Origin of the sequence: Bacillus sp. EB106-08-02-XG196, from assembly GCF_013396335.1 — a bacterium.
GTDB lineage: Bacteria > Bacillota > Bacilli > Bacillales > Cytobacillaceae > Neobacillus.
In genome coordinates, this window is the sequence record NZ_JABWSY010000008.1 from 1 (window position 1) to 57,671 (window position 57,671).

The window sequence follows — 57,671 nt, forward strand, 5'->3', positions numbered from 1 at the left end:
TTACGTTGGCTTAGCTTTTATAAAAAGCTAAAAAATTGTTTGTTGACGTTCTTGTTTGTTTAGTTTTCAAAGAGCAACCTAGCATGTCTTAAGCGACAGTGATACTATCATATCACATCTCTATTATTATTTCAATATAATAATTTAACTTTTTTTCTCTCACTTTTAACTAGAATAAGCTGTCGTTAAAAGCAACTCCCTTATAGTATCACCTTCAATTCACTTATGCAAGAGAAAGTTTTACTTTTTTCGAAATAACTTTTTTTCAAAACCTTTCTTAAGAAATGAATCTGTTCACTTTAAGCAATACCTTATGGATCAACGTAATTAAACACTATAATGAAGAGACGAAGAAACATCTTTCGGTATTGCCCCTAAAAAGGCTTCAAAGAAAATGATAACTTAATAATTAGAGAGGAGGTCTTTTATGTTAGCTGAAATCTTTGCCACGCTTTTTGATGTGATTCTACCACTCTCTATACCTGTCATTGCAGGAGCCTCGCTTAGTAGATTTGGGAAGCTGGAAATCAAGCCACTATTAAACTTTGCGTTATATTACATAACTCCGTTTTTGATTTTTGATACATTAATGGAAGCGCGCCTGTCGCGTGAGGATGTTTATTTGACTCTAGCCTTTTCCCTGTTAAATCTGATTTTACTCGCGTTTGCGGCAAATATTTTAGGCAAATTACTCAAACTTCCTGCCAATGATATAGCTGGGTTAACCTTGATTTCCTCTTTCACCAATGCAGTTAACTACGGAATCCCGCTCACCTTGCTTGCTTTCGGTCAGCTGGGGCTCGAAAAGGCATCCGTTTACATTGTGATGCAGATGGTCATGATGCATACATTAGGAATCTTCTTTGCAGCACGCTCTCATTTTACAATTAAAAATGCTGTTAAATCGATGTTTGCCCTGCCGGCTATTTATGCGGTATTGCTTGCTATGGTGTTGCGCACATTTGATTTAACCCTGCCAGGCGGTCTCACCACCGGAGTTTCCATGATTGCAGAAGCCTATCCTCCCATTGTTCTAGCTGTTTTAGGAGCACAAATGGCCAATGTGAAAACAGAAAGTATCACCAGAAATACACGAATCACCTTTTGGTCAGGCATGGGCATGAGATTATTGATTGCCCCACTCATTGCTTTATTGTGTCTAAATCTATTAGATATTGAAGGAATCATGTTTTCCACTCTATTAGTATTATCCTGTATGCCTGTTGCGATCAACGCCGGCATTCTAGCAGAAAAATTTGATGCGTCACCAAAAGTGTTAACAAAAACGATTCTTTGGACTACCCTATTGTCCTTTTTCGTATTACCGATACTGATTGTTTTAGTTAAGTAGAATCCAGGAAGATATCTTTCGATCTTCATATTGTTGGAGTAACAAAATTCACTTATTTTTCCGCAACCACAGTATAAAAGGTATGGCTATTAAACAGCCATACCTTTTACTATGTTTGTATATTCGTCTTTTAAAAAACTCATTCTTAATCAGTTTATATCTTAATTCGATTAATCGTTGAGGGATTTTTTAGTTCCAAATAATCAGGGTAAAAAAGATCCACCTATTTCATTTGTACTCTTATTGTTCAAAGAAGCATTTTCGTTTAATTGTTGATTAGTGGATTTGTCTTGTTCTGAATCTTTAAAGTTGACTCTGTTTGGAAATAGTTTATCGAATAATACGCCCAACAGTATAAGTGCTAATAAAAACCCCCAGAATAAGTAAGCGAAGATTGACATAAAATACCCCCTCGTCAAACTGTTTTAAAATTCGAATAATGTTAATTTTATTATACAATATAAAACACAATTATTGGTAAACAGCCGCCAAAAACGGCGAAACACTACTATAAAGTGCGTGTAATCTCCTCGTCAATTAACTTAAAATGAATTTCAGATGATGTTCCTCCTTCAATATGTTTTGGAACATCTGATAATTCGAGTAATTCCTTCAAATGAATAGACTTTTTACGATTAGCTTCTATTGTAATCCTATACGGACCAGCTAAATTCATAAGTGACTCCATTCGTACTTCGTCTTCCATGAGTAAAGAATCTATAAATTCTAACTCAAATGACACAGCCTCATTACTTCGATTATGTAATACAAGATTGCATTCCCCATTCAATAAGTCTTTGCTTACAGACCCAAAATTGCACTTGCCATTGCCATCGTATGAAATAGCTGTAATGCCACTCGCTAACGTTTCTTGGTACATCGTAATTAGAAGATTTGGTAAATGTGCATATACTATTAAAACTATTAATATTGTTCGAAAGTGATATTTCTTCATACCAATGACAAGTAATATCATGGCGATAATAAACAATACTGACCCAAATATACCAAGTAAAATATAGCCATCTTTATTGCGAATTGGAAACGACATGAATGTTGAAAGTGCTTCTACCATTACATTATTAGGAAACGGGAAATATAAATACATACATATACCTAAAATAATAACTGAACTAATGAGGGCAAATTTACTTTTTATCATAATATACCTCCTCTCTTTTAATATGGTTGTCATAAAAGTTTTCTTACAGTAATGATTTTATACAGCTGCACTTTTCCTTATAAATGGTATTTTAGAAAATAAATGGAAATTCACTGCCACTAGTTACATGTATTAACGAACCTATTTCAATAGATAAATAGGGATAAGTTCCTACTATCCTATCTATTTGCGCAGGATCCATACCTGATTATTCCTTTATTTTTCAGAAATATTATTGCAATATGAATGCCACGTAAGTAAACGAATTAACACCTCCCTGTTCTTTTTCTCAGAAAATTCTATGTTACGATTAATAAAAATTAGCAACCAAAGAACATGGAGGGTAAAAGAATGCTTAAGAAAATCATATCTATTTTAGCAGTTGCTGTACTCTCAGTAACTGTAAGTGCTAATGTGCAAGCGGCTTCAATCACAGTACAAAAAGGGGACACCCTTTGGGCTCTATCACGCGCAAATAATCTATCAGTAGAAAATATCCAAAGGTTAAATAATCTCACCACAGACCTCATTCATCCTGGGGATGTACTAACCGTCGCCCCCGAGAAACGTTATACCGTCAAACAAGGCGACACATTATGGGAGATTGGTATTGATCATCAGGTAACCGTTTCACAAATTAAAGAATGGAACCAACTGTATAGCGATCTCATCCATCCAGGATTAAATCTAGTAATCTTTGAAGGATTAAGAAATAACACTATTTCTCTATCAGATAAACCAGTACAGCCAGCAGTAGAAACACCGGCTGAAAGTGCACCTGTAGTGGAAGCACCAGCTCCAGCGGAAAGCGCACCTACAGTGGAAGCCGCAGCACCTAGTTCAAAGGAGATTATCGTAGAAGCTACAGCCTATACAGCTTCATGTGAAGGCTGCTCTGGTATTACGGCAACTGGAATTGACCTGATAGCAAACCCAAATCAAAAGGTCATCTCCGTTGACCCATCTGTTATACCGCTCGGCAGTAAAGTTTATGTAGAAGGCTATGGCGAAGCAATCGCCGGAGATACGGGCGGAGCCATTAAAGGAAATAAAATTGACATCTTTATTCCATCTAAACAAGAAGCAATCAATTTTGGAAGACAACAAGTAAAGGTGACAATATTAAACTAATTATTTTAAAAAAACACTACAAAACCTATTCTATTAGGGATTGTAGTGTTTTTCACAAAAAAATAAAACGTGTTGAGCCATTATTCTTCAGTGGGACAACGAAATCTTCAATTCCCTATATCGAACACCATCGACTCCACCAATTCTTCCCTAATATTCGTAATATGCCTCTCCATCAATTCCTTCGCTCTATTCGCATTCCCAGTAGCTATAGCGAGATATATTTCCTTATGTTCTTCCATTGTATCTGCGTAACGAGACAAATCCTTAAAGCGATGATTCTGAGTAGCCTTAATTGTATTCTCCATATGTCCTCTGAGGGTATGTATCAATTCAATGAATATCGAATTATGAGTTGCTTCGGCAATTCCAATATGAAAGTCAAAGTCCGCTTTTAGCCACAGCTCTGGATTCTGTTTCGACATCGCCATATTGTTCAGAGTTGTACGCAGCTTTTCCAAGTCTGCTGATGTGGCTCTCTTAGCTGCAAGGAATGCAGATTCTACTTCTAGTGCACGCCTGAGTTCCAGCATTTCATAGACCAGTGGATTTTCTGTTTTGACAGCTGTGATGATTTCTTCTTTTCTTGATTGGACGTCAGTAACTATAACATAGCTTCCGCCTCCTTGACGGATTTCAATCAGCCCATTCAGTTCCATAGCCCTTAGAGCTTCTCTTATGGTTGTCCGGCTGACATTAAATTGGCTTGCCAGTTCTCTTTCTGAAGGCAGCCGCTCTCCCGGATTAAGATTTCCTGCAAGATAGCATTCAGTAATTTTATCTACTATAACTAGATAGGTCTTTCTTTTCTCCGCCATTCACCTTAACCTCCTACAAAATAGAACTGGTAAAACTATCCTAAATGTAACAGACATAAAATTCATTAAGCAAGACTTAATAAATAATAAAACAAATAATTGAATTCTTCTGATAACTCTGTATAATTAACTTAACTTGTTGGACCAATTATATCATTGGTTTGACCAAATTTTCAGTAAGGAAAGAAGGAGTATAGGATGGAAACAGCTGGTATGAGCCTCGTAGATGCTTTAAAAGAGGTTCTTTTTGAGCAGCAGGTAACAGAAAATATAACAGTAAGAGAATTGCATGGCAGGGATGAATCATACCATAGTGAGAATCTCCCTGATATTGTTGTTTTTCCAGAAACAGCACAGCAAGTTAGTGAAATTGTGCAGCTGGCAAACACATATAAAGTTCCAATAGTCCCTTTTGGGCTGGGATCCAGTCTCGAGGGGCATGTCATACCGTACGAGCATGGAATTACAATTGACTTTTCACTCATGAATAAAATCCTGGAAGTGCGGGAGAATGATTTCCTTGTAAGGGTACAGCCTGGTGTGACACGCACACAGCTGAACAAGGAATTGAAAAAATATGGTCTATTTTTCTCTGTGGATCCAGGGGCTGATGCTACGCTTGGCGGAATGGCCGCAACCAATGCCAGTGGAACAACATCGGTAAAATATGGGGTCATGCGTGACCAGGTGCGTGACCTGGAAGTGGTTCTCGCAGATGGTTCGATCATACATACTGGTAATTTAGCTGCTAAATCCTCATCAGGCTACCACCTGAATGGTTTATTTGTTGGTTCCGAGGGGACGCTTGGCTGCTTTACGGAACTGACGTTAAGAGTATATGGAATTCCGGAGCATGTAATGGCGGCAAGAGCCTCTTTTCCTACATTGAATGATGCGGTTGAAGCGGTTGTTTCCATTTTACAGGCGGGTGTTCAGATTGCCAGGGTGGAACTAGTTGATGAACCTTCCATGAAGCAGGTGAACCTATTTAGCGAAACAAGCTATAACGAAAGTCCAACACTATTTTTGGAATTTCACGGTAATGAGGCCGGCTTGAAACAGGATGTAGCGTTCACGAGAGAAATAGTTGAAGACCATCATAGTCTCGATATTGAATTTGAGACAGATAATGCTTCGAGAAATCGTTTGTGGGAGGCTAGACATAATCTTGCTTATGCCTATATTCACGGCCATCCTGGAAAAAAAATGATGGTGACGGATGTCTGTCTGCCGATTTCAGAACTTTCTGGCGCTATAAGCCACGCAAGGGAAGCGCTGGATTCGCTGGGACTTCCTGGAGGAATCCTCGGGCACGTGGGAGATGGAAATTATCATGTTCTACTGATGATTGATATGAATAACCCAGAAGAGATTGTAAGGGCTGAAAATCTTAATGAACAAATTGTTCTTTATGCCCTTGAGCGAGGCGGAACATGCACGGGTGAGCATGGAGTAGGTGTTGGCAAGCAGAAATATCAGCAAAAAGAACATGGACAGGCCCTTCTGGTTATGGAAAAAATCAAACAGGCCTTAGATCCAGACAATCTTTTTAACCCAAATAAAATTTTGAAAACAAAAGAAAGAGCGTGATGGTATGAAGGTATTAGAAGCGGTCAGTACGATTGCAGGAAAATATTTTGCAGTGTGGGTTATCTTAATATCTGTTATTGCCTTTATGGTTCCAGATCCATTTTTAGGGCTGGGGAAGTACATCACCATCCTGCTCGGTGTAGTCATGTTTGGAATGGGGCTTACCTTAAAGGCGGTCGATTTTAAAATCATCTTTACCAAACCATTGCCCGTAATAATCGGTGTTTGTGCGCAGTTCATCATCATGCCATCTGTGGCCTTTGTCATAGCGACGCTTTTGAATTTGCCAGCAGAATTGGCTGCAGGCCTGGTTTTACTTGGATGTGTTCCGGGGGGAACAGCCTCTAACGTTATGGTGTATTTGGCAAAGGGCAATGTCCCATTGTCCATCGCCATGACTTCCGTTTCAACTCTATTGGCACCGATACTGACACCATTGCTTCTCCTTTTGCTGGCAGGTCAATGGATGCCGGTTGATCCTGTTGCGATGTTTATGTCCATTGTCCAAGTGATCATTGTTCCGATTATTTTAGGTCTGGCAATTAAGAAATTTTTCCCTGTGGCAGTGGAAAAAAGCTTAACTGTTTTACCGCTTATTTCAGTCGCGGCTATTATCACGATTGTGGCTGCTGTCGTTTCAGGCAATGCAGCAAGCATTGCAGCATCTGGCCTTCTGATTTTCACGGCCGTCATGCTTCACAATGGATTTGGCCTAATGTTCGGCTATTTCACAGGAAAAGCACTTGGCCAGAATGAAGTTAATAGAAGAGCGATTTCGATTGAAGTAGGCATGCAGAATTCTGGTTTAGGCGTTGCGCTTGCGACCGCACACTTTGGGCCAATAGCAGCACTCCCAAGTGTGCTGGCTGCTGCATGGCATAACATTTCTGGGCCGATTCTTGCGACTTATTGGTCGAAGAAACCTGCTGTTACCAATGAAGACAAAGTGGTACCCCGTCCAGTAGAAGTGAAGCTGTAAATATAAATTAAGATGCCTGTCCCACCAGCGGACTAAAATCAAGCAACTGTCCGCCTGAGGTGGACAGTGTCCACGAGCGGTGACAGGCACCCAATTATTTCTTTTTCTCAAGAATTCTCACTTCGTATTTTTCCAATATAAGCTCTCCGCTAACCTCATCGCCGGTAATTAGATCATGAACTTGTGTTTCAATGGAAATGGGCTGCTTTTCTTCGGTGAAGTTCATGACGAAGATATATTCACTTTCGACTGCCTGTCTAACTTGTACGGATACACCTTTCTCGTGTTTCACCTTAAATACTGGTTCCAGTGATAAGTCATTAATCAATTCTTGATAGAAATCCCGCTGGAATTGATCTTCTAAACGGCCGCCAATATAGTAGGCTTTTCCACCTTGATACGCATGGCTCGTTACCGCTGGAGTCCCCGCATAGAAATCATCCTCATAACTCGCTTCAACTGTAGCTGTACCCACCTTAATAATCGTCGCATAGTCTTTTAACTCATAAGATTTATTTCGATAACTAACCGCATTTCGATCACTCGGATAGTACGTATCTGTTTCAACAGGGTTGATTCCAAAGACCTCTTGCAGATCCTTATGCCATCCGCCCAAATAGGTTAAATCATGTTCATTGACAATACCGCTAATATAGGTAGTTACTAGCGTTCCACCCCCGGCAACAAAGTTCTTTAAGCGAGTAATCGTCTCTTCACTAACTAAATAAAGCATGGGGATAATCAATAATTTATAGGCCGAGAAATCCTGTTCCTTCGTAATCACATCCACAGGAATATCCTGTTCCCAGAATGCACGGTAATGCTCCACCAAGGTTTGTGGATAACGTTTCGTCTCTAACCCATATCCTTGTGCATCATTAAGTGCCCAATTGCTTTCCCAATCATATAGAATCGCAACGTCACTAGGACGATTCGTCCCGACAACACCGGCTAATTTTTCAAGCGTCTTACCAACTTCGGCAACCTCTTGGAATACGCGGTTTTCAGAACGATTATCATGATCAACGACCGCGCCATGAAATTTTTCCGAAGATCCGCGGGACTTCCGCCACTGGAAGTAAAGGATGCTATCAGAGCCATGTGCCACCATTTGCATTGAGGCAAGCTTATGCATGCCTGGTCGCTTTGCTTTATTGACTGGATGCCAATTCACCATGCTCGGAGTTGATTCCATCAATAAAAATGGCTGCTGCTTTAAACAACGATAGAGATCATCAATAAATCCTACTCGCATTGCTAAATCCGCTGTGCTCTCCCAGTCATTATGCCAGGCCGGATACGCATCCCAGCTGATGACATCGAGGTGCTTCGCAAATTTGCTGTAATCAAGCGCCTGAAAGGGGATTAACTCATGCGTGTCTGCCATAAAGTTTGTCGTAATCGGAATCTCTGGCGTCAATTCTCGGATGGGAACAATTTCATTTTTATAAAAATCAATCGTTTGGTCCGTAACAAAACGGCGCCAATCCAGATTTAAACCGTGAACCATGCTTTCTCCAATCGAAGAAGGTGATTCAATTTGAGACCAATCCGTAAACGTATGGCTCCAGAACGGACCCCACCAAGCATCATTCAAGGATTTCAAATCATGATTGTATTTCTTTTTCAGCCAGCCTCTAAAGGCATCCTGGCAAAGATCACAATGACATTCGCCGCCATACTCATTGGAAATATGCCACATCAATAAAGCAGGATGATTCCCATAACGTTCTGCCAACAGCCTGTTAATCTTCTGCGTCTTTTCACGGTAAACAGGTGAAGTAAAACAGTGATTATGCCGACCGCCATGCAGATGCTTCACTCTAGCTCCATTCACGCGAAGCACCTCCGGGTATTTTTGTGACATCCAAGCAGGTCGAGCCGCGCTTGGTGTCGCTAAAATTACTCGGCCATCGATACGATAGATGTAGTCAATCACTTTATCCAGCCATTCAAAGTGGTAGACTCCCTCTTCAGGCTCAAGTGCCGCCCAAGCAAAAATTCCAACCGAAAACGTATTGGTATGGGAAAGCTTCATTAATTTGATATCATCTGCCAATATGTCTGGACGGTCTAACCACTGATCAGGATTATAATCTCCGCCATGAAGCATAAAGTCAGCTTTCGTTACGTAAGTTTTTTCATGTTTAGACATAGTAATCTCCTTATCCATTTATTTCTAATTTTACCATTACCCCCTCGCTGTTACCTAGGTTAAAGCTTTCCCCTACGGTCCAAAGGAAAGGAAAAATGAACACAGCTGGAACTTCTTGTGTAATTTCATATCTCTTTTAGAATTTTCTCGTCTGCAATGAATTTAATAAACTTTTATGAACCAAATAAAAAAATTTCCACTTATTTACATAAAACGACAAAGATTTTACTATTCAATCTAGTAAAATAGGAGTAGTATTTTATAAAGGATTAAAAAGCTTTGATGAACATCGACTTACCGTTGATGGACTTCAAATGCTGGTTTTATAGGTATGCGGGGGGATTTACATGGAAAATGCTATACAAGAATCAAGGGTAGAAATGAAAACAGGAAATTCATTTAAAAGGTTTAAGAATTGGAAGTTCATTACAGCAGGTATCATCATCGTTATCGCACTCCTATGTGCAGCAATGAGCTTTTACCAGTCAACTCACTTTAATCCAAAGGCCAAGATTAATGGCATAGACGTCGGTGGGCTGACCGCAGAAGAGGCGCTTGAAAAATTAGAAACCACCGTTTTAAGTAACGTCGTTTATGTCGGAGAACAACAAATAATAGATGGAAAAGATACTCAGTCGGGATTTGCCGAAAATGACCTGCCAGAAGTTAAAAAACTACTGAAAAGTCAGTGGACATTTTTTCCTATATTCGAGTCTAAAGAGTATTCATTAACACCAAGCAAAGAAGACCCATATCGCAGTGTCAGTTTGAAAGAGGAACTGGAACAAAAACTCATCTCCATGAATCAGAATTTAAAAGCTCCTGCAGATGCTCAAGTTAAGCTGGAACAAGGTGAAATTGTGGTTACCAAAGGCAGTAGTGGAGATCAATATGATATCGAAGGCCTACTGAAGGACTTCCAAAGTCAGAAGTTTACGAGTGAAATCCATTTAAGTCCTGCACTTTTACAGCCGCTAACAGAGGAAAGTACCACTATCCTTAACGAAAAGAAAAAGCTGGAAGCACTCCTCCAGCATACGGTGGACTATAAGGTCCAGGATAAAGTACATTCTTTAAAGGGCAGCGATTTGATTAAAAATGCCACTGTGACAAAAGATATGAACGTCACAATAGACCCAAGCGATTTGAAAAGTAAAATTGCTGAAATTAATGACGCTCAATCGACATTAGGTAAGAACTTCACCTTTAAGACCCATTCAGGTTCCGATATATCGGTTAAGGGAGAAGGTTATGGCTGGGCACTTGATGTCGACAAGGAAACAGCTCTGGTTCAAGCAGCCTTTGAAAAGGGAGAAAAGTCTATTTCTGCTTCTAATATTCACGGAAATGGCTGGAGCAATGAGGGCTATGGCTATGAAACGACAGCAAACAATGGCATTGGTGATACCTATGCAGAAGTATCCATTGCCGAACAGCGTATTTGGATTTACAAGAATGGACAATTGGTCCTAACCACGAATGTGGTTACCGGCAAGCATAGTACGGGTGAAGATACTTCACCTGGAGTATGGTATATCCTCTTTAAACGAACACCATACACACTCAAGGGCAGCGCTGTCGGCAAAGCCGATTATGCCGTTGAAGTCAATTATTGGGCTCCCTTTACAAACAGCGGACAAGGATTTCACGACGCCGGCTGGAGAACAAACTGGAACAGCAATGCCTATCTTACACAAGGATCTGGTGGATGTGTCAACGTTTCTCCAAGTGTGATGAAAGCTGTGTATGATAATCTCAATGTCTACGATCCAGTTGTGGTTTATTAGAATATCAAAATCAGGGAATCTAATGATTTCCTGATTTTTTTCTGCGAAAATACAAATCTACTTAGGTAACGGGAACCACAATATTCATTCTACAAGCTTGGGTTTGAGAATACCTTTATACAAATACGCCATTTTTACTTAGGACAAAAAGGGTGGATACTCCATGTTTTGGAATAAGGATAGTAAGGAAAACATCTTACCCATCATGACTAAACGAAGATATCGGAGAAGTTTTGCCTTTAAATTGGTGTTTTCCGCGTTAATGAGTTTAATCGCCGCTCTATTACAGAGTGCAGGAGGAGTCATCCCAGGAATCGGAATGCTAATAAGCCCCTTTTCCGCTGCACCCATCATCATTAGCATGTTGCTCAACCCCATGTATGGACTATTAAGCTATTTTCTTACCATTTTTCTATTACTGCTCATTCAACCTTCAGAACTTATTGTTTTTCCATTTACGACAGGTGCGATGGCCATCGGCATAGGGTTCGGATTGCTCCTATTTAACAAGGTATGGAAAGTAATATCCTTTTCCAGCTTATTTTTATCTATAGGGATATGCCTCTTACTCTACCTCTTCCAATTCCCTGTCTTAGGGCCATTTCTAATCGAATTTAGAGTTTGGAATGTCCTCATTATTCACTTATTTTCCCTTGTGTATTGTTGGCTATGGATAAAGCTTGGTCCATGGGGACGGTTCTAATGGTCTTTTTTACAAGGCAGCACTACAAACCCGACAAGTAAGTATTACCAAAGAGTGGGACCAGAAGTACCGTCCCCATAGCACACCCTTAGCACAATTTATTAATTTCATCCACAAGTGTTTGTAATGCGTTTCCTTTATGTGAGTCTTTCATATTTTTTTTGAATTCGTATCTATTTTTATAAACAGTGTTTAAATTTTCAATAAGTGTTTTATTAGTAAGTTTTTCTTCTTCCAATGTTAAGGAGTACCCTTTATCTTGAAAGGCCTTTGCATTTAAAATTTGGTCGCCCCTGCTTTGATTTAATCCTAATGGAATTATAAGCATTGGTATATTTAAGGCTAGAAATTCAAATATGGCGTTTGAACCGCCTCTAGTGACAACGATGTCCGTTGCCGCTAAGATATCCGATAGTTCATCATGAACATATTCAAATTGTTTATACCTTGGATGGGAGGATAAACTGTCGTCTAGGTTATTTTTCCCGCACAAATGAACAACCTGGTAAGTAGCATTTAGTTGATCTAAAGATTGCCGGACTACTTCATTTATTTTTTTCGCACCTAAACTTCCACCCATAATCGTTAAAACGGGACTATGGTGATCAAACCCAAGAAAATCTCTTCCTTTTATTGCTGAACCACTCAATATTTCTTTCCTAATGGGAGAACCAATATCTATAGCCTTATTTGCTGGAAAAAATTTTTTGGTCTCTTCGAAGGAAGTAAAGATACGTGTTGAAAATCTTTGCGAAATTTTATTTGCTAGTCCTGGCGTCATATCACTTTCATGAATAAAAATGGGTATTCCTAATGATTTTGCAGCTATGATGACAGGAACTGAAACAAATCCGCCTTTCGAGAATACTAAATCAGGCTTGATTTTTTTAAGAACACCTCTCGCTTCAAAACATCCTTTTATAACTCGAAATATATCCACGAAATTTTCAAAATCTATATATCTTCTAAGTTTCCCACTATTTATACCGAAGTAAGGAATACCGATTTTTTCGATTAACTCTTTTTCAATTCCTTTTTTCGAACCGACATAATATTTATCCCAATTGTCCAGCTCATTTATTAATGCAATATTGGGCGTTACATGTCCTGCAGAACCTCCACCAGTAAATACAATTTTCCTCTTAGGCATAATTCCTCCTGATTAGTCATAATTCTAATATTTATTATACGTTAAATGAAATTTTCCTACATTTGTATTTGTACTTTGTCACATTTATTCCCCCATCCTCGTCATGAGTAATGAAAATACTAATGGAGGTTATTATTTATGACTAAAAAATGGGATGTTGTGATTGTCGGCGGCGGACTAGCTGGTTACGTGGCCGCAAATTATTTAGCTAAAAGCAATTTATCCGTATTAATTGTAGAAAAAGGAAAAAAAGTTGGTGGAAGGGCCAGGACTGATTTGATTCGACAGCAGTATTTCAACTTAGGACCACATGCATTGTATAAAAAGGGAAAAGCCAAGTACATTTTCGAAGAATTAGATATACAACTAAATGGAAGATCGCCTAAAACAGCTGGTATTTTAGTTGAAAGCAATATGGAATACCAAGCGCCTTTTTCTCCTTTAGGATTATTGACCACAAGACTATTAAATTGGAAAGAACGGATGGAATGGGCCAGGGTTTTGTTGAAAGTGATGGTAACGGATACCGGAAAGTTAGAACATCAGACTTTCAATCAATGGGTCCAGCTAACAGCTTGTTCAGAAAAAATTCAATCTTTACTATATTCACTCGGCAGACTGGCAACGTATTGCCATGCTCCTGAAAAGGCAAGTGCAAAAGTCATCGTATCGCACTTGAAGGCTGTCTTTGGCGGTGTACTATATATAGATTACGGGTGGCAGACGATCATCGACCAACTCCATAATAAAGCGGTTATCCTTGGTATCCAGGTTCAAAACCATACATCCGTTAAACAAATTGACATAATCGAACAAGGCCATTTTAGATTAGTTTTAACCCATGACAAGGAAATTTTTGCGAAAAATGTGATATATACTGCAGGTCCCACGGAACTATATCACATGTTTGACGAAAGAGCTCTCCACTCGCAAAATGACTTTTTGGCAAACATGCTGCCTATAAAGGGAGCGACTCTCGATGTTGCTTTAACTCATCTGCCGAACCCAGAAAACTTATTTGCCTTGGGCTTATCGGAACCGCTCTATTTTTCTGTACACTCAAATTATGCACAACTTTCGAGTGACAACAAGAGCGCTGTTCTTCACGTGTTTAAATATTATTTACCAGGAGAACAAATAAACGAAACTAGTGTTAAAAAAGAGCTTGAACAATTCTTAGGAAAGATACAGCCTGGATGGCAAAATTATCTCATTACCAGTCGCTTTATTCCTCAAATTAAGGTAAATCAGCGACTGCCTCAAGTTGGAGATGAGCAAATGTTACACCGTTTGAAAGCTGAAATTCCTGGATTATATCTGGCGGGAGATTGGGCATCTCGTGATTCTATTTTGTTAGAAGGAGCAGTGAACAGCGGTAAACAAGCAGCGGAAGAAATCCTAAAAAAAGAAAAGAGTTGAGATTGTGCAGATTAGTAATGAGGAGTATAAAACATTTAAACCATTGTTGTTTTCAATCTGTTATCGAATGTTAGGGTCCATCGTTGAAGCAGAAGATATTGTCCAAGAAACCTTTTTAAAAGCCTACCAAATAAATGATGATCAGACGCTAGATAATAAGAAAGCCTATCTATGCAAAATGGCGACGAACCGCTGTCTTGATGTATTAAAGTCTGCTCGACACAGACGAGAACAATATATCGGACCTTGGAATCCTGTGCCATTACTTCTCGAAAAAACAGATGATTTCGACCCTGCAGGTGTTGTGTTGCAAAAGGAAGGATTGAGTATCGCATATTTACGGATGATGGAACATTTGGCACCAGATGAACGCGCAATCCTCCTATTAAGAGAGGCATTTACCTTTTCATATTTGGAGATTGCAAACATCATAGAAAAGAAAGAGGAAAACTGCAGGAAAATTTTCAGCCGGGCTAAGCAAAAAATTTCCCGTATCGAAGGTGAAAGCCTGCATTACGAAAAAAATAAATCATTGGTTGATTACTTTATAAAAGCGCTTCAAGTTCAAAATAGGGATGCCTTATTAGAACTTCTTTCTGAAAACGTCACGCTCTACTCTGATGGCGGCGGAATCGTCAAGGCTGCTGTTCGTCCAATTCTATCCTCATCCAACGTTTTGGCCTTTTTATTCGGCATTTTAAAAAATGTCCCACAAGACTTTTATTTTGAAGTGAAAAATGTAAATGGTCAGCCTGCCATCGTAAATCACATCAATCGCTCCGTTCAAAGCATCATTAGTTTTTATATAACAAATAGCAAAATCACCGAAATATATATAACCCTAAATCCAGAAAAACTTCCAGGATAACCGTGGGTGGAGAACCGGGGTGACCGTGGGGACGGTTCTGATGGTCTTTTTGAACCAAGAGAACCGTCCCCATAAACTTTTTTGGTTTTTTAGTGAGTTAACGGGAAAAATAGGCAAAACGCAGTTTGAAGGGAGTTCTTATGAAAGCAACAGATTTACTTGTGCAGTGCTTAGAAAATGAGGGTGTTGAGTATATCTTCGGCATCATGGGGAAGGAAACGCTTGACCTGATGGATTCATTGTCTAAATCGAAACAGATTCAGTTTGTGGATGTTCGTCATGAACAAGGAGCCGCTTTTATGGCGGATGTTTACGGTAGATTAACAAAAAAAGCCGGCGTTTGCTTAGCGACATTAGGACCTGGGGCAGCCAATCTTTTGACCGGAATAGCAAGTGCAACGCTTGACCATTCCCCGGTTGTAGCCATCACAGGACAAGCCGGTCTTGAACGGCAGCATCTTGAATCCCACCAATATTTAGATATCGTGAAAATATTTGAACCCGCTGCCAAGTGGAGTGTTCAAATTAAGGATTCGCAAACCATATCAACCATCATCCGTAAGGCATTTAGAGTAGCACAAATGGAAAAGCCAGGCGCAGTTTTAATTGAATTACCCGAGAACCTAGCTCCTCAAATGATTCCAACTCAAGTCTTACCTGTAACACCTATTCCAAAAAGCACACCTGTTTCACAAGCAATCGAGGGTGCTCGTACACTAATAGCTCAGAGCCAAAAACCAGTTGTCATTTTAGGAAACGGGGTTATAAGGCAAGACGCAGCAGCAGAACTGCTCACATTTGTTGAGAACTTACAATCACCTGTTATTCATAGTTTTATGGCCAAAGGGGTAATACCTAAAAACCATCCACTGAATTATTTTACATTCGGTTTCAACAAAGACGATGAAGCATTACCGATTATCGAGGAAGCTGATTTATTACTTGTCGTTGGTTTTGATTTGGTTGAAAAACTACCGAAGGACTGGAATAAAAAGAGGCGTCCTATTTTACATATCGATCCACTGCCAGCCGAAATGGACGAGTACTACCCTGTTAGCGCGGAGTTGGCCGGTGATTTAAAGGAGACATTCCAGGTACTGAATAAACTGGATATCCCCTCTAGGCTGTGGGTTCCAATTGGGAAGCTAAAAGAACGGATTGAGACAGCTTATCAACTTAATTTAGATCTAACTAATCAATCCTTATCGATAGAAAATATCTTAACCGTTATTGAAAAACTTACACCAGAAGAGACCATCGTCATTTCAGATGTAGGTGCCCACAAGATATCCATTGCCCGTACGTATCAACCAAAACAAGCCGGCCGACTCATTATCTCCAATGGATTAGCCTCAATGGGGATTGCCCTGCCTGGTGCCATTGGTGCCAAATTAGCTTGCCCGGATGCGCCCGTTATTTGTATTACTGGGGATGGCGGGGCGTTGATGAATATTTCCGAATTAGAGACTGCGAAACGATTAGGCCTATCAATGATCATCATCGTCATAAATGATTCTGCGTTAAAACTAGAAGAACAAATGATGCAGGAAAAATTCAGCCATGGCTTTGGTACAAACTTTAGAAACCCTGACTTTGTGCAGCTTGCTGCAAGCTTTGGAATAAAAGGAGCAAGACCCAATCAATTGAATGAGTTTGAGCAAGTATTGAAGAATGCATTAAATCAAACCAATGAACTTACACTGATTGATTGTTTGCAAAATTAAAAACATGGAAGGGAGATCTATCTGTGAAATTGTATCAAGTAAGAAAAGGACAATTTGTCTATTACAACAATGAATTGCATAGGGTATATGGCGTGAAACCTATGTATAAAGAATCTGTTCATCTTATTAGGCTTAGGGATTTGACGCAGCAATTAACCAAATCGGTGAGTGTAGAAAAGGTCAAACCGAAGGAGCTTGACAGCTTTGTTTTTAATCATAAAGCTTATACGCTTAGTCATGATCGCAAAGCTCAAGTAGGAGATTATATTTTAATACATAATCCGATGCCGGATTCCTTGGATACGTATTCTTTAAATGAAATCGATGTTGTTGAGACCGTTGATAAACAAGGGGTCGTTACAAGTAATTCTCATGGAATTAAGCATAACGAGTATTTATTAATGGTACCGGGCCGTGCTAGTGGGAGCACTTCGATTGATTATCAAAATAGTGAAGGTGTAGATGCAGATAACCTACAAGACGTTGGGTCCACCTATAACCCCAACAACGAACCCTTCCCTGCTATTGGAGATATTTATAAAAATGATGAAGGATTTGTGGCTATGGTCGTCGCTCTAAAAGGTGAAACGGTATACCTCGGAGACGGTTTGGAGTTGCCGCAAGAAGAGTTGATGAAGGGTGCCAAGTGGGAATTTCTCTATCATCTCCTTGATAAATGAATGCTCTTTGAATGGATTAAAACGGGAAGGTTTCTTATTTTTCCTTACACCTAGCAGGAGGTTTACATGGACAGCAAAAAACTGAATGAAAATATTGTTTTTATTTTATCATTGTTACTCACTCTCATCTTTATTGTTTGGGGGGTCTTTTTTACAGAGAATCTCGCCAAGGTCACCGATACAATTTACAATGGGTCGATTGATTATCTGGGATGGGTATATCTTGGTGCCGCCCTATTCTTTGTCATCTTCTCCATCTATTTACTGTTCTCTAAATATGGCAATATTCGACTGGGCAAAAAAACAGACAAGCCTGATTTTAGTACGGCATCATGGCTCGCTATGTTGTTCGGTGCTGGTATGGGGATTGGAATTGTGTATTGGAGTGTCGCTGAACCGGTTACCCACTACACGACTCCTCCTTATGGGGAAGGATATACGCTTGACGCAGCCAATACGGCCATGAAATATACATTCTTCCATTGGGGACTTGATCCATGGGCCATTTACACGGTAATCGGTCTTGCCCTTGCCTTTTTTCAATATAACAAAAAGCTTCCTGCAGCCATTAGCTCGGCGTTTCATCCGTTTCTGGGTGATAGAATCTATGGCCCGATAGGAAAAACGATAGATGTCCTGTCTATTTTCGCAACCGTCTTTGGGATTGCCACATCTTTAGGGCTGGGTGCTATGCAGGTTACTGCGGGAATGCATGATATTTTCGGTGTTCCTAATGAGTTATTCGTCCAGCTAATCGTGATTGCGGTTGCGACAGTCCTTTTTATCATCTCCATCAATACAGGTTTGGAGAAAGGAATCCAATTCTTATCCAATGCGGCGATGATTTTATCTTTTGCGATCATGCTGCTGATTTTGATTGTTGGTCCTACCGTGACGATTATTAAGGTCTTCTTTAATACTACAGGTCTTTATATTAGTGATTTTATTCATTTGAGTTTAAGGCTTAAACCTTTTGGGGAAGGGGAATGGATTGCATCCTGGACGCTTTTTTATTGGGCATGGTGGATTGCCTGGGCGCCATTTGTAGGGATGTTTATTGCCCGCGTTTCAAAGGGAAGAACGGTAAGAGAGTTTGTCATTGGTGTGTTAATTGTTCCCACACTTGGAACATGTCTCTGGATGTCCATATTTGGCGGGGCCGCGCTTGATATCGTTCAAAAAACAGGTAACCATGATTTAGCAAAAAATATTACCGAAAACGTGTCATTGGCTATTTTTACATTCTTTGATTATCTCCCCTTAAGTTCGGTGTTAAGTATTTTAGGGTTTGCTGTCGTAGCCATTTATTATATAACAGTTGCCGATACAGCCACCTTTGTCTTGGGGATGCTTAGTGAAGGCGGCACATTAAATCCTTCAAATAAAATAAAAATGACATGGGGCGTTATTCAATCAGCATTGGCTGCTGTATTACTACTAGCTGGAGGATTGAACGTATTGCAAACAGCCTCCATCGCAGCCGCCCTCCCTTTTGCCATCATCATGATCGTCATGTGCTTCTCATTACTAAAAGGTTTAAAAAGTGAAGTCGGGGAAAAACCGAGGGAACCGCGGGGACGGTTCTGATGGTCTTTTTCACCAGCTCATCCTTACTTGGCAGTGTTCAGACACCTGCCAAGTAAGGATTGCCAAAGAATAGGTCCAAGAGAACCGTCCTCACGGCATCAAATGACGAGAATCTGTCAAAACCAAATAATAGCGCTTGCATATTTTGAAAATCCTATTATAATACTTGTATACAAGTATCCTTGTATTATTAAAAAGAGGGTGAACTTATGATAGATTCAAAGGAATTTTTATATCCCGAAAAGAGCCTTTCAAAAGCTTCCGCTGGTGAGCGCGTAGCATGTGAACTTAGAATGCGTATCATCTCTGGCACGATTGAAAGCGGCTCCATTCTATCGGAAAATAAACTAGCTGCGGATTTTGCTGTGAGCAGATCGCCTATTCGTGAATCTTTAAAAATCCTAGCAGCTGAAAATCTCATCCGATTGGAAAGAATGGGTGCAGTTGTTGTTGGTTTAACAGAAAAAGAAATACAAGAGATTTATGATGTCCGACTGCTCATTGAAACGTTTGTGTTCGAACGCCTTATAAAGATGGAAACAAATCAACTAGCAAGAGAGCTTAGTAAAATACTAGAAATGATGAAAGTCGCGATAAAATATCGTGATGCTGACGAATTTGCCCTACAGGATGTCTTATTTCACGAAACGATTATTCGGTCTATTAACCATTCCCATATGCTGATGATTTGGGATAACTTAAAGCCTGTTATGGAATGCTTAATTCTTTTATCAATGCGTTTGCGCATTAAAGAAGAGTTTGAGGACTTTACAAGGGTTATAAGAAATCATGAGATTTATATAGAAGCGATAGAATCTAAGGATCGAGCACTCATGCTTGAATCTTTACATCTAAACTTTGATGATGTTCAAGTTCAAGGAACAGTAGATGACCTATGGATGTCACAGCAAATGCTAGCTAAAGGAGCTGTGCATAAAAATGACTAATTACATGTTAGGTGTAGATATCGGTACAACAAGTACCAAAGCTGTATTATTTACAGAAAAAGGCGAAGTCATCCATGTAGAGAATCATGGTTATCCACTTTACACACCTGATATGTCTACAGCCGAACAAGATCCAAATGAGATTTATCAGGCAGTCTTGCAAGCGATTACCCATATTACGAAACGTCATTCTGATAAAAAGCCATCTTTCATTTCATTTAGCAGCGCCATGCACAGTGTCATTGCGATGGGTGAGAACGACCAGCCACTGACACCTTGTATCACCTGGGCGGATAATCGAAGTGAAGCTTGGGCTCATAAAATAAAAAATGAGTTGAATGGGCATGAAATCTACAAGCGAACGGGAACACCGATTCACCCAATGTCACCATTAACCAAAATAGCATGGTTAGTGAATGAACGTCCTGAAATTGCTGGTAAGACAAAAAAATATATCGGAATAAAAGAATTTATTTTTAAAAAGTTTTTCAACCAATATGTTGTCGATCATTCTCTCGCATCATGCATGGGTATGATGGATCTCAAAAACTTAGATTGGGATGAAGAAGCATTAAACATTGCCGGTATAACGCGTGATCAATTATCTGAGCTCGTGCCTACGACCAAGATATTCAGCAACTGTGATCACGACTTAGCCAAACAAATTGGGATTGACCCACAAACTCCTTTTGTCATTGGGGCCAGTGATGGAGTCCTTTCCAATCTAGGTGTAAATGCGATTGGAAAAGGTGAGATTGCCGTCACCATTGGGACAAGCGGTGCGATTCGAACGATTATTGACAAGCCGCAAACAGATGAAAAGGGTAGAATATTCTGCTATGCCTTAACGGAAAAACATTGGGTAATAGGCGGTCCGGTAAACAATGGCGGAATGGTCCTTCGCTGGATTCGGGATGAATTTGCCTCTTCTGAAGTTGAAACGGCGAAACGATTAGGAATTGATCCTTACGAAGTATTAACCAAGATTGCCGAACGCGTAAGACCAGGATCAGATGGATTGTTATTCCATCCATACCTTGCAGGTGAACGAGCGCCATTATGGAATCCAGACGTGCGTGGATCCTTTTTCGGCTTAACCTTGTCACATAAGAAAGAACATATGATTCGAGCAGCCCTGGAAGGTGTCATTTACAATTTATACACCGTTTTTCTAGCATTAACAGAATGCATGGAAACTCCTGTTACCCGAATCCAAGCAACGGGAGGCTTCGCAAGGTCGGAGGTTTGGCGTCAAATGATGTCCGACATATTCGAATCAGAAGTCGTCGTTCCTGAAAGCTATGAAAGTTCATGCCTGGGGGCTTGTATTTTAGGACTCTATGCAACTGGAAAAATCGATTCTTTTGAAGTTGTTTCTGAAATGATTGGCAGCACCTTTACACATACACCTGAAGAAGCGGCCGCAAAAGAATACAGGCAATTGCTGCCGATCTTTATTCACTTATCAAGAGTATTAGAAGAAGATTATACAATGATAGCCAATTATCAAAGAAAGCTTACAAACACACTAGATTAAATCTTGGAGGATTTACAAAATGCCATTAGTTATTGTAGCAATTGGAATTGTAGCATTACTTATATTAATCATGGGTTTAAAATTAAACACGTTTGTTTCATTAATCATTGTATCGTTCGGTGTTGCATTAGCACTTGGAATACCACTAGCGGAAGTCGTTAAAACCATTGAAGCAGGATTAGGCGGAACGCTTGGTCACTTAGCGCTAATCTTTGGACTAGGCGCGATGCTGGGTAAGTTAATCGCAGATTCAGGCGGTGCGCAGCGCATTGCGATGACCCTTGTTCACAAATTTGGTGAAAAAAATATTCAATGGGCAGTCGTAGCAGCCTCATTCATTATTGGTGTTGCACTATTTTTCGAAGTAGGCTTAGTATTATTAATTCCAATCGTCTTTGCGATTTCCAGAGAATTAAAAGTTTCGATTTTATACCTTGGTATTCCAATGGTAGCAGCATTATCCGTGACACATGGTTTCTTACCGCCGCACCCAGGACCAACGGTTATTGCGGGTGAATTTGGCGCAGACCTTGGTGAAGTTTTACTTTATGGTTTCATTATTTCAGTTCCAACCGTTATTTTAGCCGGCCCTGTATTTACAAAAATCGCAAAAAAATTAGTACCTGCATCTTTCACAAAAACCGGCAGTATTGCCTCTTTAGGTGAACAAAAAACGTTTAAACTTGAAGACACACCTGGTTTCGGAATCAGTGTATTTACCGCTTTACTTCCTGTTATTTTGATGTCAATTGCTACGATTATTACGTTATCGCAAAAAACAATTGGCTTTGAAGATAATGGTTTACTAGCAGCGATCCGTTTTATTGGTGATGCAGGTACTGCCATGTTGCTTTCCTTATTATTTGCGATCTATTCAATGGGATTAGCAAGAAAGATTCCAATGAAAGATATTATGGAATCTTGTACACAAGCAATCTTGCATATTGGAATGATGCTCTTAATTATTGGTGGAGGCGGAGCCTTCAAACAAGTATTAATCACTGGCGGTGTAGGTGACTATGTTGCTGAATTATTCAAAGGAACTTCATTATCCCCCATCCTGCTTGCTTGGATTATCGCTGCGATCTTACGGATTGCATTAGGATCTGCCACTGTTGCGGCTTTGACAACAGCTGGTTTAGTTATTCCGATGTTAGGACAAACGGATGTTAACCTTGCTTTAGTTGTACTAGCAACAGGTGCCGGAAGTTTAGTCGCTTCACACGTTAACGATGCTGGTTTCTGGATGTTTAAAGAGTATTTTGGTTTAAGCATGAAAGAAACATTCGCAACATGGACATTGCTTGAAACGATTATTTCCGTTGCTGGATTAGTGTTTATCCTATTATTAAGCTTATTTGTTTAAGCGTTCAGGGCAGTAAAACTCCTCTTTTTGTAAGGGATTTTACTGCCTATTCATCTTTAGATTAAAGGAGTAGATATAGATGTTGAATACAATTGGTGTTATTGGTTTAGGGGTTATGGGTAGTAATATTGCTTTAAACATGGCAAGTAAAGGGGAACACGTAGCTGTATATAATTACACGAGAGATTTAACGGACCAACTTGTGGAAAAACTTGAAGGACAGTCGATTACATCTTACTACGAAATTCAAGATTTCGTACAGTCTTTAGAGACTCCGAGAAAAGTCTTTGTTATGGTTACAGCCGGCAAAGCGATTGATTCGGTGATTGGCTCATTAATGCCACATCTTGAAGAGGGCGACGTCATTATGGATGGCGGTAATTCCCATTATGAAGATACGGAACGTAGATACGATGAGTTAAAGTCTAAAGGAATCGGATATTTAGGGATTGGAATTTCCGGCGGTGAGGTGGGTGCATTAACAGGACCATCGATTATGCCCGGCGGTGATAAAGAAGTTTATGAAAAAGCAGCACCTATTCTTACAAAAATAGCAGCCCAAGTGGACAATACCCCTTGCTGTGTCTATATGGGTCCAAAAGGTGCCGGTCACTTTGTAAAAATGGTACATAACGGAATCGAGTATGCAGATATGCAATTAATTGCGGAAGCCTATACGTTTTTAAGAGAAAGGTTACAATTATCCGTTCATGAAATTGCTGACATCTTTGAAACCTGGAATCAAGGAGAACTGAAAAGTTATTTAATCGAGATTACGGCAGAAATTTTACGAAAAAAGGATGAAGTTACAGGCTTACCGCTCATTGATGTGATTTTGGATAAAGCTGGCCAAAAAGGCACTGGTAAATGGACCAGTATCCAAGCTATCGATAACGGCATCCCGGCATCGATTATTACCGAGTCATTATTTGCCAGATACATCTCTGCTTTAAAAGAGGAACGGGTGCATGCCCAATCGATTCTAACAGGCCCTAAGTACGAACAGCCGCAATTGGATAAAAATGAGTGGATTGACTACATTAGACAGGCCTTATATATGGGGAAAGTTTGTGCCTACGCACAAGGATTTACCCAATATAAAATGACTTCCGAACTTTTCGGCTGGGAATTACCATTAAAGGATATTGCGCTGATTTTCCGCGGCGGCTGTATAATTCGTGCAGAATTCCTAAACGTCATAAGTGAAGCTTATCAAGCACAGCCAAATCTGGCTAATCTATTAATCTCTCCCTATTTTGCCGAAAAGGTTATCGATTACCAAATGGGCTTGCGAAAAGTGGTATGTGAAGGGATCAATTCTGGTATTTCGTTCCCATGTTTAAGTGCTTCCCTTACCTATTTTGATAGTTATCGAAAAGGCATCTCGAATGCTAACCTTTTACAGGCACAACGTGACTATTTTGGTGCACATACTTATGAACGCAACGATCTATCTGGAGTCTTTCACACAAACTGGAACTAAGGAACTATGGGGACGGTTCTGATGGTCTTTTTCACATAATCATCCTTACTTGGCAGTGTTCAGTCACCTGCCAAGTAAGGATGAGCAAAGAATGTGACCGGGAGAACCGTCCCCATGGTCATTTGGACTTGATGAAACTAATCATAAATAAAAGAGGAATATAGCCATATAGAAAAGTGAGACCGGAGTAACTTACAACTTTTTCTAACATTTGCTTAAAAAGGATATCCTCTGCGTTACTCGTAATGAAGAAATAACCAACAAGCAGGAAAAAGAGAATAAATGTTGGTGTTAGCTTTGTAAAGGTCAGTTTGATGATTCGAACGGATGACCACAAATACGTGCAAACGACTGGGATAAAAACCAATAGCCATGTAAAGATGAAAATAAACTCAAATCGTTCTAGAAAAGGCAGCTGGATACTTTTAATCATGGTCAAGGTGGGCCACGATAAGTGTTGAAGTTTCCCTTGTGTGAAGTATACAAAAGTTAATACGGTGATAACTAGGTATAAGATTGTTGTGTAGAGCAAACCGTAATGTCCCCACTTACTAGACTTTATCCCGTTTTTAATAAAAGGAAAAAACACTAAGATCGTCTCTAAGCCCAAGTACATGAATCCACTTTCTTTTGCTGAGAGCAGATAGTCCTTGAAATCGTGAGTAAGGAAGGGTTTGATGTAGGTATAATCTACATTTCTAAATAAATAAATAAAAGATAGCGTCAAAAAGGTGGGGATGATAACCCCCCAAAACGCTATACCCGCAATTAATCGAAAACCGCCAGAAACAATATAGTACACACACAAACAGATAAGGAGAGATAGTTCCCAAGAAGCAATCCCATCGAACACCCAAATCTGGAGAATATCTATATAAGACTGGATGGCTGTTAGTCCTACCATTAAAAAATAAATGGCCACCAAAATGTTTAGAATGCCTCCTGCATATTTACCAAGTAAATCAGTATGGAAGGATATGATATCGCCTCGGCTAGAATTTCTCATGATATGCATCATCATGAGGAAAATAATGTGTAAGCTTAAGCCCACTGCCAAAATCGAAACCCACGCATCCTGTCCTGCTCCTTTTGCAATTTCGGATTGAAATTTTAATACTCCAATGCCAGTTTGCGTCGCATGAATGAGGAAAAACATGAAATAGGGTGAAACCATTGTATTTTCCTTAACCTTTACTTGCATCCGTAATCATCCTTATTCGTTAAACATTTAAGCCTGAATTAATTATCTCTAAATGAACTTTTACGTTAATGGGTAAACTAGGATACTTCTCATAAAACTTCTTTTCATTCCAAACCCTCATTTTGGACCTGACAATGTTACCAATCCCTAATGGGTCAACTTCCTTTTCCTTTAGTGTTACCAAAAGCCCGTCCACTCTTTTTTTCACTTCAGCTTCTATTAATTGCTTCAAAAGCTCATTTTCTTTTTCATTCGAAAGCTGAATCCATTCAGGATATTGACTTACTGTCCAACGTAATTTTAAGGTTAGATTCAACTCAGGATGATTCAAATTGGATTTTTTTATTTCCCATTTTTGACTGCTCTTATGACCACGAGTGATGATAGTGCCTTTTTTCCCCCTATGTTCTACATCCATCTTTAAGCTGCCTTCACCCCGTTTATTTTTAAGAGTCGAAAAAATAAGCGTCTGTTCTTCATTTAACATAAGCTTTAGCTTGTCATCCTTAAAGATTCCAATGCCTTTCACCATCATCTTCATTTGGTCATCTATTGAAATCACAGGAATATAGGCGTCCATTCCTTGCCCATAAAAATGATTTAAGAAGACATGAAGATTCGTTTTCGGTAAGTATTGCCTAGTCATATTATGCTGGATAATATCAATTAAATTAAGCGAATCTCCCTTACTAAATTTCTTTAGAACAGACTCCGCTGAATGCTCAGAAACAGCCAGTTGAATACTAGTCCCAAGCTCTGGGTTAATAATAAATCGTTCGACCATATCACCAATACCAGACTCTGCATACTTCTTCCCTAACACAATCACTCTAATTTTTGCCAACTTAATAGGCGTGTCTGTATGCTTATCTAATTTTTCGTAAAATAAATTTCCGGCAGGTGCTTTTTCTTTTATTAATTGAATATTATCCGAGTCTTTACTTTTCGTGTATTTCGGATAAAGTGCCGTCCCAACTAGCTGGTCCTCCTCTTTATCAAGCCCGAAGACATGAATCATGCTTACTTTATCAATGGTTCTCATTCTCGTACATCCCATCAGGCTGAATAAACATATAGATATCAAAAATAAGGTCTTTCTATTTCGCCTTTTTTTCAACTTTATCTCCACTTTCCTATAGGAGTTATTCGGAATTAAGACCTTCCTCAGGGTCTTGATTCATCTTGGCCTCATACTTTTTCATAGTAAGAGGTCTTAAAAAAGAGGGACGTTTATTCAAATTAGTAAACGGCGGTCTACTAAAAGAATGACCGATACCGCCTTTTCGATAGGGGTATAAAGGTAAAAAATAAGGATTACCCAAAGATTTTAGCCGCATTAAATGTCCAATTAAAAGAATGATTCCAATGTAAATACCAAATCCTCCATATAAAGCAGCAAGGAGAATAAAAGGATATCGAAGGATTCGAACAGCATTGGACATTTTATAAATGGGAGTCGTAAAGGACGACAATGCAGATAACGCCACGATGATTAATAAAATATTACTTGTTAAAGCTGCCTCAACGGTTGCCTGCCCAATAACAATTCCACCAACAATCCCGAGTGTTTGACCAATTTTTGTCGGCAGTCTAGCCCCCGCTTCTCTCAGAAATTCAATGGTTAATTCTAGAAACAAAACCTCCATTACGGGAGGAAATGGAACATTCGCTCTTGAATAAACAATCGGTCCTAATAAATCCTTCGGTACTACCTCATAATGGTAGGTTATAATTGCCACATAAAAAGAAGTCGAAAAGATAGAAAACAACATCCCAATAATTCGGATGAGTTTAAAAAATGTGGCTACCACCCAAGGCAAATAATAATCTTCAGGGGAAGAGAAAAAGTCCATGATATTCGATGGTCCCGTCACGACATAGCATGATTTATCACTTATGAGCGCCACATGCCCCTGAATTAATGAATAAACGGCTTTATCGACTCTCTCCGTGGTGATATATAGTGGAAAAGGAGTACTACTATGATCCGATATCATTTGTTCCAATTGCGTGTTATCCAATAAGACATCAATATCAAGATCTGAAATCCGCTGCCTTACGGTCTTCACATATTCCGGATTTGTGATACCCTCTAAATAGGAAACCACAACCTTTGTTTTCGATCTCTTTCCAACCACAAACTCCTCAAAGATAAGATCAGATGTCACGAGTTCACTTCTTAATAAGTGAAGATTCGTATTGAGGTCCTCGATAAACCCCGTTTTCGGACCAATGACACTAAACTCATTCTCTGTATCATTTGTTTCCCGCATGCCATAACGGGAATTATCCAAGCTAATAAGAACACAAGCCTGTTTATTTTCACTTAGTTGAATCATGACATGGCCTTCATGAAGACTCTTTTCTACCTCTTTTCCATCACTCGATACCTTAATACCTTCAATCGGTATAACACGCTTGATATCTTCCAGGTTATGGATGGATTCTATGTTTTCCATAAGGCATGGGAGGAGAGATTGATGAAATAAATCTATATTAATTAAAGTAGTGTAAAAACTAACTTGCACTCGATTGTTTGAATCAATCGGAGATAAACAAGAAAAGTCGCTAGATTTCTTTGCCTTTTCAAAAACCTCATCAATGGTTGTCAGCTGTGTATCATACGTACTCACGTTAGCTCGTTTGATTCTTTTCCTGAACATTTATCCACCAAATCCCAAATAAAATGTAAAACCACCCAATTTTAGTATGTTTCAACCAAGATAAATTATGTTTTTATTTACATGATCAAAAAAAAGCACCCTTTCCTTCAAAAGGTTTGAAGGAAAGAGTGCTTTTGGGTACGGTATTTTATGCTGCTTTCTGAATGGAAGAAATATATTCTTTCCCTTTTTTAGAATCAAATCTACCTTCCCATTTTGACATTACGATGGCTGCTAGTGAGTTTCCGATTACGTTAACTACGGTACGAGCCATATCTAGAATTCTATCGATACCTGCGATGAACGCTAGGCCTTCCAGCGGAATGCCTACTGTTCCTAATGTAGCTAATAGGACAACAAAGGAAACGCCTGGTACTCCAGCAATGCCTTTAGAGGTAACCATTAACACTAACATTAAGGAAATTTGCTGTGAAATACTTAGATCGATTCCATACATTTGTGCGATAAAAATAGCGGCTAGTGCTTGATACAGCGTAGAACCGTCTAAGTTAAAGGAATAACCTGTAGGCACGACAAAAGAAACAACGTCTTTTGGACATCCGTATTTCTCCATTTTTTCCATCACTTTTGGTAAGACGGTTTCTGAACTAGCTGTAGAATAGGCCAAAATCAGTTCGTCTTTTAAAATCTTTACAAGATGAAGTAAACTCGCTCCACATAACTTCGCAATACCACCTAAAATAACAATGATAAAGAATATCATGGTTCCATATACGCTAATCACTAATTTACCCAGCGGAATTAACGACTCTACACCAAATTTTGAAACGGTTACACCTATTAAGGCAAATACGCCAAATGGGGCAAATTTCATAATCTGATTGGTTACCCAGAACATTGCATCTGCTGTACCCTGGAAGAACGCCAGAACCGGTTTTCCTTTTTCACCGATGGCCGCAATTCCTAAACCGAACATAACAGCAAAGAAAATGATGGCAAGCATGTCCCCTCTTGCTAAAGCATCGATGATATTACTCGGAATAATATTGACAAAGGTATCAGCAAAACTATGACTAGTTGCTTCACTTGTTGCATCCACATACTTTTGAATATCACCTTTTGCCAGCTTCGACATATCCACGCCTACTCCAGGCTTGAATATATTCGCTGCAAATAATCCTACAAGAATCGCGATCGTTGTAACGATTTCAAAATAAAGAATGGTCTTCCCGCCGAGTTTCCCTAACTTTTTCATATCCCCGGTTCCTGCAACCCCAAGAATAAGCGTAGAAATAACGATTGGAACGACAATCATTTTTATCAAGCGGATAAAGATATCCCCAACCGGCTGTAAATAGGTACTAACCGCAGGGTTTCCGTAAAAAATGGCTCCAACAATAATCCCCAAAACCAACCCGACAAGAATTTGATACGCTAAACCAAATTTAATCTTCTTCATTTAATAGCCTCCCCTTATTTTCTTATGAAAGCGCTTCAGTAATTTTCTGTAAATTATAAAATGTAAGATAATGATACAGGCAACTTATTAAATCCTACGAAATCCGACATGAGTGAATAAATTTGTAATCTTATTTTAATTTCCAGATAAAAAAATCCCTTCTCTTTCTAAAGAGCTGGGAAAGGATTTTCTTATGAAGGTTGATTATATTTTTCTGCCGTATCAAGGTATAAGACTTGGAGGAACTTTTTTATATTAATTTTTACTTTCGATGTACCAGTAGTATCTGAATCTATTTCTTTCATCCGCACTCTTATTTCTTGAAAATCGAAATAACGGGGTGCATAGTATTCAAATTTGGGGTTGGTATAATCGAAGGTTCCTAACGAAGCTAAGTTGTTAAGTGCTGCCATAATGGCTCTGCGGATACGCTGTTCAATTGATTTCGTTTCCTTTTTAACATCTTTTTGAGAGCTGCAAATGTTTTCGTATAATTCCTTAAGAGGGGGCAATAATGCAGCGGAATCTTTACGCTTTAGTAAAAACTCCATCATCAATACCATATCCTCACTGCCTGCTTCGCCAATAATACCCATTTCATTTAATATGGAATGGACGATTTCTTTTACATTTCGTTGTTTTGGGGTCACCTTTTCTGAACCCACGTAGGCCAGCGATTCACGGATGGCCATTAACGATTGTTTTAGGCGGAATTGCTCGGAAGTTTTTTTCAGAATGCTTTGGACTTCTAACCGATTGATCGGTTTATGAATAAAGAACTCAATTCCCTTTTCATAGGCTTCCCCCACCATTTCCTTATTGACTACTTGAGAAATCATGATGAATTGCCCTTGAAACCCTCGTTGTCGCAAACTTTCAATCGTTTCAATTCCGTCCAGTTTTGGCATTAAAAAGTCGATTAAGACCACATCAGGATGGATCGAAAGGATGGGTGATAGGGAATCAACTCCAGAACCGGCTTCGCCAACTACGACTCCAAGGCTGCCCTCTGTAATGATTTTCTCTAGCATTCTGCGACTTGCTGTATCATCGTCTACAATAAAATAGCGCATGTTCCTTCACCTCTTCCTAATGTTTTCAGCAGGCAGCAGAATTCGAAAGGTCGTCCCTTCTTCTGTCTGTGATTCTACTTTAATTTGGCCGTGAAGCGTATGTACAATTTCATCGACATGTGAAAGACCAATGCCTGTTGCCGCAACTCCATGATCATTGAATTTAGTTGTATAGCCCGGTTCAAAGATGATGGATAAATCCTTCTCGTGAATTCCACTTCCGGAATCTTTTATGATGAATGAAATGTACTCCTCAGATTCCTCATTTATTTCAATATCAATTTTCCCTTTTTCCGAAATGGCTTCAACAGCATTAGCAGTCAGATTATTCAATAATGCCAGCAGTTGGATTTGTTGATGCGTGAGAAAATCAGTGGTCATTTTTAGATTAAAAAAGATTTTCTTCCCTAACATACCACTATATTTTTCATTCGCTGAAACCACAAATCCTAGAACATCAGATAGAAAAAGGTCATCGTTACCTTTTTGAATCGTTATTTTTGAGAGACCTGAAAGAATTCGCTGTGAATCTTTTTTCACTTCATGTATTTCTTGAGCGATGAGCAAGGCTTGTACACTTAACTCAACCTGATTGCTCTTCTTTAATTTTCGATATAATTCATGGCTAGATGCCGTAATTTGTTCGATATGATTCAGTGATTTCTGTAAATAGAGGGTCTCTGAATATAATTCCGAACCAACCTCAAGCATTTCCTGCATTCGCCTTTTTTGTTCTGAAACCGTGATGGAGCTATAAATTCCCACGACAAAGTAACTGCGAAGTAAGGCAACTCCAAATAATAATGCCAATTCCTGAAAACCTAAATTTGCATGGTTTAAGAACAAGGAACGCACGATGTGCTCTGCACCGTTTCCGATAAACTCGATACCTGCAGCAAAAGAGCCTAGGAGAAGGGGAAACGTTTTGTATTTCTCTATTTTAATGATGCTAAGACCCAGTCCAAATAAGAAGTAAAACAGAAATGCAGGCAGATGATGCTTGATGCTTGCAAGGAACTGTTCAGGCTCTACCATGATATCAGCTAGAATCCGAAAACAAACGACGAACAAACCCGTGAAAATCCCCGTTCGAACCAATGATGCCGGGGGATGAATAAGAATAATTAGAAAAAAGGTGATACTCCCTAATCCAAACCGAAAAGCCTCTCCATTGAAGGGAGTCACTTTAATTTCACTGGCGAGTGCTGTTAAAAGAGCCGTAAGAAGTAACGAAACCCATTTAGACTTAGTAAAAAACAACTGAAAAAAGGAATAGGAAGAAAACATTTATGACTCCTCTAAAGAATAATGGTTTAATGAATACAATAAATATTCTAGACAAAAAAGATAAGCTAGACAAGGAAAACCATGGGGAAGGTTCTGCTGGCAAAAAAAGCCGGCGAACCGTCCCCATGGACCTTGTAGTTTGACTGAATTTATTGTATATTGAAAATGCAAGCGTTTGCACTAAGTGTTTTACTCATTTGTAAGCAATTTCTATCGAGAGATTAATAGACTGGAAGTTTCTGCATTATAGAGACTTACCTGTTAATTGACTCTTTATGGAAAGTTGCACAAAATAACGCTTCTTTTTTTACACACTTGCGCAAGCGTTTGCACAAAAAGTAAAAGGGGGTAATCCTGTCAATGAGAAAAACCACAAAAAGGACTTTCTCCATCATCATGACTGCGATTATGCTTTTGAGCTTGTGGATGCCTTATATCCCAAGCCAGGAAGCTTCTGCAGCCGAGACGAAGGTGGAGACAACCGCTTCAACTGATCGCGAGATTCGTTTCACGTACATTCGTGACGATAAAACATTTGGCGATTGGAACATTTGGACTTGGAATACTGGCATTAGTGATGGTCAAGTCAATTTCGATTCTTATCAAGACAACTACGCCACTGCTACTATTCCAGTAAGCTCAGAAACTACGCAAATGGGCTTTGTCCTTCGGAGCACGTATGACTGGAATACCGCACAAAAGGAATTTGGCGACCGTTTTATTCCAGTTAATAAGAATGACAGTATTACGAAGGCTTATATCACAAGTGGCGTAGAACAAATCACCATCGTTCCAGACGGATCCGCCCCTGTTATCGACAAGGGGAACGCGACGTTCTATTATCGTGATAAACTGCTTTTTGCAAACGATGGTATGGATACAATACAAAAGGTAGAATTAAACTTCGATGGAAAAACAACTCCAATGACGTTTGAACCAGAGAATGAGAGATTTGTAGTTACATACAACAACATTCCGAATGGCAAAAACGAATATACCTACCTTGTGACCAAAAAAGATGGCACAACGGAGGAAGTAAGTGACCCTTACAACAGTGTGAATGGCATTTCAGTAATAGATTTCCAGAATGCCAATCTAACAGTTTCGGGGACCGTTCAGCCTGCAGTGATGGACTACAATCAAAATGCTGTTCTGACAGTTGATGTACAGGGATTGACGGATGAACTGAAAGTCAGCAAAATGTTTGCGGACATCTCTTCCCTTGGTGGTAGAGAGCAGCTTGAGATTGACCCGGCGTTAAAAGAAATCAGTATTGCCGTGGATGACGATATCACAGCAGGAATAAAAGCAATTCCTCTTACTGTGATTGACTCCTACGGAAACTACTATAATAGTTCAGCTTCAGTAGAGGTGAAAGCCCGCCTGGACGTTGGGGAAAATGACTTTGACTGGGATGAAAGCATTATCTACTTCATGCTGACAGACCGGTTCTTTGATGGCGATTCTACAAACAACGACCCGTATAATCAGAAATACGATGCCAAAAACGACCGTGGAACCTATCAAGGAGGAGACTTCAAAGGCATCTCTGAAAAATTAGATTACTTGGACAATCTTGGTGTCAACACCATCTGGATCAGCCCAATCGTGGACAACATTAAGTACGATGTGCGCTATAACAATCCGGAAGGCCATTCCTACTATGCCTACCATGGCTACTGGGCAAATAACTTTGGCCAATTGAACCCTCACTTCGGAAGTATGGAAGATTTCCATAACCTGATTGACGCAGCCCATGAACGCGGTATCAAAATCATGGTCGACGTAGTCGTCAATCACACTGGTTATGGATTAAAAGAAATCGATGGAACTGTGGCAAATCCGCCTGCAGGCTACCCAACTGATGCAGACCGCACCATGTTCAGCTCCCTTCTTCGCCAAGGTTCTACGGTTGGAACCGATGAGGTTGTGGGTGAGCTCGCAGGTCTTCCTGATTTAAAAACCGAAGATCCAGCCGTCCGAAAAGCGATCATTGACTGGCAAACTGACTGGATTGAAAAGTCTAGGACAGCAAAGGGAAATACCATCGACTACTTCCGTGTGGATACGGTAAAACATGTCGAGAAAGCTACCTTAGCGGCATTTAAAAATGAACTAACCAAAATCATGCCGGAACACAAAATGATTGGTGAAGTCTGGGGCGGAAGCGCTGACAATAACGGCGGATATCTTGAGTCAGGCATGATGGATTCCCTGCTTGACTTTGGATTCAAAGACATCGCTCACAATTTCGTAAACGGACAACTAAAAGGTGCAAATGATGCCATGATTGCCCGCAACGGAAAAATCGATAACAGTGCCACTCTTGGCCAATTCCTCGGAAGCCATGACGAAGATGGATTCCTCTATAAGGAAGGAAATGACAAAGGCAAGCTGAAGCTGGCAGCATCCCTGCAGGCAACAGCAAAGGGCCAGCCGGTCATCTATTACGGCGAAGAGCTTGGCCAAAGCGGTGCCAACAACTATCCACAGTATGACAACCGTTATGACCTTGCCTGGAATCAAGTAGAAAACAATGATGTTCTACAACACTATACGAAGGTCTTGAACTTTAGGGCTGATCATTCAGAGGTGTTTGCCAAAGGTGAACGCTTGACACTCGGCGGCTCTGACAGCGACAAGTTCCTTGTTTTTGCCCGCAATTACAAAAACGAAGCAGCATATGTCGGCTTAAACATCTCAGACAGCGCCAAGGAAGTTGCTTTTACCTTGGATTCCCAAGACACAGTTGTTACAGACCATTATTCAAATCAGACTTACAGTGCTTCAGCAAATGGCACAGTCACAATAACCATCCCAGCAAAAGCAGACGGCGGTACGGTCCTGCTTACAGTGGAAAACGGCAGTATCACGGCTGCAGCAGCTGCTGACAGTGAAGGTGGAGAAGACGGCACAGTTGAACCCGTTCCTGCGAACCACCTCCGTATTCACTACAACCGTATAGATGGTAATTATGAAAATTACGGTGCGTGGCTGTGGAATGACGTCGCTTCCCCTTCTGCCAACTGGCCCGTTGGAGCAACGATGTTTGAAAAAACAGATAGCTACGGAGCCTATATTGATGTACCGCTTAAAGAGGGTGCGAAAAACATTGGATTCCTCGTCATGGACGTAACCAAGGGGGATGCAGGTAAAGACGGCGGAGACAAAGGGATTACGATTACATCACCAGAAATAAACGAAATCTGGGTCAAGCAAGGATCGGATAAGGTCTACACCTATGAGCCAGTAGATTTGCCGGCAAACACCGTCCGCATCCATTATGTTCGTGACAACAGCGATTACCAAAATTTCGGAGCATGGCTCTGGGGTGATGTTGAATCACCATCTGCCAACTGGCCGACAGGTGCCTCCCCGTTCTCCGGCACAGACCGCTACGGCGCGTATGTTGACGTAAAGCTGGCGGATACAGCGAAAAACCTCGGCTTCCTTGTGATGGATGTAACCAAAGGCGATGCGGGTAAAGACGCTGGAGACAAGTCTTTCAACCTGCTGGACAAATATAATCACCTTTGGATTAGACAAGGCGACAACAATGTCTACATCTCACCTTATTGGGAGCAGGCAACGGGAATCGTAAAAGCAGAAGTCATCTCTGAAAATAGTATTCTGCTTGGTTTTACGATGACAGAAGGTCTGACACCAGACAGCTTGAAAGGCGCACTTGAGATCAAGGATGCTGACGGCGGTACAGTATCCGTTGAATCGGTTGAAATTACTGGAGCCACTTCTGCAAAAGTAACAGCATCATTCGACAATGAAAAACTTCCATTATCCGTCACGTATGCAGGCAGGACCGTATCAGCCTCTACGGGCTGGAGAATGCTTGACTCTATGTACGGATACGACGGAAATGACCTTGGCGCAGCCTATCAAGACGGCGCTGTCACCCTTAAACTTTGGGCTCCAAATGCAAGCAAGGTCGTGGCAAACTTCTTCAATAAGGAAAATGCAGCTGAACAAATCGGCAGCATAGAACTGACAAAAGGTGAAAAAGGAGTTTGGTTCGCTGAGGTTAATCCGGACGACCTGAACACAGCTGATTTAGAGGGTTATTTTTACCAATACGAAGTGACAAATGCTGGAGTAACAAACAAAGTCCTTGACCCCTATGCCAAGTCAATGGCAGCCTTCACGGTCAATACGAAGGGTAATGCTGGTCCTGATGGAGATAGTGTCGGTAAGGCAGCGATTGTTGACTTAAGCAGCACAGACCCTGAAGACTTTGATTTTGCAAACATCAAAGGGTATGAAAAACGCGAAGATGCCATCATTTACGAGGCACATATTCGTGACTTCACTTCTGACCCGACCATCGAGGGGGATCTGAATGCAAGATGGGGATCCTACACCGCCTTCATTGATAAACTCCATTATCTGAAGAAAATGGGCATCACACACGTGCAGCTGCTTCCTGTAATGGCGTGGTATTATGGTGATGAAACCAAGATGGGACAACGAGAGCTTGACTACTCGGCCGGAGGAAATGAATACAACTGGGGCTATGATCCGCATAGCTACTTCTCTCCAGATGGCTCCTATTCAGAAGATCCAAGTAATCCTGAAGCGCGCGTCAAAGAGCTGAAAAAATTAATTGATGCCATCCATGATGCCGGTATGGGCGTAGTCCTTGATGTGGTTTACACGCATATGGCCAAATCAAGCCTGTTAAATGACATTGTTCCAAACTACTATGCATTCCAAGACGATAAGGGCAACTTCCTCGGCGGGTTCGGAAACAACCTGGCAACAAGCCATAAAATGGCTGAAAAGCTGATGGTCGACTCAGTAAAGTACTGGTTCGATGAGTACAAAATCGATGGCATGAGATTTGACATGATGGGTGATGCTACCTACCCTTCTATTCAAAATGCATATGATGCCGCAGCTTCCATCAATCCAAATGCCCTGTTCATCGGTGAAGGCTGGAGAACATTTGCCGGCCATATCAGCGAGCCTGAACTAAAAGGAATGGGCGCGGACCAGGATTGGATGGACAAGACGGACAATGTCGGAGTATTCTCTGATGAAATCCGCAATGAATTGAAATCTGGCTTCGGTTCAGAAGGCGAGCCAAGATTTATCACAGGCGGAGCAAGAAGCATCGATACCATTTTTAACAACATTAAAGGCCAGCCGTCCAACACTTCTGAGGATGATCCTGGTGATATGGTTCAATACATCGAGGCGCATGACAACATGACACTTTATGATGTAATCGCCCAATCGATTAAAAAGGATCCTTCCATTCCGGAAAACAATCTGGAGATTCATAAACGGATCCGCATCGGAAATTCTCTGATTCTGACTTCACAGGGAACCGCCTTCCTGCATGCAGGACAGGAATACGGCCGGACAAAGCAATGGCTTGGTGAAGGTGTGCCGGAACAGAAATACCATGAACTGAGAGACGCACAAGGCAGCTCATTTGGATATTTTATTCACGATTCTTACGATTCATCGGATGCCATCAATATGTTTGACTGGCAGAAGGCTGTGAATAAGAAACAATATCCAATCAATACAGAGACGCGCGAGTTTACTCAAGGTTTGATTGAACTAAGGAAATCAACAAATGCTTTCCGTTTGGGCGACCAACAGCTAGTTAACCAAAATGTAAGCCTGCTTGACCTTCCTGAAATAAAGGATTGGGACCTTGTAATCGCTTATAAAGCTGTCTCCACTGACGATACTGGAACCTACTATGTGTTCGTCAATGCCGATACTAAGACACGGACTTTGACACTTGGAGATGTTAACCTCTCTAAAGGCAAGATAGTCGTCGACAGCGACGAAGCAGGCGCAACCCCAGTTTCCAAAAAGTCAGGCTTCTCACTTAAGAATGGAACGCTGACCATTGACCCATTAACAACGATCGTAATCAAAGTGAAATAGTGTCCATGTGTGTCCATGGGGACGGTTCTGCTGGTCTTTTATGGTATTAATGTAGACCACAAGAACCGTCCGAGACCACTGAAAAAGTCTATTTTTGAAAAACAAGAAGGCAGTTACCTACAATATGTAGATAACTGCCTTCTTTAATTTAGGCTCTTTTCGTAAACTTTGTTGCTTTCTGTACAAATACCATAGGTAACTTCAGACAAGCTTGATGAATTTAAGAGTCATCGTGTCCGAACCAGGGGTGACTTCAGACAAGCTTGATGAATTTAAGAGTCATCGTGTCCGAACCTGTGGCAACTTCAGACAAGCTTGATGAATTTAAGAGCCATCGTGTCCGAACCTGTGGCAACTTCAGACAAGCTTGATGAATTTAAGAGCCATGGTGTCCGAACCAGAGGCGACTTCGGACAAGTTTGATGAATTTTAGAGTCATCGTGTCCGAACCAGAGGCGACTTCGGACAAGTTTGACTTTTTCGGTAGTCTCGAACCCGTCCCCACGGTCTTTAAGGAATCATCCATGAAAATACATTGCTTTGCAGGTAGGTGATGATACATATAAGCAGTAATAGGAAGAGACTATGTTTGACGGTAAAGCGCAATAGGTCTGATTCTTTTCCTGCTAGTCCCACCGCGGCACATGCAACGGCAATGGATTGCGGGGAAATCATTTTACCTGTTACCCCGCCTGATGAGTTAGCGGCAAGCGCTAATACCGGATCCATCCCAATGGATGTCGATGTCACCTGCTGCAGTTTAGCAAATAATAGATTAGCAGAGGTATCCGAGCCGGTAATGAATACCCCAAGCCATCCTAATACTGGCGAGAAGAACGGGAACAATGCCCCTGTTTTTGCTAAGACCATTCCGAGCGTCGTACTCATTCCAGAAGAATTTGTAATATACGCATATCCCACAACAGCACAAATCGTTAAGAGTGGATATTTGATTTCATTGACGGTTTCCCCAAACGTGATTGCCCAATCACGCCATGACATTCCAAGGATATATTTCGTCACAACAGAGGCTAAAAGGATAGCTGTGCCTGCTCCTCCTAAAATTTCAAGCTTGAAAACCGCAGCAATCGCTTCCCCTGATGAACCGCTAATGACTTTTTCATGCAAGAAAGGCACTTCTGGCATTAAGGTTAGAGCATGTCCTAAAGCATTGACTCCTTTTAAGATGACATTTGCACCCTCATAATGCCCAGTTATCGCTTGTTTGACCACTGGAATTCCCCATAAAGAAATAAATGCCGTTAATACTAAAAATGGAGACCATGCTTTAAATACTTGACCGCCGGTATAGCTGGTTTCTGTCCTTTTAGAAGCATTCGTTGCCAACGTTGCAGCCAACTCTTGTTCAGAAGAAAAACGGTAAATGGTTTTTGGCTTCCAGAACTTCAAGAAAATCGCTAATGCAAATAAAGAAACTAAAGCTGAAAGAATATCCGGCAATTCAGGACCTATGAAATTCGAGCTCAAATATTGTGTTATAGCAAAGGTAATACCTGAAACCAATATCGCTGGCATGACTTCCCAAGCTTTTTTAAAACCTGCCATCATTACCACCAGATAAAAAGGAATAAAAACGGAAAGAAGTGGTAATTGACGCCCAACCATTTTTGAAATTTCCATGGCTGGAATTCCTGTAGGTCCTTCCATGGCCGTAATTGGAATTCCAATGGCGCCGAATGCAACAGGTGCTGTATTCGCAATCAAACATAGACCTGCAGCATATAAAGGATTAAATCCAAGTCCCACTAATAAGGCAGCCGAAATGGCGACTGGTGCCCCAAAGCCTGCTGCCCCTTCAAGAAAAGCACCAAAAGAAAAGGCGATTAATAATGCCTGTAAGCGTCGATCTTCTGTAATAGATAAAACAGAACTGCGAATAATATCAAATTGTCCTGTTTTCACCGTGATTTTATAAAGAAAAACAGAAGTAATAATAATCCAGCCAATCGGTGTTAATCCATAAACACCGCCTTGAACCGCGGACATGACAGCGGTTTCAATCGGCATCTTGTAAAACGTTACCACAAGAAGCAACGCAATAAGTAACGTTGTTAATCCCGCCACATACCCCTTCATTTTCTTGATGGCCAATGCCCAGAAAAAATAGAGAATTGGAATCAGAGCAACGATAGCTGACCACGTAAGACTTTCCCCAACCACAGTAAAATTTTGTGTAAATGACAAAATGGCTCCCCCTTTTAATGTTTCTTTCTCTTACAATTGAAAAAGTAATCGGTTTCATTTTTTCGTTAATCAATAGATATGGTCATCAGATGACCGTCTGTTTGTAATTATATTTTTTATGTAAATACTTTTCAATAACTTTATAAAATTTTTTGAAAAAAATAAAAACGCCTTCTTCATGTATAATATAAATATCAATAAGATGAGGTGGATCGGCTTGGAATATAAAAAAATCAAACCAAAAAAAATATATGAGGAAGTTACCGAAGCGCTGCATGAAATGATTCGAAACGGACAATTGGTGCCCGGGAGTAAGCTTGAATCTGTGCAGCAGCTGGCAGAGAACTTTCAAGTTAGCAGGTCAGCTATACGTGAAGCACTATCTGCTTTGAAAGCAATGGGATTAGTCGAAATGAAGCAAGGAGAAGGAACGTTTATTAAAGAATTTGATGCAAAGCAAATGACCTTTCCCCTATCAACCGCCATCCTTATGAAAAAAAAGGATGTAATCCATCTTTTAGAAGTGAGAAAAATTATTGAAACGGGTACAGCTGGTTTAGCAGCAAAAAATCGAAGTGAAGAAGATTTAGCAGCGATGACCAAAGCTCTCGAAGAAATGAAGCGGGTTAAAGGCGACGAAGAGCTGGGAGAGAAGGCGGACTTTCAGTTTCACTTAGCGGTATCTTCCGCAGCCAGCAATCCAATATTATCCACTTTACTCGATCAAGTATCAGAGCTTATGATCGAAACGATGAAGGAAACAAGGCGTTTATGGTTATTCTCTAAACAAACAACGACAGAAAACTTAGTAAAAGAACATGCTAAAATCTTTGATGCCATCCTAGAAAGGAACGAAGAAAAGGCTCAGATGGCTATGATTGAACATCTCGAAAATGTCGATAATATCCTTAATAAATATTTTTTTGAAACGACTAAATAGAAATTCAAAGAAACCAATGATGAAGCCTTCATACAATTTGAAGGCTCTTTTTCACCACACACCTTAAAGTGAAAATTTTTTTAAAAAAATCAATGCAAGCACTTACAACTTTTTGATAATTTGTTATAGTATAAATAATAGATATGGCTTAGTATATTCAGGTCATCAGATGACCTGTTGATTAAAAAACAGAATAAGAATATAAGTTTAGGTATAAGGGAGCGAGGAAAATGAAGGTCACCCTTTTTGCTACTTGTTTAGTAGATATGTTTCAAGGTGATGTTGGTAAAGCAACAGTGGAAGTACTAGAAAGACTCGGATGTGAAATTGATTTTCCAGAATCACAAATTTGCTGCGGCCAGCCTGCCTATAACAGTGGGTACGTAAAAGAATCCAAAGAAGCAATGAAAAGTATGATTACTACCTTTGAACATGCAGAGTATGTCGTTTCACCAGCTGGTTCCTGTGCCTATATGTTTAAAGAATACCCTCACATCTTTAAGGGCGATCCTGTTTGGGAGCCAAAAGCGAAAGCCCTGGCGGATAAAACCTATGAATTCACGGAGTTTATCGTCGATGTGTTAAAAGTCGAGGATGTGGGTGCAGAATTAGAAGGAAAAGCAACCTTCCACACCTCCTGTCATATGACAAGATTACTAGGTGTCAAACAAGCACCGATGACCCTTTTAAGTCATGTAAAGGGGTTAAACTTTACCGAGCTGCCAGGTAAAGAGAGATGCTGTGGATTCGGAGGGACATTCTCCGTTAAAATGGGGAATATTTCAGAGCAAATGGTCGATGAAAAGGCTTGTACAGTGGAAGAAACCGGAGCAGATATTTTAATTGGCGCGGATGCTGGCTGCTTAATGAATATTGGCGGACGCATGAATCGAAAAGGCATGCCGGTGAAAGTCATGCATATTGCAGAGGTCCTAAATAGCCGATGAAGAATAGATAACATGATAAAAAGGGGGATGACCAATGTCGATGAAAACAAGCGAAGATAAGTTTACGGACCGCGTTGATAAAGGGCTGCACGATTCCTTCATGCGCGGTGCGGTTTCGAGTGCCCAAGGGCGATTTCAATCACGTCGTTTAAGTGCTGCCGAAGAGTTAGGGAACTGGGAGGAATGGCGCTCACACGGGGAAGAAATCCGCCAGCATGTACTGGAAAACCTAGACTATTATTTATATCAGCTAAGTGAAAATGTCGCGAAGCGTGGAGGACATGTCTTCTTTGCGCAAACTGCTGAAGAGGCAACGGAGTATATTAAGAATGTGGCGGAAAAGAAAAATGCGAAAAAGATTGTAAAATCCAAATCGATGGTGACGGAAGAAATCAATTTAAATGCAGGTCTTGAGCAATTAGGCTGTGAAGTAATTGAAACCGATCTAGGAGAATACATCTTGCAAGTGGATGACCACGAGCCTCCTTCTCACATTGTTGTTCCTGCGCTCCACAAAAATAAGGAACAAATCCGCGATGTTTTTAAAGAAAAGCATGGATATCAACAGACAGAAAAACCTGAAGAGCTCGCTTTACATGCACGTGAAAAACTGCGTCAGGAATATTTGAGTGCTGATATCGGAATCACAGGATGTAACTTTGCCATTGCGGACACCGGCTCGATTACCCTCGTGACAAATGAAGGAAATGCCGATTTGGTATGCGCCTTACCGAAAACACAAATTACCGTTATGGGCATGGAAAGACTGGTTCCATCCTTTGAAGAGATGGAGGTCCTTGTTAGCTTGTTAACGAGAAGTGCTGTAGGGCAGAAACTGACAAGCTATATCACCACGTTAACAGGCCCGAAAGAGGACGGCGATGTCGACGGACCCGAAGAGTTTCACCTGGTCATTGTCGATAACGGCAGATCGGACATTCTTGGCGGTGAATTCCAATCGATTCTTCAATGCATCCGCTGTGCAGCCTGTGTAAATGTCTGTCCCGTTTATCGGCATGTCGGCGGTCATTCATACGGCTCCATCTATTCTGGTCCTGTCGGTGCGGTGCTTTCACCGTTACTTGGCGGATATGATGATTATAAAGAGTTACCATATGCCTCTACTTTATGCGGGGCCTGTACAGAGGCATGTCCGGTGAAGATTCCGCTCCATCAGCTTCTTCATAAACATCGCCAAGTCATCGTGGAAAAAGAAGGACGAGCTCCGATATCTGAAAAGCTTTTGATGAAGGCATTCGGTTTTGGTGCATCCTCCCCTGCTCTTTATAAATTTGGTTCAAAACTAGCAGCACCAGTCATGTCACCATTTACGAAGGATGATAAAATCTCAAAAGGTCCGGGACCATTAAAAGCATGGACAGAATCCAGAGATTTCCCAGCACCAAATAAAGAAAGATTCCGTGATTGGTTTAAAAATCGTCCACAAGGAGGGAATCCATCATGACCGGTATCATACAGAATCGCGAGACTTTTTTAGGAAAAATCGCCAGCTCACTTGGCCGTAAACAAAAAATGGAAATAGAAAAACCGGTCTGGAATTTTCATCCCCAAGATGAAGTTCTAAAAGGCGCTACACAAGATGAGCTTGTAGAGGTATTGCGAGAACAATGTAAAAATATTCATACGAATTTTGTCATGACCTCAACGGCTTCGCTATCGGACTCACTACAAGAAGTGATAAACCACTATGGCGGCGGACCCATTGTCACATGGAAAGATGAGCGCTTTTCTCAATTTGGTCTCGAAAAGTTAATGAAGGAAGAATGGCCTCAGGAGGGGATTGATCTTCATATTTGGGATCATACAAAAGGCGAAGAAAATATCATGAAGGCCGAGGCTGCCAATGTCGGAATTACCATCAGTGATGTAACACTGGCAGAATCAGGCACAGCAGTTCTCTTCAGCAGCAAGGATAAAGGCAGAACTGTCAGCTTTTTACCGGCGACTTCTATCATTATTATTCCGAAAAGCAGCATCGTTCCCCGCATGACACAAGCGGCCCGTATCATAAATGAAAAAGTAAAAAACGGCGAACAAATCGCCTCCTGCATCAACTTCATCACAGGACCAAGCAACTCAGCAGACATCGAAATGATCCTAGTCGTTGGCGTGCATGGACCCATTAAAGCAACCTACATCATTGTAGATGATATTTAATAAAAAACAACTCATCTTAAAAAAGATGAGTTGTTCTATTTAAGAAACAAATGATTAGTCGTGCTTCATTTCATTAAAAACCAACGCTCATTGTGTCTGGATGTGATCCTGCACGACTGTCTTGATGGAGTCCATCGATTTTTTCCATATCTTCTGCGGATAATTCAAAATCAAAAACGTTTGAGTTATCAATCATTCGTTGTTCTTTAACAGACTTTGGAATCGTAATGACCCCATGTTGAAGATCCCAGCGCAAGATAACTTGTGCGACGGATTTATTATATTTATGAGCGATCTCTTCAAGAATAGGATGGTTTAGAAGCTGGCCTTGTTTCAACGGCGACCACGCTTCAAGTTGAATCCCTTCGTTTTTACAATAGGCTAGCAGCTCTTTTTGTGTTAAATGTGGATGGAACTCTACCTGGTTGACCATCGGTTTAATTTCAGCAGAAGCGATTAAATCCTCTAAATGGTGAACCTGGAAGTTACAGACGCCAATAGCACGCACACGCCCCTGTTTGTAAAGCTCTTCAAAAGCCTTCCATGTCTCTTTATATTTATCTTTCCCTGGCCAGTGAATTAAATAAAGATCCAAGTAATCGAGCCCAAGCTTGTTAAGACTGGTTTCGAAGGCCTTCAAGGTTGATTCATAGCCTTGATCGGCATTCCAAAGCTTTGTCGTAATAAACAAGTCTTCACGGGGAACACCCGATTCTCTAATGGCTTGTCCAACACCTTCTTCATTCTTATAAAAAGAAGCGGTGTCGATACTCGTGTATCCATTCCTTATTCCTGCTTTTACAGACTGGATAACCTCTTCCCCATCGGTTACTTTAAAAACGCCCAATCCCATCCATGGCATTTTCACACCATTATGTAAGGTAGTGGTGTCCTTTAAATTTGTTGGCATCCTATTTTCTCCTCCTTTTTATTGCTCGATTCCTGTTTTTTTCAAAAGTGATCATTGGAACCGTCCCCGTGTCCCTTTAGCCCCTTGCAGCCTGCACCTTAGCAATATATTGTCGTGCATATTCGGTGATTTTTTCGTATTCTCCTGTTTTGGCTGGTGCTACTAGGTTGCCGCCTACTCCAACCGCGACACATCCATTATTGATCCATTGTTCAACGTTATCTAAATCCACTCCGCCAGTTGGCATGATGTTTACTTGTGGAAGCGGTGCTTTAATGGATTTCACAAACTCAGGACCAAATGCATTCCCAGGGAACAATTTAACGATATCCACTCCAGCTTCTAGTGCACGTTTGATCTCGGTGATCGTCATGCAGCCTGGCATATAAGGCACTTGATAGAGATTACATAGCTTTGCCGTTTCCTCATCAAATGCGGGACTAACAACGAACTCCGCTCCTGCTAGAATCGCAATTCTGGCTGTTGCAGCATCAAGAACCGTACCTGCCCCAATCACCACATTACTATGATCCTTATACAAGGAAGCTAATTCTTTAATCACTTCATCGGCGCCTTGCACGGTAAAGGTAACCTCAATTCCTTGAATACCACCCTCAACACAGGCTTCGGAAATCTTAACGGCCTCTTCCTTTGAATCTGCCCTGACAACAGCCACAACTCCACATTCAGTCACTTTTGATAAAATATTAATTTTTTTCATCATGTCCATCCTTTCTGCTAATCCATTCTTTTTAAAAAAATAATAGTAAAATAATTGGCTATATTAAATGATTGATTTTACAAACTGCCTCTATTTAACGTATCATATAGTAGAATGATGTTTCATAATAAACAACATATAAATGGAATATCTTCTAAATTTCACCAATAAAAGAGGTAGAATGTAATGTCTAATGTTCAATCCATTGAACGTGCCCTAACCATATTAAACAAGCTTTCCGAATACCCCGACGGCCTTCAAATTGCGCGTCTGACGGAGCAGGTTGGTCTAACCAAAAGTACGATTCATCGTCTGTTAGCTACTTTAGTAAGTATGAATTATGTGGTAAAGGATGAAGAAACAGACAAATATAAACTCGGATTACAGGTCCTCTTTCTTTCTAGAAACCTATTAAATAACTCAAGTATTGTGACGATAGCAAAACCTTATCTCGAGAAACTATCACAAGAAGTCAATGAAACCGTTCATCTATGCATAGAGGATCACGGAGAAGTGATTTATATCGATAAAATTGAAAGTAATCAGACCATCCGAATGTATTCTCGCATTGGAAGCCGTGCTCCCATGTATTGTACAGGTGTAGGAAAGGTATTACTCTCAGATGCTGCTCTAGACCATCTTGAACAAGTGATTTCAAATACTGAGTTTATTCCCAAGACTCCGTACACAATCACCTCAAAGGAAGCCTTTTTAAAAGAAATTGAAATGGTTAAGATCCAAGGTTATGCATTAGATAATTCTGAGAATGAAGAAGTTTTAAGATGTATCGCTGCACCAATCTACGATCACAAAGGAAAAATCATTGCAAGCTTTAGTATTTCGGGACCGAGTAATCGTGTGACAATGGAATTGATCAACAGTGCATTAATTGAAAAAATGAAACAGTATAGTATAGCAATCTCAAGGAACCTAGGATACTCTGGTTCTTGATGATAGGTGGTATTCTCGAATCCTTCGAGAATACCCTTTTTTATAAAGGCTGCGTTCTAACTGAAAGTTGATTTGAAAAATAAACGGAGAAATTCCGGTTAAATTGGGAAATACCCATATTTCCCTAATTATAAGGGGAGTTTTTCCGCTTATATTGTCCATATCCTTGGATTTTGTCTTTTTTAGAGCAGTTAACCGGAATATCGAGACTGTCGATTAACTCATTTAACCTTTTAGAAAACGAAGATTCCAACTATTTTCTACCTAAATAGATATAAAAAACTATAAAAAGTAGCTAAAAAAGCAAATATTTGGTCACAATTTCATCAAATTGGAGTTGCTGAATTTCACTTGCATAATTAATCGACAGTCTCATATCTCCGCCTATATCAGCTTCTTTAGCGCCCTCTACATACATTAGCCGGAAATTCTCCGTCTATTATTCCTACACGAAAATCAACAATGAATACTAACAGAGCTTTTATTAAAGAACACTAAAAGCAAAAGCAAAGAAAACGCTAAAAATGGTTTTCTTTACTTTTGCAAACAACTAAAGCTCTACTTTCGAGCCTTTCATATAACCTTCTAAACTCTCTCGATCAGGTAAACCGTCATTATCTCCTGGTGACATGACGGCAAGAGCCCCAATGGCTGCCCCGCGTTTAACCGCTTCCTCGATAGGAAGACCTTCCAGTATTCCGCTGACCACACCAACAGCAAAGCCATCACCAGCTCCTACTGTGTCGACTACTTTCTCTACAGGGAAACCCTCCGTATAAAATGCTTCTCCTTCAGAGCTGGTAAATGCACCTTTTGCCCCAAGCTTGATGACAACGGTTTTTACACCCGCAGCATGATAGTAAGCCGCAATCTCATGAACGTCTTCGCTGCCTGTTAACAGCTTCGCTTCTTCAATACCAGGAAGAACGATGTCTGCCTGACAAGCTAGATCATTAATAACTTGAGCCATTTCCTGTTTATCAGACCAGAGACCGGGACGCAAATTAGGATCATAAGAAATTTGCACTCCCCTTGCTCGTGCCTCTTTCATCAATTCATAAACCATCTCCCGGCAGCCAGTCGACAATGCTGGCGGGATGCCTGTCAAATGAATATGGTCGAAGCCATCCCAGTTCAAATTTGCAATGGTTTCAAGATTCATATGGGAAGCTGCAGAATTCTTGCGCGCGGAGAACACTTCCGGGTCACCGCTTGCCACCTTTTGCTTCCACTGCATTCCCGTCAAAAGATGAGGATCATATGACACATAACGAGTATCAATTTTGTTCATTTGCAGGAATTTTTCGATGTTTTTCCCAAATGGGTCGCTTCCCAATTGGGTAATATACGTAACAGTATGTCCTAAACGAGACATACCGATAGAGAAGTTAACCTCAGCACCTGCAACAAATCGATTAAAACGATCAACATTTTCTAATGGACCCTCTTGCTCTGCAACAAAAAGTGCCATAGGTTCCCCCACTGTAATAATTCGACTCATGTGAATTCCTCCCTGAATGTAAAGAGAGACATAGATATGTCTCCCTAGGTTATTAAGCCGTAAGTTTTTCCCCTTTTTTACTTCCTAAATCCCCATTTTTCTTTTTCATATAATTAGAATAATAAGCTGCCAATATAGGTACGACTATCGATGTAACAATGACGGACGTTGCCACCATCGCAGTAGCGGATTGTGCTGCTGTAAGAAATTCCGGTTTCATTTCGGCAATCAGCATTGGGTTGGCTACTGCAGCCCCGGCTGTACTAGAAGCAGCAAGTCCTGCTGTGCCATTGCCTTTTCCGATAAATTTATCTGCCAGCATTAATGGAACACCTGTAATAATGATGACGAGAACACCTAGTAAAATACCACTAAGACCTGTTTTTCCAATTACCGCTAAGTCAATCGTGTTACCTAAAGCAAAACCAAAGAATGGAATCATTGTTTCTGTCGCTCTACTAAAGAATTCACGTAAATCTTTATCAAGGTTACCAAGAGTAAAACCAATTAGGAAAGGTAATACTGCACCAACAAAAGCTTGCGGTTCAAACACAGCTACACCCGTACTGCCTAAAATCAACATGGTTACTAACGGGCCTGATTCAAGGGACATTAAGACAAATGCGCCCGCATCTTCTTTTGAGCCATATTGCTGCATAATAGAGGCATAAAGACCACCATTTGTCATATCCATTGCGGCTACTAGCGCAAGAACGGTAAATCCAGCAAATATACCTGTTTGTATTCCAGCAACCGGCAGGAATTGCATAGCAATAACGGCAACTACCCATGCAACCGCTATCTTTGTAATGACAAGTGTTCCTGATTTTAATAAAACCTTACCTGATGCTTTAATATTGATACTTGCACCCATACAGAAAAACCATACTGCTAAAATTGGAACCGTACCTGATATCAATCCATTGGTAAATCCTCCGAAATACTCGCCCGCTCCGGGTGTAAACGTATGGACAAGGGCCCCTAATATTAATGGAACTAACATTAATCCACCTGGGATTTTTTTAATTGACTTCAAAATATTCATTTTGAATACCTGCCTCTCAAGTCTGCATAAGGATATTTAATCTACTGGACTACAACGATGGTCTACTCGAAACCGTTACCTCAAATTTGCATTTGCTATCGCTTACAATTTCACTTTAAGGACTACTTTTCTCACCTTTTGTTTTTCGCCGGCGATAATCCCCGCCAAATGAGAATCCTCTGGGAGACAGATCATAACGTCTCCCAGATTCATCGCTATCCGCTGTGTGTTCCTGCGTTTTAGCGAACTAACCAACCGCCGTCAACGGCAAGAACATGTCCATTCATATAATCAGATGCCTGACTAGCTAGGAATACAACTACTCCCATGTAGTCTGCCGGTGTAGCCCAACGTCCAGCTGGAATACGAGAAAGAATATCTGCACTCCGCTCTTCATCTGCACGAATGGGAGCCGTATTAGCTGTTGCAACATAGCCTGGTGCAATCGCATTAATTTGGACATTATATTGTGCTAACTCATTTGCAAAGGATTTAGTAATACCAGCAACGGCATGCTTACTTGCTGTGTATGGCGGAACAAATTTACCACCTTGGAAGGACAGCATCGAACAGATATTAATGATTTTTCCACTTTTTTGCTGTACCATTACTTTGGCAACGGCTTGGCTTAGGAGATAGACTGCGTTCAGGTTAATTTCCATAACAGCATCCCAATCTTCTTCCTTGTATTCAAGTAACGGATTACGTCTGATTGTCCCAGCATTATTAACAAGAACATCAATTCTTCCATATACACTTAGGCAAGTATCAACAATGGACTGTAAACTTTCTCTAGCTGTTAAATCTGCTTGATGAAAATATACTTTTCTTCCTGTTTCTTCAATAAGCTCTCTTGTTTCATCCCAGTTCGTATCATAAGAGACAATAAATAGATCTGCACCTGCTTTCGCTAGTGCGACAGCATACCCTTGGCCAAGACCAGTATTTCCTCCTGTCACTATTGCAGCCTTACCTGTTAAATTAAAAAAATCTAGTGAAAAATCTCTTAAACTCATTATATAGCACCCCTATATTTCTATTTTAGTAGTCTGACTTATTTCAAATTATCTCAATTCGTCCATTGTTACTTGATCCATATCGTTGTAGATTTTATTATCGCCTGCCATTGCCCAGATAAAAGTATAATGGCTTGTAGCAGCCCCACAATGAATCGACCATGGAGGTGAAATCACCGCTTGTTCGTTTTTCATCACGATGTGACGCGTCTGTGTTGGTTCGCCCATCATATGGAACATTCTTGCATTTTCATCTAAATCAATATAGAGGTAAACTTCACTTCTCCGGTCATGTGTATGTGTTGGCATTGAATTCCACACACTTCCTGTACTTAATTGAGTCATCCCCATAACAACCTGACAGCTCTGAATTCCTTCTTTGTGAATCATTCTGCGAATAACTCGATCATTTGCAGTTTCTAATGCTCCTAATCTATCACCTTCAATGTCTTTAAAGGCAACGTGCTGAGTCGGATATTCTTTGTGAGCTGGTGCAGAATACAAATAAAATTTTGCAGGAGATTCTGCTGATTCACTTGAGAAAAGCAGCTCTTTTTTACCTAATCCGATATACAAGCAATCTTTATTTTCCATAGCATAGGTTTCACCATCAACAGTGATACTTCCGGTGCCGCCAACATTGAAAATCCCCACTTCTCTTCTCTCTAGGAAATAGTCAGCTTTCATCTGATCATTACCCTTTAAAGAAATCGTTTCTTCAATAGGCGTGATTCCGCCAGTAATTGCACGTTCTTCCATCGAATAAACCAGTTTAATTTCTCCTGGTACAAATAATTCTTCTATTAAATAATGTTTACGAATTTCTTCCGTAGTAAATGTTTTGGCATGATCTGGGTGTGTTGAATACCTGATTTCCAAAGTGTACCTCTCCTTTTATGTAGTAATTTTTACGTTCCGTATTGTGGAACTACGTTTCATAATTTAATTATAACGCTTCCTTTTCAAAAAATCAAAGTTTTAATGTGAAGAAATAGTGAACCTTTTTGGAGACCATAGGGGACCATAAGGACGGTTCGAGATCGCTGAAAAAGTCCAATTTTAAAAAACAAGAAGGCAATTACCTACTATATGTAGATAACTGCCTTCTTTTATTTATTATATATTGATGAAAATTCGTATTCATTGTTCATATTAACGACTTTTTCAGTGGCTTCGGACGGTTCTCCCGGTCTAAACACTCTAGTTGCTGGGTTTCTTGCACTGGATCAAAATACTGCTCCAAGTTATTCACACTAAATTATTTATCATTTTCAAACGAAAAAAATATCCATTTTAAATACTCTCCATTCGTCACAATGTGCCGCCCCAAAAAATCTCGTCTATGTTACTATTAGAATGAAAAGGCAGCTCATGCATTTCTTAGAGGTGAAGTATAAGGTGAATATTCAAAAGATCCATAGTAAAAATGTTGTGTTAACCCGTATTTTATGGGGCTGCTTTATCCTGTGTATGTTCGTCCAAATTTTAAAACAAAAAGATCCTATTTTTATCAGTATCCTCTTCGGCACCGGGATTTTAGTATGTGGAACCATTTCCATTTTCGTTTTCAAAAAACTTTTTATTAAGCAAACCATGTATTTATGTGTATTCGGGATGTCATTTGTTACATATGTACTTATAGATAATGAACCTGTAATATCTAATTTCTATCTCATTTTTTTAGTCATTTTTATTTTAACTATATATCATGATTACCGCCCAGTCATTTTAATGAGCATCCTTAGTATTTTTATAGGGGCCTATTTTTATCAATTCGAAGAGCGTCTTAATTATTCTCATCACAAAGGTGACTTTTTTTACTTTTTATTTACACTTTCTGTTACCTTTCTAGTCGCTTTTCTGCAAATTCGCTATAGCAAAGCAGTAGAAAGAGATGATAATGCGAAAAAGGAAGAAGTAAGAAAGGACAATGAACAACAAATTTTAGCCCTAATCAATTCAATGCCCGATTTAATTTATATTCAGGATGGCACAGGAAGATTTATTGAAATGAATCAATATGCTAAAGCCTTATTTAAATTGGAAAACATTGATTATAGGAATAAAAATCTAGACGAACTTTTTTCCAAAAATGAATGGTTTAGAAATTTTCAAAATTGCTTTTCGAACGATGAGATTTCTTGGGAGAAAGGCACTCCCAATCGATCCGAGTTAGACCTGTCTAGAGAAAATCAATTCTCCGCTATTTTCGATATCATAAAGGTTCCTACTTTTTTTTCAGACGGCAGCAGGAAAAATCTATTAGTGATAGGCCGTGATATTACAGAACAAAAGAAGGCATATGACCTATTATTAAGATCAGAAAAGCTTTCTGTCGTAGGTGAGCTTGCTGCTGGTGTTGCCCATGAAATACGAAACCCTCTCACTTCAATAAAAGGTTTTTTGCAGTTAGCGAATCAAAACGGGGAATTTGATCGCCAGTACGTACAAATCATGTTAATGGAAATATCGAGAATGGAGTCAATTGTTTCCGAATACTTATCATTAGCGAAACCAAACCAAAACTCGCCAACATCTCTTCAAAATATGGATACGCTCGTCAGAAATGTGATTACTCTTTTTGAGAGTCAAACAAACTTGAGAAATATTACGATTCATTCAGAATTAGATCATTCTTACCAAATAATGTGTAATCCTAATGAAATTAAACAAGTGCTTATTAATTTATTTCAAAATGCGATTGAAGCCATTGGAAGTAATGGGGACATTTTTATCTATTTGCGGTATGTCCCAGAAGGTGGAGTAGAGATTATCTTTATTGACAATGGATGCGGGATTGAGAAAGAACGATTAAAGAAGATCGGTGAACCATTTTTTTCAACCAAGGAAAAGGGAACAGGGCTGGGATTATTAACTTCCAACCGTATTATTGATAAACATCATGGAACGATAGAGATTGATAGTGAAGTAAATAAAGGGACCGAAGTAAGAGTTTTTTTGCCTACTAGCAGCTAATTTTGGTGCAACAACAAACTTCATGCAATTAACAGCACCTCTCCAACTCTTTGGAGAAGGTGCTGTTTTGATGTTTGGAAAAACCTAAGTGGAAGGACCAGAAGAACCGTCCCCATGGTTTTCATGGTTTTACCTAACACTGTTTATGGGCAGAATAATCTTAATCTCTTTTGTAAACCTTCGTAAATTTCTACCGGCATTTCCTTGATTTTAATATCATCACCTAGAAAAAGCAGCCAATTTGTTATTTCCGTCAATTCTTCGGGATGATTAACATTGATAAAAGTCTTTAATATGGCTGTAGCTTGGTAAGGATTCGTATAGGAAATGGTAAATTTTAAAGGGTGGTATTTTCTAAACTGGGCAATCGCTTTTGGACCGAGCTCAAGGACAAGGTTGATTACTTCTTCCTGCTTACGTAGTTTTTCTAAAATCTTTTTCCTACTCCATCTTTTATTCGTTGGGCAGGGTTGAACATCGGTGAGATTGTCGACATGAAAAATATGCTTCTTTTCTTCCTTTAGGTCAAAGCCTTCAATCAGCCACAGGCTTTTTTCACGATAAAGGTTTAAGAGATAAATGGGATAAGACTTTATGACTTTCCCTTCTTTAATGGTAATCAATAAATACCGGTCCAAAAGCAGGTTTTGGATGAGTTTTTCTAACATCGGATGTGGGAGATCTGATAGGTCAAGCAGGTCAGGATTATTCGGGTTGGTCCCTTCAAATAGCAAGATTTGATTTAATAGAACAAGGTCATCCTGCTGGTTTTCTGAAATGAGGCCTAGTAACTTCTCAGCTAAAGACTGACGACTATTTAGATAGGGGAGCTGTTGGTTTCTCGTGGCCATAAAGGCTATAAAAAGAGCTTTAACCTCATTATCGGTAAAGCGGACATGTGGCAGGACAGAATTGTGCATGACAAAATATCCCCCATCCCTTCCCACTTCAGCAACAAGCGGCATCCCCATGGCTTCAATTTCTCTGATATCTCTAATAGCCGTTGAACGAGAGATGTTAAATTCCTGCATGATTTCAGAAATGGTAAAGTGGGAGCGATTGTTGATATAACGCATGATGATATTAATCCGTTCAACTTTTTTCATTTAGCTGCGCACTCCTAAACAGTATCACTTTTTGACATGGTTTAAGATTATTATAAACTCAGTAAGTGAAAAGACAAATTAATTTTAAAAAAAAGGATGGTTTTGAATATGGCAGATTATATTTTAGAAGAAAAAGATAGCTTTACGGTTTTAGGTTTTGGAACCGAGCTTAAAAGTGATTACACAGACTATGCCGGCATTATGAAGGAAAAGTCAGACTTTTGGCATGCCGTCAAACAAGATGGAACGCTTGACACTTTAAAAGCTATAGCTACAAACGACTACATTTTTGCCGTGAACGAAGCAGTGAATAACAAAATGATGCACTATGCTGGCGTTATGACAGAGAAAACGTTACCGGAAGCAACTAGAGTGATCCAATTTCCTAAAGGGGAATACCTCGTTGTGAAAGGCGTAGCGAATACGTCTGAAGAGTTGAGTAATATGCTGACTGGCATAGCCTTTGGCCAAGCCTTGCCTGAAGCAAGTGATGTTGCCTATGTTGGCGGGCCAAATGCATCGGTTGAGATGGGGCAGCGCAATGGTTTAGTCTTTGGTGAAATGTGGATTCCGGTTGTTAGGAAGTAGCTAGAGATAAGGAGAGTTGGAAATGTCCTATATCGTAGATTTTAAAACTGTTTCGACAGTTGGTTTGGAGTCTTCTCCTGTTGCAGAAACGCTTGCTGGTTTACGCGCGAATGAAGCCCGTTATTTTATGACCAAATATAAGCATGAATTTACCGTTGAACCCGCTAGTGAAAGCCAAGAAACCATTGATTATGTGAACCAAATTTTGAAAAAAGAACGGGATATTGAGTTTGCGGCCAAACCTTTAGAAACGTCGCGTTTCCAAGTTGAAAATATCAATTGGGCTTACGTCTTTTATGAGGATGGTCTTGAGGTCAACGTCCTGTATACGATTGATGGCCCTAAGCCGAAGCGGGCCGTTGGTTTTAAGCTTTCTGAGGGTATGGAGGTACCAAAGGAGTTAGAAGGGAAGTTTAAGTTTGCCAGGCAGAAGTCTAAACTAGCAGGAACAATAAGAGGCTCGTTTTTTGTCATTAAAGGAGAATATTAACGGAAGCAAAGGCAATGTTCATCTAGGGATTCCAATAAACAAAACAGCACCTCTCATACTATTTAGAGAAGGTGCTGTTACTATTTTCGGAAAAAGCCTCAGGAAAGACCAGCAGAACTGTCCCCATGGTTTTTTTGCTTTTTTAAATATGGGATAACATATCTATCAAGGCCGTAGTAATACCTCCCTTTTCCAATAAATAATAGAATCATCGCTACTGCGAAAAACTTTGAATCCGGGCTGGATAATCCAACACCCGCCATAATAAAGTTAATATTCATGAAGGCACCTGCGATTAATGCTGGAATGGTCACGAACCCTAAAATTAATCCTAAGCCAACAAGAAATTCTCCCCACGGGATAAGGATGTTAAAAAATTCTATATTTGGTAACGCAAATCCTTCGAGAAATCCGGCATACCAACCTGGGACGGTAGGATTTGAAATAGCGCCTTGTAAAAATCCACTTACTTCAAATCCAGATGTAATTTTATAATAACCTGCTTCGATCCATTGAAGTCCTAACCAAATGCGTAATACTGTCCAAACGAATGCTATTTTTGTTCCATTTATATGTTTTCTCATAATGTGTTTCTCCTTTTAATTGTGAATCACTTCACATATGTGATTAGATTTTTCCTAATATGCTGCAGCTTTTTATGTAGTATTTCACTTAAATTTCTGCACGTAAAATACTTATTTCTTAATTTTCTCCTCCGCTAGCCACCTGTCAAAATGTTATTGCCTTCTCTTTTAAAATAATCCAGATTTTATCATGTTCTTCTTTCTCCTTTAACCTTTTATACGCTTATTTTAACGAGCCAAATCATCTATTACCTTGATTTAGGTCAATATTGTACTTAATTAAAAATGTCCTTCATCCACTGGATGAAGGACAAATGATTGGTTTATGATAACCGTCAGCCTTTACTATTTATACTCCGAAGTTAAGTTATCGTTGCAGAAGAAGCAGCTGCTTGGTCAGCCTTCACACAATCAATGGCTACAACGAGTGCAATCATAATGGTTTCCATCTTTTCGTCCAATATTTGTATCTTGTAGCTATCTCCCCAAGTGAACCACTCCTTGCTCACTTGACCTGCGACTTCACCATGCTGTAAAACCTGAAAATCCATATCCCACCAATTACCATGTACTTCAATGCCTGCACCATCAATGGAATAGCGTGCTTTTAAGAAGGAAAACTCCTTCCTAATCGTTAGCACCTCTCGACCATTCACCTCAACAAAAAACTTCGGTAAAAAGCTGAACGCCTTTTTCGTAATGAGTGCTACTTCATCTCTTGTAGTATTCATAATGGAGAAAGTCTTGGGAATTTGCATAAAACTGCCCTCCACGTAATATACATCCTTCTCCTACTCATCCTTTACTGTAAATTTGCCACTAAGACTGAAGACCTTCTGCTTTATATACAGTTGCTTCATATTATACCCTCCCTCTTATCAGAATTTTATCAATAAACAGAGTATTTCAACATTTCCACCACTTTACAATCGTATCATATATAATGATTAATAAATTCCTGATTTTCAGTAGGTTTTGGTTAATTTCATTATAAAAAGATGGGGGAATAGCATGAAGGTATTCAATAAAGTTATTGTTGTAACGGGTGCTGGCGGCGGAATTGGGAGAGAACTAGTTTGCCAGCTTTTAGAAAAAGGAGCTATAGTCGCAGCCATCCTCCACAAATCCGGGCTTGAGGAAATAAAGTCATTAGCAACCGTCTATGGTGACAAAATTTCAATACACTTTGCCAATATAGCTAACAGAGATGATGTAGAAAAGCTTCCAGAAGAAATCCTTGCCGTTCACAGATGCATAGATGGATTGATTAATAATGCAGGAATTATTCAACCGTTCCATAGCGTGAATGATCTTGATTATGAACAAATTCAAAGGGTCATGGATGTAAACTTTTACGGTACGCTCTATATGTGTAAATCGTTTTTACCACACCTTTTAAATCGACCCGAAGCTCACATTACAAATGTTTCAAGCATGGGTGGATTTCTTCCTGTGCCACACCAAACGATTTACACAGCTTCAAAAGCAGCCGTCAAAATGTTAACAGAAGGCCTTC

General features: G+C 40.0%; 47 protein-coding genes and 1 pseudogene (1 of these 48 running past the window's edge). 25 read left to right on the forward strand and 23 right to left on the reverse strand.

Translation table 11 applies throughout. From position 1 onward, the window contains the following. Nucleotides 1-427 precede the first annotated feature (427 nt). Nucleotides 428-1,351 (forward strand): AEC family transporter, encoded by a 924-nt coding sequence (locus MLOOGBEN_RS13510; RefSeq protein WP_179158792.1) that lies wholly within the window; start codon nt 428-430, stop codon nt 1,349-1,351. Between the two features lie 203 nt (nt 1,352-1,554). On the opposite strand, the gene MLOOGBEN_RS13515 is transcribed toward MLOOGBEN_RS13510, so the two are convergent. After that, nucleotides 1,555-1,752 (reverse strand): hypothetical protein, encoded by a 198-nt coding sequence (locus MLOOGBEN_RS13515; protein ID WP_179158793.1) that lies wholly within the window; start codon nt 1,750-1,752, stop codon nt 1,555-1,557. 107 nt (nt 1,753-1,859) lie between these two features. After that, on the reverse strand, nt 1,860-2,402 hold the full coding sequence (locus MLOOGBEN_RS13520) for a hypothetical protein (RefSeq protein ID WP_256989081.1): 543 nt from the start codon (nt 2,400-2,402) through the stop codon (nt 1,860-1,862). A gap of 462 nt (nt 2,403-2,864) precedes the next feature. Here MLOOGBEN_RS13520 and MLOOGBEN_RS13525 point away from each other — a divergent pair, with 462 nt between their 5' ends. Beyond that, the gene (locus MLOOGBEN_RS13525) at nt 2,865-3,644 is read left to right on the forward strand and encodes a LysM peptidoglycan-binding and 3D domain-containing protein (protein WP_179158795.1); all 780 of its coding nucleotides are present in this window, start codon (nt 2,865-2,867) and stop codon (nt 3,642-3,644) included. Nucleotides 3,645-3,751: 107 nt separating this feature from the next. Here the strand turns inward: MLOOGBEN_RS13525 and MLOOGBEN_RS13530 are convergent, their stop codons facing one another. Continuing rightward, entirely contained in the window at nt 3,752-4,462 is a 711-nt protein-coding gene (locus tag MLOOGBEN_RS13530) for a FadR/GntR family transcriptional regulator (RefSeq protein WP_179158796.1), read from the reverse strand. Between the two features lie 198 nt (nt 4,463-4,660). Here MLOOGBEN_RS13530 and MLOOGBEN_RS13535 point away from each other — a divergent pair, with 198 nt between their 5' ends. Both MLOOGBEN_RS13535 and MLOOGBEN_RS13540 read left to right on the forward strand, forming a co-directional pair. Further along, nucleotides 4,661-6,052 (forward strand): FAD-binding oxidoreductase, encoded by a 1,392-nt coding sequence (locus tag MLOOGBEN_RS13535; RefSeq protein WP_179158797.1) that lies wholly within the window; start codon nt 4,661-4,663, stop codon nt 6,050-6,052. Between the two features lie 4 nt (nt 6,053-6,056). Continuing rightward, complete coding sequence (locus tag MLOOGBEN_RS13540; protein WP_179158798.1) at nt 6,057-7,031, forward strand: bile acid:sodium symporter family protein; 975 nt, start codon at nt 6,057-6,059, stop codon at nt 7,029-7,031. A 94-nt stretch (nt 7,032-7,125) separates the two neighbouring features. On the opposite strand, the gene MLOOGBEN_RS13545 is transcribed toward MLOOGBEN_RS13540, so the two are convergent. After that, the gene (locus tag MLOOGBEN_RS13545) at nt 7,126-9,186 is read right to left on the reverse strand and encodes a beta-galactosidase GanA (RefSeq protein WP_256989082.1); all 2,061 of its coding nucleotides are present in this window, start codon (nt 9,184-9,186) and stop codon (nt 7,126-7,128) included. Nucleotides 9,187-9,533: 347 nt separating this feature from the next. Between MLOOGBEN_RS13545 and MLOOGBEN_RS13550 the strand changes: the two genes are divergently transcribed. Further along, entirely contained in the window at nt 9,534-10,973 is a 1,440-nt protein-coding gene (locus MLOOGBEN_RS13550; protein WP_179158799.1) for a L,D-transpeptidase family protein, read from the forward strand. A gap of 163 nt (nt 10,974-11,136) precedes the next feature. Then, nucleotides 11,137-11,676, forward strand: a complete 540-nt coding sequence (locus MLOOGBEN_RS13555; protein WP_179158800.1) for a hypothetical protein — start codon at nt 11,137-11,139, stop codon at nt 11,674-11,676. 88 nt (nt 11,677-11,764) lie between these two features. On the opposite strand, the gene MLOOGBEN_RS13560 is transcribed toward MLOOGBEN_RS13555, so the two are convergent. Continuing rightward, nucleotides 11,765-12,826, reverse strand: a complete 1,062-nt coding sequence (locus tag MLOOGBEN_RS13560; RefSeq protein WP_179158801.1) for an undecaprenyldiphospho-muramoylpentapeptide beta-N-acetylglucosaminyltransferase — start codon at nt 12,824-12,826, stop codon at nt 11,765-11,767. Between the two features lie 138 nt (nt 12,827-12,964). Between MLOOGBEN_RS13560 and MLOOGBEN_RS13565 the strand changes: the two genes are divergently transcribed. The 9 genes from MLOOGBEN_RS13565 (at nt 12,965) to gnd (ending at nt 24,437) form a co-directional block, all read left to right on the forward strand. Then, complete coding sequence (locus MLOOGBEN_RS13565; RefSeq protein ID WP_179158802.1) at nt 12,965-14,245, forward strand: phytoene desaturase family protein; 1,281 nt, start codon at nt 12,965-12,967, stop codon at nt 14,243-14,245. A 4-nt stretch (nt 14,246-14,249) separates the two neighbouring features. After that, a complete protein-coding gene (locus tag MLOOGBEN_RS13570; protein WP_179158803.1) occupies nt 14,250-15,113 on the forward strand; it encodes an RNA polymerase sigma-70 factor in 864 nt (287 codons plus the stop codon). Nucleotides 15,114-15,253: 140 nt separating this feature from the next. After that, nucleotides 15,254-16,837: an acetolactate synthase large subunit gene (locus MLOOGBEN_RS13575; RefSeq protein WP_179158804.1), complete on the forward strand. Its 1,584-nt coding sequence runs from the start codon at nt 15,254-15,256 to the stop codon at nt 16,835-16,837. Nucleotides 16,838-16,860: 23 nt separating this feature from the next. Then, complete coding sequence (locus tag MLOOGBEN_RS13580; RefSeq protein WP_179158805.1) at nt 16,861-17,517, forward strand: hypothetical protein; 657 nt, start codon at nt 16,861-16,863, stop codon at nt 17,515-17,517. 66 nt (nt 17,518-17,583) lie between these two features. Beyond that, nucleotides 17,584-19,104, forward strand: coding sequence for a glycine betaine uptake BCCT transporter (locus MLOOGBEN_RS13585; protein WP_179158806.1), 1,521 nt, complete (start codon nt 17,584-17,586; stop codon nt 19,102-19,104). A gap of 209 nt (nt 19,105-19,313) precedes the next feature. Beyond that, entirely contained in the window at nt 19,314-20,051 is a 738-nt protein-coding gene (locus MLOOGBEN_RS13590) for a GntR family transcriptional regulator (RefSeq protein WP_179158807.1), read from the forward strand. Then, nucleotides 20,044-21,588, forward strand: a complete 1,545-nt coding sequence (gntK, locus tag MLOOGBEN_RS13595; RefSeq protein WP_179158808.1) for a gluconokinase — start codon at nt 20,044-20,046, stop codon at nt 21,586-21,588. Before MLOOGBEN_RS13590 ends, gntK begins: the two co-directional genes overlap by 8 nt. A 19-nt stretch (nt 21,589-21,607) precedes the next feature. Next, nucleotides 21,608-22,954 carry a GntP family permease gene (locus tag MLOOGBEN_RS13600; protein WP_179158809.1) on the forward strand — a complete coding sequence of 449 codons (1,347 nt, stop codon included), beginning with the start codon at nt 21,608-21,610 and terminating at the stop codon, nt 22,952-22,954. A gap of 79 nt (nt 22,955-23,033) precedes the next feature. Then, nucleotides 23,034-24,437, forward strand: coding sequence for a decarboxylating NADP(+)-dependent phosphogluconate dehydrogenase (gene gnd / locus MLOOGBEN_RS13605; RefSeq protein ID WP_179158810.1), 1,404 nt, complete (start codon nt 23,034-23,036; stop codon nt 24,435-24,437). A 118-nt stretch (nt 24,438-24,555) separates the two neighbouring features. Here the strand turns inward: gnd and MLOOGBEN_RS13610 are convergent, their stop codons facing one another. The 6 genes from MLOOGBEN_RS13610 to MLOOGBEN_RS13635 all read right to left on the reverse strand — a co-directional run bounded on the left by MLOOGBEN_RS13610 (nt 24,556) and on the right by MLOOGBEN_RS13635 (nt 32,081). Next, nucleotides 24,556-25,638: a GerAB/ArcD/ProY family transporter gene (locus tag MLOOGBEN_RS13610; protein WP_179158811.1), complete on the reverse strand. Its 1,083-nt coding sequence runs from the start codon at nt 25,636-25,638 to the stop codon at nt 24,556-24,558. Nucleotides 25,639-25,657: 19 nt separating this feature from the next. Next, the gene (locus MLOOGBEN_RS13615; RefSeq protein WP_368737786.1) at nt 25,658-26,767 is read right to left on the reverse strand and encodes a Ger(x)C family spore germination protein; all 1,110 of its coding nucleotides are present in this window, start codon (nt 26,765-26,767) and stop codon (nt 25,658-25,660) included. A 13-nt stretch (nt 26,768-26,780) separates the two neighbouring features. Next, nucleotides 26,781-28,301 (reverse strand): spore germination protein, encoded by a 1,521-nt coding sequence (locus MLOOGBEN_RS13620; protein ID WP_179158813.1) that lies wholly within the window; start codon nt 28,299-28,301, stop codon nt 26,781-26,783. Between the two features lie 148 nt (nt 28,302-28,449). Next, nucleotides 28,450-29,721 carry a cation:dicarboxylate symporter family transporter gene (locus tag MLOOGBEN_RS13625; RefSeq protein ID WP_179158814.1) on the reverse strand — a complete coding sequence of 424 codons (1,272 nt, stop codon included), beginning with the start codon at nt 29,719-29,721 and terminating at the stop codon, nt 28,450-28,452. A gap of 191 nt (nt 29,722-29,912) precedes the next feature. After that, nucleotides 29,913-30,794, reverse strand: coding sequence for a response regulator (locus tag MLOOGBEN_RS13630; protein ID WP_179158815.1), 882 nt, complete (start codon nt 30,792-30,794; stop codon nt 29,913-29,915). 6 nt (nt 30,795-30,800) lie between these two features. Further along, nucleotides 30,801-32,081 carry an ATP-binding protein gene (locus tag MLOOGBEN_RS13635; RefSeq protein ID WP_179158816.1) on the reverse strand — a complete coding sequence of 427 codons (1,281 nt, stop codon included), beginning with the start codon at nt 32,079-32,081 and terminating at the stop codon, nt 30,801-30,803. Between the two features lie 360 nt (nt 32,082-32,441). Here MLOOGBEN_RS13635 and MLOOGBEN_RS13640 point away from each other — a divergent pair, with 360 nt between their 5' ends. After that, nucleotides 32,442-37,997, forward strand: a complete 5,556-nt coding sequence (locus MLOOGBEN_RS13640; RefSeq protein WP_179158817.1) for a pullulanase — start codon at nt 32,442-32,444, stop codon at nt 37,995-37,997. 510 nt (nt 37,998-38,507) lie between these two features. Here MLOOGBEN_RS13640 and MLOOGBEN_RS13645 read toward each other — a convergent pair. After that, nucleotides 38,508-40,202, reverse strand: coding sequence for an L-lactate permease (locus MLOOGBEN_RS13645; RefSeq protein ID WP_218781180.1), 1,695 nt, complete (start codon nt 40,200-40,202; stop codon nt 38,508-38,510). Nucleotides 40,203-40,419: 217 nt separating this feature from the next. Between MLOOGBEN_RS13645 and MLOOGBEN_RS13650 the strand changes: the two genes are divergently transcribed. From MLOOGBEN_RS13650 to MLOOGBEN_RS13665, 4 genes are all read left to right on the forward strand, one after another. Further along, nucleotides 40,420-41,142, forward strand: coding sequence for a FadR/GntR family transcriptional regulator (locus tag MLOOGBEN_RS13650; protein ID WP_256989084.1), 723 nt, complete (start codon nt 40,420-40,422; stop codon nt 41,140-41,142). 230 nt (nt 41,143-41,372) lie between these two features. Then, nucleotides 41,373-42,089 carry a (Fe-S)-binding protein gene (locus tag MLOOGBEN_RS13655; protein ID WP_179158818.1) on the forward strand — a complete coding sequence of 239 codons (717 nt, stop codon included), beginning with the start codon at nt 41,373-41,375 and terminating at the stop codon, nt 42,087-42,089. Nucleotides 42,090-42,123: 34 nt separating this feature from the next. Beyond that, nucleotides 42,124-43,554 carry a LutB/LldF family L-lactate oxidation iron-sulfur protein gene (locus tag MLOOGBEN_RS13660; RefSeq protein WP_179158819.1) on the forward strand — a complete coding sequence of 477 codons (1,431 nt, stop codon included), beginning with the start codon at nt 42,124-42,126 and terminating at the stop codon, nt 43,552-43,554. After that, the gene (locus tag MLOOGBEN_RS13665) at nt 43,551-44,267 is read left to right on the forward strand and encodes a LutC/YkgG family protein (protein WP_179158820.1); all 717 of its coding nucleotides are present in this window, start codon (nt 43,551-43,553) and stop codon (nt 44,265-44,267) included. The genes MLOOGBEN_RS13660 and MLOOGBEN_RS13665 overlap by 4 nt, the downstream gene beginning before the upstream one ends. A gap of 73 nt (nt 44,268-44,340) precedes the next feature. On the opposite strand, the gene MLOOGBEN_RS13670 is transcribed toward MLOOGBEN_RS13665, so the two are convergent. After that, entirely contained in the window at nt 44,341-45,177 is an 837-nt protein-coding gene (locus MLOOGBEN_RS13670; RefSeq protein WP_179158821.1) for an aldo/keto reductase, read from the reverse strand. Nucleotides 45,178-45,253: 76 nt separating this feature from the next. After that, nucleotides 45,254-45,898: a bifunctional 4-hydroxy-2-oxoglutarate aldolase/2-dehydro-3-deoxy-phosphogluconate aldolase gene (locus tag MLOOGBEN_RS13675; RefSeq protein WP_179158822.1), complete on the reverse strand. Its 645-nt coding sequence runs from the start codon at nt 45,896-45,898 to the stop codon at nt 45,254-45,256. 186 nt (nt 45,899-46,084) lie between these two features. On the opposite strand from MLOOGBEN_RS13675, the gene MLOOGBEN_RS13680 reads away from it, so the two are divergent. Beyond that, nucleotides 46,085-46,849, forward strand: coding sequence for an IclR family transcriptional regulator (locus MLOOGBEN_RS13680; RefSeq protein WP_179158823.1), 765 nt, complete (start codon nt 46,085-46,087; stop codon nt 46,847-46,849). A gap of 295 nt (nt 46,850-47,144) precedes the next feature. On the opposite strand, the gene MLOOGBEN_RS29250 is transcribed toward MLOOGBEN_RS13680, so the two are convergent. From MLOOGBEN_RS29250 to kduI, 6 genes are all read right to left on the reverse strand, one after another. Continuing rightward, nucleotides 47,145-47,267, reverse strand: coding sequence for a hypothetical protein (locus MLOOGBEN_RS29250; RefSeq protein ID WP_256989085.1), 123 nt, complete (start codon nt 47,265-47,267; stop codon nt 47,145-47,147). 132 nt (nt 47,268-47,399) lie between these two features. Continuing rightward, nucleotides 47,400-48,350, reverse strand: coding sequence for a sugar kinase (locus MLOOGBEN_RS13685; RefSeq protein ID WP_179158824.1), 951 nt, complete (start codon nt 48,348-48,350; stop codon nt 47,400-47,402). A 52-nt stretch (nt 48,351-48,402) separates the two neighbouring features. Continuing rightward, nucleotides 48,403-49,395 (reverse strand): 2-keto-3-deoxygluconate transporter, encoded by a 993-nt coding sequence (gene kdgT / locus MLOOGBEN_RS13690; RefSeq protein WP_179158825.1) that lies wholly within the window; start codon nt 49,393-49,395, stop codon nt 48,403-48,405. Nucleotides 49,396-49,497: 102 nt separating this feature from the next. After that, nucleotides 49,498-49,650 (reverse strand): YhcH/YjgK/YiaL family protein, encoded by a 153-nt coding sequence (locus MLOOGBEN_RS29715; RefSeq protein ID WP_368737787.1) that lies wholly within the window; start codon nt 49,648-49,650, stop codon nt 49,498-49,500. Continuing rightward, entirely contained in the window at nt 49,635-50,411 is a 777-nt protein-coding gene (gene kduD / locus MLOOGBEN_RS13700; RefSeq protein WP_179158827.1) for a 2-dehydro-3-deoxy-D-gluconate 5-dehydrogenase KduD, read from the reverse strand. Before kduD ends, MLOOGBEN_RS29715 begins: the two co-directional genes overlap by 16 nt. A gap of 48 nt (nt 50,412-50,459) precedes the next feature. Continuing rightward, nucleotides 50,460-51,290, reverse strand: a complete 831-nt coding sequence (gene kduI, locus MLOOGBEN_RS13705; RefSeq protein ID WP_179158828.1) for a 5-dehydro-4-deoxy-D-glucuronate isomerase — start codon at nt 51,288-51,290, stop codon at nt 50,460-50,462. A 519-nt stretch (nt 51,291-51,809) separates the two neighbouring features. On the opposite strand from kduI, the gene MLOOGBEN_RS29720 reads away from it, so the two are divergent. After that, a complete protein-coding gene (locus MLOOGBEN_RS29720) occupies nt 51,810-53,387 on the forward strand; it encodes an ATP-binding protein (protein WP_179158829.1) in 1,578 nt (525 codons plus the stop codon). 143 nt (nt 53,388-53,530) lie between these two features. Here the strand turns inward: MLOOGBEN_RS29720 and MLOOGBEN_RS13715 are convergent, their stop codons facing one another. Next, nucleotides 53,531-54,493: a helix-turn-helix transcriptional regulator gene (locus MLOOGBEN_RS13715; RefSeq protein ID WP_179158830.1), complete on the reverse strand. Its 963-nt coding sequence runs from the start codon at nt 54,491-54,493 to the stop codon at nt 53,531-53,533. Nucleotides 54,494-54,601: 108 nt separating this feature from the next. Here MLOOGBEN_RS13715 and MLOOGBEN_RS13720 point away from each other — a divergent pair, with 108 nt between their 5' ends. Together MLOOGBEN_RS13720 and MLOOGBEN_RS13725 are read left to right on the forward strand one after the other, a co-directional pair. Next, entirely contained in the window at nt 54,602-55,081 is a 480-nt protein-coding gene (locus MLOOGBEN_RS13720; protein WP_179158831.1) for a GyrI-like domain-containing protein, read from the forward strand. Between the two features lie 22 nt (nt 55,082-55,103). Next, nucleotides 55,104-55,571 (forward strand): phage tail protein, encoded by a 468-nt coding sequence (locus MLOOGBEN_RS13725; RefSeq protein WP_179158832.1) that lies wholly within the window; start codon nt 55,104-55,106, stop codon nt 55,569-55,571. 98 nt (nt 55,572-55,669) lie between these two features. Here MLOOGBEN_RS13725 and MLOOGBEN_RS13730 read toward each other — a convergent pair whose 3' ends face one another. After that, nucleotides 55,670-56,155 (reverse strand): DoxX family protein, encoded by a 486-nt coding sequence (locus MLOOGBEN_RS13730; protein ID WP_179158833.1) that lies wholly within the window; start codon nt 56,153-56,155, stop codon nt 55,670-55,672. Between the two features lie 362 nt (nt 56,156-56,517). Then, a pseudogene (locus MLOOGBEN_RS13735) lies at nt 56,518-57,015 on the reverse strand (LURP-one-related/scramblase family protein). Nucleotides 57,016-57,166: 151 nt separating this feature from the next. Between MLOOGBEN_RS13735 and MLOOGBEN_RS13740 the strand changes: the two are divergent. Beyond that, nucleotides 57,167-57,671: the 5' portion of an SDR family NAD(P)-dependent oxidoreductase gene (locus MLOOGBEN_RS13740; RefSeq protein WP_179158834.1), read on the forward strand. It continues 281 nt past the right edge of the window; the window shows 505 of its 786 coding nt (coding positions 1-505); it begins with the start codon at nt 57,167-57,169; its stop codon lies beyond the right edge, outside the window.

Coding starts and splice junctions, on each gene's coding strand:
- MLOOGBEN_RS13510 (WP_179158792.1), top strand. CDS start 428: ATGTTAGCTGAAATCTTTGCCACGCTTTTTGATGTGATTCTACCACTC.
- MLOOGBEN_RS13515 (WP_179158793.1), bottom strand. CDS start 1,752: ATGTCAATCTTCGCTTACTTATTCTGGGGGTTTTTATTAGCACTTATA.
- MLOOGBEN_RS13520 (WP_256989081.1), bottom strand. CDS start 2,402: ATGTCGTTTCCAATTCGCAATAAAGATGGCTATATTTTACTTGGTATA.
- MLOOGBEN_RS13525 (WP_179158795.1), top strand. CDS start 2,865: ATGCTTAAGAAAATCATATCTATTTTAGCAGTTGCTGTACTCTCAGTA.
- MLOOGBEN_RS13530 (WP_179158796.1), bottom strand. CDS start 4,462: ATGGCGGAGAAAAGAAAGACCTATCTAGTTATAGTAGATAAAATTACT.
- MLOOGBEN_RS13535 (WP_179158797.1), top strand. CDS start 4,661: ATGGAAACAGCTGGTATGAGCCTCGTAGATGCTTTAAAAGAGGTTCTT.
- MLOOGBEN_RS13540 (WP_179158798.1), top strand. CDS start 6,057: ATGAAGGTATTAGAAGCGGTCAGTACGATTGCAGGAAAATATTTTGCA.
- MLOOGBEN_RS13545 (WP_256989082.1), bottom strand. CDS start 9,186: ATGTCTAAACATGAAAAAACTTACGTAACGAAAGCTGACTTTATGCTT.
- MLOOGBEN_RS13550 (WP_179158799.1), top strand. CDS start 9,534: ATGGAAAATGCTATACAAGAATCAAGGGTAGAAATGAAAACAGGAAAT.
- MLOOGBEN_RS13555 (WP_179158800.1), top strand. CDS start 11,137: ATGTTTTGGAATAAGGATAGTAAGGAAAACATCTTACCCATCATGACT.
- MLOOGBEN_RS13560 (WP_179158801.1), bottom strand. CDS start 12,826: ATGCCTAAGAGGAAAATTGTATTTACTGGTGGAGGTTCTGCAGGACAT.
- MLOOGBEN_RS13565 (WP_179158802.1), top strand. CDS start 12,965: ATGACTAAAAAATGGGATGTTGTGATTGTCGGCGGCGGACTAGCTGGT.
- MLOOGBEN_RS13575 (WP_179158804.1), top strand. CDS start 15,254: ATGAAAGCAACAGATTTACTTGTGCAGTGCTTAGAAAATGAGGGTGTT.
- MLOOGBEN_RS13585 (WP_179158806.1), top strand. CDS start 17,584: ATGGACAGCAAAAAACTGAATGAAAATATTGTTTTTATTTTATCATTG.
- MLOOGBEN_RS13590 (WP_179158807.1), top strand. CDS start 19,314: ATGATAGATTCAAAGGAATTTTTATATCCCGAAAAGAGCCTTTCAAAA.
- gntK (WP_179158808.1), top strand. CDS start 20,044: ATGACTAATTACATGTTAGGTGTAGATATCGGTACAACAAGTACCAAA.
- MLOOGBEN_RS13600 (WP_179158809.1), top strand. CDS start 21,608: ATGCCATTAGTTATTGTAGCAATTGGAATTGTAGCATTACTTATATTA.
- gnd (WP_179158810.1), top strand. CDS start 23,034: ATGTTGAATACAATTGGTGTTATTGGTTTAGGGGTTATGGGTAGTAAT.
- MLOOGBEN_RS13610 (WP_179158811.1), bottom strand. CDS start 25,638: ATGCAAGTAAAGGTTAAGGAAAATACAATGGTTTCACCCTATTTCATG.
- MLOOGBEN_RS13620 (WP_179158813.1), bottom strand. CDS start 28,301: ATGTTCAGGAAAAGAATCAAACGAGCTAACGTGAGTACGTATGATACA.
- MLOOGBEN_RS13625 (WP_179158814.1), bottom strand. CDS start 29,721: ATGAAGAAGATTAAATTTGGTTTAGCGTATCAAATTCTTGTCGGGTTG.
- MLOOGBEN_RS13630 (WP_179158815.1), bottom strand. CDS start 30,794: ATGCGCTATTTTATTGTAGACGATGATACAGCAAGTCGCAGAATGCTA.
- MLOOGBEN_RS13635 (WP_179158816.1), bottom strand. CDS start 32,081: ATGTTTTCTTCCTATTCCTTTTTTCAGTTGTTTTTTACTAAGTCTAAA.
- MLOOGBEN_RS13640 (WP_179158817.1), top strand. CDS start 32,442: ATGAGAAAAACCACAAAAAGGACTTTCTCCATCATCATGACTGCGATT.
- MLOOGBEN_RS13655 (WP_179158818.1), top strand. CDS start 41,373: ATGAAGGTCACCCTTTTTGCTACTTGTTTAGTAGATATGTTTCAAGGT.
- MLOOGBEN_RS13660 (WP_179158819.1), top strand. CDS start 42,124: ATGTCGATGAAAACAAGCGAAGATAAGTTTACGGACCGCGTTGATAAA.
- MLOOGBEN_RS13665 (WP_179158820.1), top strand. CDS start 43,551: ATGACCGGTATCATACAGAATCGCGAGACTTTTTTAGGAAAAATCGCC.
- MLOOGBEN_RS13670 (WP_179158821.1), bottom strand. CDS start 45,177: ATGCCAACAAATTTAAAGGACACCACTACCTTACATAATGGTGTGAAA.
- MLOOGBEN_RS13675 (WP_179158822.1), bottom strand. CDS start 45,898: ATGAAAAAAATTAATATTTTATCAAAAGTGACTGAATGTGGAGTTGTG.
- MLOOGBEN_RS13680 (WP_179158823.1), top strand. CDS start 46,085: ATGTCTAATGTTCAATCCATTGAACGTGCCCTAACCATATTAAACAAG.
- MLOOGBEN_RS29250 (WP_256989085.1), bottom strand. CDS start 47,267: ATGTATGTAGAGGGCGCTAAAGAAGCTGATATAGGCGGAGATATGAGA.
- MLOOGBEN_RS13685 (WP_179158824.1), bottom strand. CDS start 48,350: ATGAGTCGAATTATTACAGTGGGGGAACCTATGGCACTTTTTGTTGCA.
- kdgT (WP_179158825.1), bottom strand. CDS start 49,395: ATGAATATTTTGAAGTCAATTAAAAAAATCCCAGGTGGATTAATGTTA.
- kduD (WP_179158827.1), bottom strand. CDS start 50,411: ATGAGTTTAAGAGATTTTTCACTAGATTTTTTTAATTTAACAGGTAAG.
- MLOOGBEN_RS13715 (WP_179158830.1), bottom strand. CDS start 54,493: ATGAAAAAAGTTGAACGGATTAATATCATCATGCGTTATATCAACAAT.
- MLOOGBEN_RS13720 (WP_179158831.1), top strand. CDS start 54,602: ATGGCAGATTATATTTTAGAAGAAAAAGATAGCTTTACGGTTTTAGGT.
- MLOOGBEN_RS13725 (WP_179158832.1), top strand. CDS start 55,104: ATGTCCTATATCGTAGATTTTAAAACTGTTTCGACAGTTGGTTTGGAG.
- MLOOGBEN_RS13730 (WP_179158833.1), bottom strand. CDS start 56,155: ATGAGAAAACATATAAATGGAACAAAAATAGCATTCGTTTGGACAGTA.